At 66.4% G+C, this 56853-nt stretch carries 48 protein-coding genes and 2 pseudogenes; 33 read left to right on the plus strand and 17 right to left on the minus strand.

Annotated elements, in window-relative coordinates:
* The 12 genes from dnaA to QN245_RS00060 all read left to right on the plus strand — a co-directional run bounded on the left by dnaA (nucleotide 1) and on the right by QN245_RS00060 (nucleotide 13280).
* The gene (dnaA, locus tag QN245_RS00005) at nucleotides 1-1341 is read left to right on the plus strand and encodes a chromosomal replication initiator protein DnaA (protein ID WP_317844203.1); all 1341 of its coding nucleotides are present in this window, start codon (nucleotides 1-3) and stop codon (nucleotides 1339-1341) included.
* A gap of 277 nt (nucleotides 1342-1618) precedes the next feature.
* Entirely contained in the window at nucleotides 1619-2719 is a 1101-nt protein-coding gene (gene dnaN / locus QN245_RS00010; RefSeq protein WP_184448832.1) for a DNA polymerase III subunit beta, read from the plus strand.
* Between the two features lie 471 nt (nucleotides 2720-3190).
* Nucleotides 3191-4291, plus strand: a complete 1101-nt coding sequence (recF, locus tag QN245_RS00015) for a DNA replication/repair protein RecF (protein ID WP_317844204.1) — start codon at nucleotides 3191-3193, stop codon at nucleotides 4289-4291.
* A 112-nt stretch (nucleotides 4292-4403) separates the two neighbouring features.
* Nucleotides 4404-6866 (plus strand): DNA topoisomerase (ATP-hydrolyzing) subunit B, encoded by a 2463-nt coding sequence (gyrB, locus tag QN245_RS00020; protein ID WP_160967169.1) that lies wholly within the window; start codon nucleotides 4404-4406, stop codon nucleotides 6864-6866.
* 79 nt (nucleotides 6867-6945) lie between these two features.
* Entirely contained in the window at nucleotides 6946-7791 is an 846-nt protein-coding gene (locus tag QN245_RS00025) for a CPBP family intramembrane glutamic endopeptidase (protein WP_167087948.1), read from the plus strand.
* A gap of 68 nt (nucleotides 7792-7859) precedes the next feature.
* Nucleotides 7860-8666, plus strand: a complete 807-nt coding sequence (locus QN245_RS00030) for a M48 family metallopeptidase (protein ID WP_160967171.1) — start codon at nucleotides 7860-7862, stop codon at nucleotides 8664-8666.
* A 147-nt stretch (nucleotides 8667-8813) separates the two neighbouring features.
* A complete protein-coding gene (locus QN245_RS00035; RefSeq protein WP_184448829.1) occupies nucleotides 8814-10007 on the plus strand; it encodes a tetratricopeptide repeat protein in 1194 nt (397 codons plus the stop codon).
* A gap of 152 nt (nucleotides 10008-10159) precedes the next feature.
* Complete coding sequence (locus QN245_RS00040) at nucleotides 10160-10834, plus strand: energy transducer TonB (protein ID WP_425613086.1); 675 nt, start codon at nucleotides 10160-10162, stop codon at nucleotides 10832-10834.
* A gap of 96 nt (nucleotides 10835-10930) precedes the next feature.
* A complete protein-coding gene (exbB, locus tag QN245_RS00045) occupies nucleotides 10931-11695 on the plus strand; it encodes a TonB-system energizer ExbB (protein ID WP_160967176.1) in 765 nt (254 codons plus the stop codon).
* Nucleotides 11696-11735: 40 nt separating this feature from the next.
* Nucleotides 11736-12161, plus strand: coding sequence for an ExbD/TolR family protein (locus tag QN245_RS00050; RefSeq protein WP_010340666.1), 426 nt, complete (start codon nucleotides 11736-11738; stop codon nucleotides 12159-12161).
* Between the two features lie 3 nt (nucleotides 12162-12164).
* The gene (locus QN245_RS00055) at nucleotides 12165-12578 is read left to right on the plus strand and encodes an ExbD/TolR family protein (RefSeq protein ID WP_026143210.1); all 414 of its coding nucleotides are present in this window, start codon (nucleotides 12165-12167) and stop codon (nucleotides 12576-12578) included.
* A 288-nt stretch (nucleotides 12579-12866) separates the two neighbouring features.
* Nucleotides 12867-13280 (plus strand): ExbD/TolR family protein, encoded by a 414-nt coding sequence (locus QN245_RS00060; protein WP_160967177.1) that lies wholly within the window; start codon nucleotides 12867-12869, stop codon nucleotides 13278-13280.
* Nucleotides 13281-13450: 170 nt separating this feature from the next.
* Here QN245_RS00060 and QN245_RS00065 read toward each other — a convergent pair whose 3' ends face one another.
* From QN245_RS00065 to cls, 3 genes are all read right to left on the minus strand, one after another.
* Entirely contained in the window at nucleotides 13451-14203 is a 753-nt protein-coding gene (locus tag QN245_RS00065) for a pyridoxine 5'-phosphate synthase (protein WP_317844205.1), read from the minus strand.
* Nucleotides 14204-14217: 14 nt separating this feature from the next.
* Nucleotides 14218-14484, minus strand: coding sequence for a hypothetical protein (locus QN245_RS00070; protein ID WP_010340662.1), 267 nt, complete (start codon nucleotides 14482-14484; stop codon nucleotides 14218-14220).
* Between the two features lie 110 nt (nucleotides 14485-14594).
* Nucleotides 14595-16067: a cardiolipin synthase gene (gene cls / locus QN245_RS00075; protein WP_317844206.1), complete on the minus strand. Its 1473-nt coding sequence runs from the start codon at nucleotides 16065-16067 to the stop codon at nucleotides 14595-14597.
* A gap of 392 nt (nucleotides 16068-16459) precedes the next feature.
* Between cls and QN245_RS00080 the strand changes: the two genes are divergently transcribed.
* Entirely contained in the window at nucleotides 16460-17545 is a 1086-nt protein-coding gene (locus QN245_RS00080; protein ID WP_317844207.1) for a PA0069 family radical SAM protein, read from the plus strand.
* Between the two features lie 158 nt (nucleotides 17546-17703).
* Here the strand turns inward: QN245_RS00080 and QN245_RS00085 are convergent, their stop codons facing one another.
* From QN245_RS00085 to QN245_RS00110, 6 genes are all read right to left on the minus strand, one after another.
* Nucleotides 17704-18411 carry a 2OG-Fe(II) oxygenase gene (locus tag QN245_RS00085; protein ID WP_160967185.1) on the minus strand — a complete coding sequence of 236 codons (708 nt, stop codon included), beginning with the start codon at nucleotides 18409-18411 and terminating at the stop codon, nucleotides 17704-17706.
* A gap of 163 nt (nucleotides 18412-18574) precedes the next feature.
* On the minus strand, nucleotides 18575-19186 hold the full coding sequence (locus tag QN245_RS00090) for a hypothetical protein (RefSeq protein WP_317844208.1): 612 nt from the start codon (nucleotides 19184-19186) through the stop codon (nucleotides 18575-18577).
* Between the two features lie 166 nt (nucleotides 19187-19352).
* Nucleotides 19353-19625: a hypothetical protein gene (locus QN245_RS00095; protein ID WP_184448824.1), complete on the minus strand. Its 273-nt coding sequence runs from the start codon at nucleotides 19623-19625 to the stop codon at nucleotides 19353-19355.
* A gap of 217 nt (nucleotides 19626-19842) precedes the next feature.
* On the minus strand, nucleotides 19843-20172 hold the full coding sequence (locus tag QN245_RS00100; RefSeq protein WP_184448823.1) for a hypothetical protein: 330 nt from the start codon (nucleotides 20170-20172) through the stop codon (nucleotides 19843-19845).
* Nucleotides 20173-20464: 292 nt separating this feature from the next.
* Nucleotides 20465-21481 (minus strand): class 1 fructose-bisphosphatase, encoded by a 1017-nt coding sequence (locus tag QN245_RS00105; RefSeq protein WP_184448822.1) that lies wholly within the window; start codon nucleotides 21479-21481, stop codon nucleotides 20465-20467.
* Between the two features lie 246 nt (nucleotides 21482-21727).
* Nucleotides 21728-22930: an amino acid aminotransferase gene (locus QN245_RS00110; RefSeq protein WP_317844209.1), complete on the minus strand. Its 1203-nt coding sequence runs from the start codon at nucleotides 22928-22930 to the stop codon at nucleotides 21728-21730.
* Nucleotides 22931-23060: 130 nt separating this feature from the next.
* On the opposite strand from QN245_RS00110, the gene QN245_RS00115 reads away from it, so the two are divergent.
* Nucleotides 23061-25187 (plus strand): TonB-dependent receptor family protein, encoded by a 2127-nt coding sequence (locus QN245_RS00115; RefSeq protein WP_317844210.1) that lies wholly within the window; start codon nucleotides 23061-23063, stop codon nucleotides 25185-25187.
* Between the two features lie 301 nt (nucleotides 25188-25488).
* Here QN245_RS00115 and QN245_RS00120 read toward each other — a convergent pair whose 3' ends face one another.
* Nucleotides 25489-27384: a sigma-54-dependent Fis family transcriptional regulator gene (locus tag QN245_RS00120; protein WP_317844211.1), complete on the minus strand. Its 1896-nt coding sequence runs from the start codon at nucleotides 27382-27384 to the stop codon at nucleotides 25489-25491.
* A gap of 247 nt (nucleotides 27385-27631) precedes the next feature.
* Here QN245_RS00120 and adh point away from each other — a divergent pair, with 247 nt between their 5' ends.
* The 3 genes from adh to QN245_RS00135 all read left to right on the plus strand — a co-directional run bounded on the left by adh (nucleotide 27632) and on the right by QN245_RS00135 (nucleotide 30710).
* Nucleotides 27632-29161 carry an aldehyde dehydrogenase gene (gene adh / locus QN245_RS00125; protein WP_317844212.1) on the plus strand — a complete coding sequence of 510 codons (1530 nt, stop codon included), beginning with the start codon at nucleotides 27632-27634 and terminating at the stop codon, nucleotides 29159-29161.
* A 125-nt stretch (nucleotides 29162-29286) separates the two neighbouring features.
* Complete coding sequence (gene adhP / locus QN245_RS00130) at nucleotides 29287-30315, plus strand: alcohol dehydrogenase AdhP (protein ID WP_317844213.1); 1029 nt, start codon at nucleotides 29287-29289, stop codon at nucleotides 30313-30315.
* Nucleotides 30315-30710, plus strand: a complete 396-nt coding sequence (locus QN245_RS00135; protein ID WP_317844214.1) for a DUF779 domain-containing protein — start codon at nucleotides 30315-30317, stop codon at nucleotides 30708-30710. The genes adhP and QN245_RS00135 overlap by 1 nt, the downstream gene beginning before the upstream one ends.
* A 464-nt stretch (nucleotides 30711-31174) precedes the next feature.
* On the opposite strand, the gene QN245_RS00140 is transcribed toward QN245_RS00135, so the two are convergent.
* Nucleotides 31175-31477, minus strand: a complete 303-nt coding sequence (locus QN245_RS00140) for a hypothetical protein (protein WP_317844215.1) — start codon at nucleotides 31475-31477, stop codon at nucleotides 31175-31177.
* A gap of 160 nt (nucleotides 31478-31637) precedes the next feature.
* Here QN245_RS00140 and QN245_RS00145 point away from each other — a divergent pair, with 160 nt between their 5' ends.
* Together QN245_RS00145 and ku are read left to right on the plus strand one after the other, a co-directional pair.
* On the plus strand, nucleotides 31638-32033 hold the full coding sequence (locus QN245_RS00145; protein ID WP_317844216.1) for a hypothetical protein: 396 nt from the start codon (nucleotides 31638-31640) through the stop codon (nucleotides 32031-32033).
* Nucleotides 32033-33001, plus strand: a complete 969-nt coding sequence (ku, locus tag QN245_RS00150) for a non-homologous end joining protein Ku (protein ID WP_184646912.1) — start codon at nucleotides 32033-32035, stop codon at nucleotides 32999-33001. The genes QN245_RS00145 and ku overlap by 1 nt, the downstream gene beginning before the upstream one ends.
* 44 nt (nucleotides 33002-33045) lie before the next feature.
* On the opposite strand, the gene lldD is transcribed toward ku, so the two are convergent.
* The 3 genes from lldD to QN245_RS00165 form a co-directional block, all read right to left on the minus strand.
* Complete coding sequence (gene lldD, locus QN245_RS00155; protein WP_317844217.1) at nucleotides 33046-34206, minus strand: FMN-dependent L-lactate dehydrogenase LldD; 1161 nt, start codon at nucleotides 34204-34206, stop codon at nucleotides 33046-33048.
* A gap of 13 nt (nucleotides 34207-34219) precedes the next feature.
* The gene (gene lldR, locus QN245_RS00160) at nucleotides 34220-35005 is read right to left on the minus strand and encodes a transcriptional regulator LldR (protein ID WP_317844218.1); all 786 of its coding nucleotides are present in this window, start codon (nucleotides 35003-35005) and stop codon (nucleotides 34220-34222) included.
* Between the two features lie 244 nt (nucleotides 35006-35249).
* Nucleotides 35250-35831: a methyltransferase family protein gene (locus tag QN245_RS00165; protein WP_184646917.1), complete on the minus strand. Its 582-nt coding sequence runs from the start codon at nucleotides 35829-35831 to the stop codon at nucleotides 35250-35252.
* Nucleotides 35832-36054: 223 nt separating this feature from the next.
* On the opposite strand from QN245_RS00165, the gene QN245_RS00170 reads away from it, so the two are divergent.
* The 3 genes from QN245_RS00170 (at nucleotide 36055) to fabV (ending at nucleotide 39366) form a co-directional block, all read left to right on the plus strand.
* On the plus strand, nucleotides 36055-37152 hold the full coding sequence (locus QN245_RS00170) for a sensor histidine kinase (RefSeq protein ID WP_160967218.1): 1098 nt from the start codon (nucleotides 36055-36057) through the stop codon (nucleotides 37150-37152).
* Nucleotides 37149-37781, plus strand: a complete 633-nt coding sequence (locus QN245_RS00175) for a response regulator (RefSeq protein ID WP_160967220.1) — start codon at nucleotides 37149-37151, stop codon at nucleotides 37779-37781. The genes QN245_RS00170 and QN245_RS00175 overlap by 4 nt, the downstream gene beginning before the upstream one ends.
* A gap of 379 nt (nucleotides 37782-38160) precedes the next feature.
* The gene (fabV, locus tag QN245_RS00180) at nucleotides 38161-39366 is read left to right on the plus strand and encodes an enoyl-ACP reductase FabV (RefSeq protein ID WP_317844219.1); all 1206 of its coding nucleotides are present in this window, start codon (nucleotides 38161-38163) and stop codon (nucleotides 39364-39366) included.
* A gap of 497 nt (nucleotides 39367-39863) precedes the next feature.
* On the opposite strand, the gene QN245_RS00185 is transcribed toward fabV, so the two are convergent.
* A complete protein-coding gene (locus QN245_RS00185; RefSeq protein WP_317844220.1) occupies nucleotides 39864-40886 on the minus strand; it encodes a PfkB family carbohydrate kinase in 1023 nt (340 codons plus the stop codon).
* Nucleotides 40887-41181: 295 nt separating this feature from the next.
* Between QN245_RS00185 and QN245_RS00190 the strand changes: the two genes are divergently transcribed.
* From QN245_RS00190 to QN245_RS00215, 7 genes and pseudogenes are all read left to right on the plus strand, one after another.
* Complete coding sequence (locus QN245_RS00190; protein ID WP_317844221.1) at nucleotides 41182-43959, plus strand: TonB-dependent receptor; 2778 nt, start codon at nucleotides 41182-41184, stop codon at nucleotides 43957-43959.
* Nucleotides 43960-44380: 421 nt separating this feature from the next.
* Nucleotides 44381-48196 carry a LamG-like jellyroll fold domain-containing protein gene (locus QN245_RS00195; protein ID WP_317844222.1) on the plus strand — a complete coding sequence of 1272 codons (3816 nt, stop codon included), beginning with the start codon at nucleotides 44381-44383 and terminating at the stop codon, nucleotides 48194-48196.
* A 942-nt stretch (nucleotides 48197-49138) separates the two neighbouring features.
* The gene (locus QN245_RS21470) at nucleotides 49139-49804 is read left to right on the plus strand and encodes an FRG domain-containing protein (RefSeq protein ID WP_425612974.1); all 666 of its coding nucleotides are present in this window, start codon (nucleotides 49139-49141) and stop codon (nucleotides 49802-49804) included.
* Nucleotides 49805-50051: 247 nt separating this feature from the next.
* A complete protein-coding gene (locus tag QN245_RS00200; RefSeq protein WP_317844223.1) occupies nucleotides 50052-50843 on the plus strand; it encodes an EcsC family protein in 792 nt (263 codons plus the stop codon).
* Between the two features lie 149 nt (nucleotides 50844-50992).
* Nucleotides 50993-51985, plus strand: a complete 993-nt coding sequence (locus QN245_RS00205) for a DUF4062 domain-containing protein (RefSeq protein ID WP_317844224.1) — start codon at nucleotides 50993-50995, stop codon at nucleotides 51983-51985.
* A gap of 181 nt (nucleotides 51986-52166) precedes the next feature.
* Nucleotides 52167-52289 (plus strand): annotated as a pseudogene (locus QN245_RS00210) (IS4 family transposase); the annotation flags it as partial.
* 156 nt (nucleotides 52290-52445) lie between these two features.
* The gene (locus QN245_RS00215; RefSeq protein ID WP_317844225.1) at nucleotides 52446-52739 is read left to right on the plus strand and encodes a hypothetical protein; all 294 of its coding nucleotides are present in this window, start codon (nucleotides 52446-52448) and stop codon (nucleotides 52737-52739) included.
* Between the two features lie 197 nt (nucleotides 52740-52936).
* Here QN245_RS00215 and QN245_RS00220 read toward each other — a convergent pair.
* A pseudogene (locus tag QN245_RS00220) lies at nucleotides 52937-53128 on the minus strand (IS4 family transposase); the annotation flags it as partial.
* Between the two features lie 172 nt (nucleotides 53129-53300).
* On the opposite strand from QN245_RS00220, the gene QN245_RS00225 reads away from it, so the two are divergent.
* The 4 genes from QN245_RS00225 (at nucleotide 53301) to QN245_RS00240 (ending at nucleotide 55788) form a co-directional block, all read left to right on the plus strand.
* Nucleotides 53301-53762, plus strand: coding sequence for an OmpA family protein (locus QN245_RS00225; RefSeq protein ID WP_317844226.1), 462 nt, complete (start codon nucleotides 53301-53303; stop codon nucleotides 53760-53762).
* Between the two features lie 393 nt (nucleotides 53763-54155).
* Nucleotides 54156-54638, plus strand: coding sequence for a hypothetical protein (locus QN245_RS00230; protein ID WP_317844227.1), 483 nt, complete (start codon nucleotides 54156-54158; stop codon nucleotides 54636-54638).
* A gap of 357 nt (nucleotides 54639-54995) precedes the next feature.
* Nucleotides 54996-55259: a hypothetical protein gene (locus QN245_RS00235; RefSeq protein WP_317844228.1), complete on the plus strand. Its 264-nt coding sequence runs from the start codon at nucleotides 54996-54998 to the stop codon at nucleotides 55257-55259.
* 70 nt (nucleotides 55260-55329) lie between these two features.
* Nucleotides 55330-55788 carry a T6SS immunity protein Tdi1 domain-containing protein gene (locus QN245_RS00240; protein WP_255421718.1) on the plus strand — a complete coding sequence of 153 codons (459 nt, stop codon included), beginning with the start codon at nucleotides 55330-55332 and terminating at the stop codon, nucleotides 55786-55788.
* A 106-nt stretch (nucleotides 55789-55894) separates the two neighbouring features.
* Here QN245_RS00240 and QN245_RS00245 read toward each other — a convergent pair whose 3' ends face one another.
* Entirely contained in the window at nucleotides 55895-56572 is a 678-nt protein-coding gene (locus tag QN245_RS00245; protein WP_160967250.1) for a hypothetical protein, read from the minus strand.
* Nucleotides 56573-56853: the final 281 nt, after the last annotated feature.

Below are 56853 nucleotides of genomic sequence, written 5' to 3' on the forward strand. Positions count from 1 at the left end.
ATGGATGCTTGGCCCCGTTGCCTGGAACGTCTGGAAGCCGAATTTCCAGCCGAGGACGTTCACACTTGGTTGAAACCGCTGCAAGCCGAACAGCGCCATGACAACAGCATGGTGCTGTACGCCCCGAACGCCTTCATCGTCGAGCAGGTGCGCGAGCGCTACCTGCCGCGCATCCGCGAGCTGCTGACCTATTTCGCCGGCAGCGGCGAGGTGCTGTTGCAGGTCGGTTCGCGCCCGCGCGCGCCGGAACCGGCTGCCGCACCGCCCAGCGAGAGCGCGGCCGCACGCACGCCGGCACCTCCGTTGCTGGAGCCGTTCGCCGGCAACCTCGATTCGCACTACACCTTCGCCAACTTCGTCGAAGGGCGCAGCAACCAGCTCGGCCTGGCCGCGGCGGTGCAGGCCGCGCAGAAGCCCGGCGACCGCGCACACAACCCGCTGCTGCTGTACGGCGGCACCGGCCTGGGCAAGACCCACCTGATGTTCGCCGCCGGCAACGCCATGCGCGAGCAGAATCCGAATGCGCGGGTGATGTACCTGCGCTCGGAACAGTTCTTCAGCGCGATGATCCGCGCGCTGCAGGACAAGACCATGGACCAGTTCAAGCGCCAGTTCCAGCAGGTGGACGCGCTGCTGATCGACGACATCCAGTTCTTCGCCGGCAAGGACCGCACCCAGGAAGAGTTCTTCCACACCTTCAACGCGTTGTTCGATGGCCGCCAGCAGATCATCCTGACCTGCGACCGCTATCCGCGCGAGGTCGAAGGGCTGGAGCCGCGGCTGAAGTCGCGCCTGGCCTGGGGCCTGTCGGTGGCGATCGATCCGCCCGATTTCGAGACCCGCGCGGCGATCGTGCTGGCCAAGGCGCGCGAGCGCGGCGCGGAGATCCCCGACGACGTGGCGTTCCTGATCGCCAAGAAGATGCGCTCGAACGTGCGCGATCTGGAAGGCGCGCTCAACACGCTGGCGGCGCGCGCCAATTTCACTGGCCGCGCGATCACCACCGAGTTCGCCCAGGAGACCCTGCGCGACCTGCTGCGCGCGCAGCAGCAGGCGATCGGCATCCCCAACATCCAGAAGACCGTGGCCGACTACTACGGCCTGCAGATCAAGGATCTGCTGTCCAAGCGGCGCACGCGCTCGCTGGCGCGGCCGCGGCAGGTGGCGATGGCGCTGACCAAGGAACTGACCGAACACAGCCTGCCGGAGATCGGCGACGCGTTCGCCGGGCGCGACCACACCACCGTGCTGCACGCCTGCCGGCAGATCAAGCACCTGATGGAGACCGACGGCAAGTTGCGCGAGGACTGGGACAAGCTGATCCGCAAGCTCAGCGAGTGAGCCCAGGCGGGACTACCGGGGGGCCGCTTGATAAATCGGTGCATGACTTCGCGACAAATCCGGGAGAAACTGTGGATAAAGCGCGACGCGGCGGCGACGGCAAAACTATCCACAGGTTTCCCCACCAGTTCCGGGGCAGTAGTACACGGGATTGAGGGCGTGAAAAATCTTTTGTATTCAGTGGTTTGAGCTACATTTGCACCGAATTTCGCTCTACCATCACCACCAAGCTTTTGATTTATTCCACATCTTTTAAAGCATAGGGGCACGGAACCACATGCGTTTCACACTGCAGCGCGAAGCCTTCCTCAAGCCATTGGCGCAAGTCGTCAATGTGGTCGAACGCCGCCAGACCTTGCCGGTTCTGGCCAACTTCCTGGTGCAGGTGCACGGCGGGCAGCTGTCGCTGACCGGTACCGATCTGGAAGTGGAAATGGTCTCGCGCATTGCGGTCGACGATGCCCAGGACGGCGAAACCACGATTCCGGCGCGCAAGCTGTTCGAGATCGTCCGGGCGCTCCCCGACGGCAGCAAGGTCACCGTGTCCCAATCCGGCGACAAGATCACCGTGCAGGCCGGGCGTAGCCGCTTCACCCTGGCCACGTTGCCTGCCAACGACTTCCCGTCGGTCGACGAAGTGGAAGCCACCGAGCGGGTGGTGGTGCCGGAAGCGGCGTTGAAGGAACTGATCGAGCGCACCGCGTTCGCGATGGCGCAACAGGACGTGCGCTACTACCTCAACGGCCTGCTGTTCGACCTGCACAACCAGACCCTGCGCTGTGTGGCCACAGATGGCCATCGCCTGGCGCTGTGCGAGACCGAACTGGAGAACGCCGGCGGCGCCAAGCGCCAGATCATCGTGCCACGCAAGGGCGTGACCGAACTGCAGCGTCTACTGGAAGGCGGCGAGCGCGAAGTCGAACTGGAAGTCGGCCGCGCGCACGTACGGGTCAAGCGCGACGATGTCACCTTCACCTCCAAGCTGATCGACGGCCGCTTCCCCGATTACGAAGCGGTGATCCCGATCGGTGCCGACCGCGAGGTCAAGCTGGATCGCGAGATCCTGCGCGCGGCGCTGCAGCGTGCGGCGATCCTGTCCAACGAGAAGTACCGCGGCGTGCGCGTGGAAGTCTCGCCGGGCCAGCTGAAGATCAGCGCGCATAACCCGGAACAGGAAGAAGCGCAGGAAGAAGTCGAAGCCGACACCAAGGTCAGTGACCTGGCGATCGGCTTCAACGTGAACTACCTGCTCGATGCGCTGTCCGCGCTGCGCGAGGAGTTCGTGGTGATCCAGCTGCGCGACGCCAACTCGTCCGCGCTGGTGCGCGAAGCCAGCAGTGCCCGCTCGCGTCACGTGGTGATGCCGCTGCGTCTCTGACGTTTCGCTTCGTGTTCCACGTGGAACACGCGCGGAAAGCGACCCGGCCTTGTGCCGGGTTTTCTTTTTCTGTGGGCGGATGGGTCCGAGCGCCGAGGTCACATATCGACGCAACCTGACGCGCGGCCCCCTAACCGTGGCGGCACGTACGGAGGCGCTGCTACGCCTAGCTGCGCGAGCTTAGGACCAACTGCGCCGACATGGGAGATACGCTCCTTTGTCGGTCCGCCGGCAAACAGAGCGAATAGCGACATTTTCGCCTGCTCCAATTGCGCCCTGCTCGATCTCCCTTCCGCGGCTCGGCCGACAAGCCTCCGGCGCCAGCCCGAAGCATTCCGTCCATCGCACTGCGACCTGGTGCCCGGCGCACCGACTGCACAACGCCAGCCAGCCGTTTTGGGTATGCTGCCGCCCTCCCCCTGATCCCGATCTGCGTGCGCCCGGCGCGAGCGCTTTCGCCTCCATTCCCGCATGCACGTCTCCCGCCTCGACTTTCACCATCTGCGCAGGTTCGCGACGCTCGAGCTGGCGCCTGCGCCCGGGCTGAACCTGATCACCGGCGACAACGGCGCCGGCAAGACCACGGTTCTCGAGGCGATGCACCTGATGGCCTATGGGCGGAGCTTCCGCGGCCGGGTGCGCGACGGACTGGTCAGCCAAGGCCAGGAAGCGCTGGACGTCTTCGTCGAATGGCAGGAACAGTCGGGCGAGGCCGGTGCGACACGTCGGCGCCGCGCCGGATTGCGCCACAGTGGTCAGGAGTGGCGTGGCCGCCTCGACGGCCAGGACATCGCCCACCTCGGCACGTTGTGCGCGGCGCTGGCGGTGGTCACCTTCGAGCCGGGCAGCCATCTGCTGGTCAGCGGGGGGGGCGAGCCGCGGCGCCGCTTCGTCGATTGGGGCTTGTTCCACGTGGAACCTGACTTCCTGTCGCTGTGGCGGCGCTACGCGCGAGCGCTCAAGCAGCGCAACGCCCTGCTCAAGAGCGGCGGCAGCGGCGCGGCGCTCGATGCCTGGGACCACGAACTTGCCGAGTCGGGCGAGCCGCTGACCTCGCGACGCCAGGACTACTTGGACCGGCTGCTGCAGCGTCTGCTCGCCCTCGCCCCCGAGCTGGCACCGGCGCTGGGAATCGCACATCTGCAGTTCGCGCCCGGCTGGCGCCGTCAGGACGTCTCGCTTGCCGATGCCCTGCTGCTCAACCGCGAGCGCGACCGGCAGCTCGGCTACACCTCCGCCGGCCCGCACCGCGCCGACTGGAGCCTGAGCTTCGCCGAGATCCCCGGCCGTGACGCCCTCTCCCGCGGCCAGGCCAAGCTCACCGCCCTGGCCTGCCTGCTTGCGCAAGCCGAGGACTATGCCGAGCAACGTGGCGAATGGCCGGTGATCGCCCTGGACGATCTGGCCTCTGAACTGGACCGGCACCACCAGGGGCGTGTGCTGGAGCGTCTGCGGGCCGGACCCGCCCAGGTCTTCGTCACCGCCACCGAAACCCCGCAGGCGCTAGCCGATGCCGGCCTGCCGATTGCGCGGTTCCACGTGGAACATGGACAAATCCTGGTTCCCTCATAGGCCGCCATGGGGGCAGCCGCCCGGGCTGCTATAATTTCCGCCAATCCCCTATCCAGCGGCGCGAACCGGCCCCGGCCTGTCTTCGCCGCCTCGTGGAGCCTACGGCACCCGCATGACCGACGAACAGAACACCCCGCCCAGCAACGGCAACTACGACGCCAACAGCATCACCGCCCTGGAAGGCCTGGAGGCGGTCCGCAAGCGGCCCGGCATGTACATCGGCGACGTCCACGACGGCACCGGTCTGCATCACATGGTGTTCGAGGTCGTCGACAACTCGATCGACGAAGCCCTGGCCGGGCATGCCGACCATGTCGCGGTGACCATCCACGCCGACGGTTCGGTGTCGGTGTCCGACAATGGCCGCGGCATCCCGGTCGGCAAGCACGCGCAGATGAGCGCCAAGCTCGGGCGCGAGGTCTCCGCCGCCGAGGTGGTGATGACCGTCCTGCACGCCGGCGGCAAGTTCGACGACAACAGCTACAAGGTGTCCGGCGGCCTGCACGGCGTGGGCGTCAGCGTGGTCAATGCGCTGTCGGAGAAGCTGCTGCTGGACGTGTTCCAGGGTGGCTTCCACTACCAGCAGGAATTCAGCAACGGCGCGGCCGTGGCCCCGCTGGCGAAACTGGGCGAAACCAGCAAGCGCGGCACCACCGTGCGCTTCTGGCCCTCGGTGGTGGCCTTCCACAACAACGTGGAGTACCACTACGACATCCTGGCCCGGCGCCTGCGCGAGCTGTCCTTCCTCAATTCCGGGGTCAAGATCGTGCTCGCCGACGAGCGTGGCGAGGGCCGCCGCGACGATTTCCACTACGAGGGCGGCATCCGCAGTTTCGTCGAGCACCTGGCGCAGCTGAAGACCCCGCTGCACCCGAACGTGATCTCGGTCACCGGCGAGCACAACGGCATCACCGTGGACGTGGCGCTGCAGTGGACCGACTCCTACCAGGAGACGATGTACTGCTTCACCAACAACATCCCGCAGAAGGACGGCGGTACCCACCTGGCCGGCTTCCGCGGCGCGCTGACCCGCGTGCTCAACACCTACATCGAGCAGAACGGCATCGCCAAGCAGGCCAAGATCAACCTGACCGGCGACGACATGCGCGAAGGCATGATCGCGGTGCTGTCGGTGAAGGTGCCGGATCCGAGCTTCTCCAGCCAGACCAAGGAAAAGCTGGTCAGCTCCGACGTGCGCCCGGCGGTGGAAAACGCCTTCGGTGCGCGTCTGGAGGAGTTCCTGCAGGAGAACCCCAACGAGGCCAAGGCCATCGCCGGCAAGATCGTCGATGCCGCCCGCGCCCGCGAGGCCGCGCGCAAGGCAAGAGACCTCACCCGTCGCAAGGGCGCGTTGGACATCGCCGGCCTGCCGGGCAAGCTGGCCGACTGCCAGGAAAAGGACCCGGCGCTGTCGGAGCTGTTCATCGTCGAGGGCGACTCGGCGGGCGGCTCGGCCAAGCAGGGCCGCAACCGCAAGAACCAGGCGGTACTGCCGCTGCGCGGCAAGATCCTCAACGTCGAGCGCGCGCGCTTCGACCGCATGCTGTCCTCCGACCAGGTCGGCACGCTGATCACCGCCCTGGGCACCGGCATCGGCCGCGACGAGTACAACCCGGACAAGCTGCGCTACCACCGCATCATCATCATGACCGACGCCGACGTCGACGGCGCGCACATCCGCACCCTGCTGCTGACCTTCTTCTACCGGCAGATGCCGGAGCTGATCGAGCGCGGCTACGTCTACATCGGCCTGCCGCCGCTGTACCGGCTCAAGCAGGGCAAGCAGGAGCTGTACCTGAAGGACGACAACGCGCTCAACGCCTACCTGGCCAGCAGTGCGGTCGAAGGCGCGGCGCTGGTCCCGGCCAACAACGAGCCGCCGATCACCGGCGCGGCGCTGGAGAAGCTGCTGCTGCTGTTCGCCAGCGCCAACGAGGCGGTGGCGCGCAACGCGCACCGCTACGACCCGGCGCTGCTGACCGCGCTGATCGACCTGCCGCCGCTGGACGTGGCCCAGCTCGAGGCCGAGGGCGAGGCGCATCCGAGCCTGGACGCGCTGCAGGCGGTGCTCAACCGCGGCAGCCTGGGCTCGGCGCGCTACGCGCTGCACTTCGAACGCGGCAACGAGCAGAAGCCGGCGATGTTGAAGGTGATCCGTCGCCACATGGGCGAAGAACTCACCAGCTGGGTGCCGATGGCCGCCTTCGAGAGCGGCGAACTGCGGGCTCTGCGCGAGGTCGCGCTGGCCCTACATGGGCTGGTGCGCGAGGGCGCGCAGATCGTGCGCGGCAACAAGGCCCAGGCCATCAGCAGCTTCGCCCAGGCGCATGCCTGGCTGTTCGAAGAAGCCAAGAAGGGCCGCCAGATCCAGCGCTTCAAGGGCCTGGGCGAAATGAACGCCGAGCAGCTGTGGGAGACCACGGTGAACCCCGACACGCGCCGCCTGCTGCAGGTGCGCATCGAGGACGCGGTCGCCGCCGACCAGATCTTCAGCACCTTGATGGGCGATGTGGTCGAACCGCGCCGCGACTTCATCGAGGAAAACGCGCTGAAGGTCGCCAACCTCGACATCTGACCGCGGCGGTTCCCGCCCCTGGCCTGCGCCGGGGCGGGCGTCCCGTTGTGTCTTCCGCCCGCTTCCGCCCAGGATCGCGATGACCGCACCGCCGTTGCCCGTCCCCCCGCTGCCGTTGCCTTCCACGCCGCCGGCCCGCCCGCGCCGGCCGATCCTCGGTTTCTTCCTCGACGTGCTGCTGGCGGCGGTGGTGCTGCTGGCGGTGAGCGTGCTGTGCGGCCTGGTCTGGGGCGTGATCCGCGGCGCCCAGCTGGCCATGGAGTTGAAGGCGCAAGGCATCCCTGCCGATCGCCTGGCTGCGCTGGTCGCGCAGCAGGTCGGCCAGCCGGGCGCGCTGGCGCAGCTGTTGATCGCCCTGGTCAGCACCCTGTCCGCGGCGCTGCTGCTGTACTTCCTGCGGCGGCCGGCCAACGCCGCCGAGCGTCGCGCCTCGTGGCAGGCCGCGCGCCTCCCGTCGACCTGGGGCTGGGTGCTGCTGGTTGCGGCCGGGGTGTTCTTCGGCAGCGCGGTGATCTCCGCGCTGGCCGCGCAGATCGGCATCAAGCCGGTGCCGACCAACCTGCCGCTGATGCAGGAGGCGATGGCGCAGATGCCGTTGTTCCTGATCGTGTTCGCGGTGGTGATCGCTCCAGCCTACGAAGAACTGCTGTTCCGTCGCGTGCTGTTCGGGCGGCTGTGGGATGCCGGCCGGCCGCGGCTGGGCATGCTGCTCAGCGGCGCCGCCTTCGCCCTGGTGCACGAGGTGCCGGGGACCACCGGCAACAGCCTGGCCGCAACCGCACAGCTGTGGCTGGTCTATGGCGGCATGGGCGCGGCGTTCGCCTGGCTGTACAAGCGCACCGGCACCTTGTGGGCGCCGATCGCCGCGCACGGGCTCAACAACGCCCTCGCGGTCGCCGGCCTCTATTGGTTTGGCGCAACCTGAAGGTTTGTTTGACGAAATGTTAAGACACGGGCCCCCACACTGCGACGCGTGTTAGGAGGGGGGACCGTATGAAGCAAGTGGTACTTGGCGCGTCGCTTGCGATGCTGCTGGCAGCGTGTGCGACGACGACATCGCCAACCGGGCGGACCCAGGTCGTGGGCGGCATCTCGCAACAACAACTCGACCAGATGGGCGCGCAGGCGTTCGCCGAAGCCAAGGCCAAGGAACAGCTGGACACCGATCCCAAGCGCAACGCCTACGTGCGCTGCGTGGTCAACACGCTGGTCGCGCAGTTGCCCGCCGAATGGCGTGGCACCGGCTGGGAAACCGCGCTGTTCAACGACAAGGAACCCAACGCGTTCGCCCTGCCCGGCGGCAAGGTCGGGGTCAACAGCGGCATCTTCAGCGTGGCCAAGAACCAGGACCAGCTCGCCGCCGTGCTCGGCCACGAGATCGGCCACGTCATCTCGCGCCACCACGAAGAACGCATCACCCGCCAGCTCGGCGCGCAGGCGGGCCTGAGCGTGATCGGCGCACTGGCCGGCGCGCGCTACGGCCAGGGCGCGGCCGACACCGTCGGCCAGGTCGGCGGCATGACGGCACAGACGCTGTTCCTGCTGCCGGGCTCGCGCCAGCAGGAAACCGAGGCGGACATCGTCGGCCAGCGCCTGATGGCGCAGGCCGGGTTCGACCCGGCGCAAGCGGTGGATCTGTGGAAGAACATGATGGCCGCCGGCGGCGATCGTCCGCCGCAATGGCTCTCCACCCACCCCGATCCCAGTGCACGCATCGGCGAACTGCAGCGCGACGTCGCCGCGCTCGAGCCGGTGTATGCGCAGGCGCGCAGCGCCGGCAGGACGCCCAAGTGCGGCTGAGTCGGTCGTCGTCCCCGCGCCTGTCACGGAAAACGCATCTAAAAACGTTTTCACGGCGTACAGGTTTCTGATAGGTTTGCTGGCTCGGCCGAGGAATGGCCGCTCCGTCTTCCGTGCCGCTCCGGGCGGTTTCCACCGAGGTGACCCATGAAATTCCGCATCCGCAAGCAAGCGTTGTTGTCCCTGGTGATCGCAGGTGCCCTCGGTGGCGCGGTGGTGACCGATGCCGCAGCGCAGAGCGATCGCTCCGACCACCGCTCCTCGCGCAACGCGAAGACCGAGAAGGCGACGGTGCTGTTCCCCAACGCCGAGCGCAAGGAGCCCAACGGCAAGCCGTCGTCCAAGCTCGGCAGCAAGCTGCAGAAGCTAATCGACACCTACAACAAGGGCGAGGACTACGCATCGGTGCGCACCCAGGCCGATGAGATCCTGGCCAACAGCGGCGCCAACGAGTACGACAAGTCGCTGGCCGCGCAGCTGGCCGCGCAGGCCGCCTACAACCTCGACGACAGCAAGGCCGCGCAGGCGTACCTGAAGCAGGCGATCCAGTTCAACGGCCTGGACAACAACGGCCACTTCCAGTCGATGCTGATGCTGGCGCAGTTGCAGCTGCAGGACGACCAGACCGCCGAAGGCCTGGCCTCGCTGGACAAGTTCCTCGCCGAGTCCAAGTCGACCCGTCCGGAGGACCTGATCCTCAAGGGCCAGGCCCTGTACCAGGCGCAGCGCTACCAGGAAGCGATCCCCGTGCTGAAGCAGGCGATCGCCGCCTCGCCGGAGCCGAAGGACAGCTGGAACCAGCTGCTGATGGCGTCCTACGCCGAAGCCGGCCAGACCGGTGAGGCGGTCAAGGCCGCCGAGGCGCTGGCCGCCAAGTCGCCCAACGACAAGAAGACCCAGCTCAACCTGGCCAGCATGTACATGCAGGCCGACCAGATGGACAAGGCCGCAGCGGTGATGGACAAGCTGCGTGCCGCCGGTCAGCTGACCGACGAGAAGGAATACAAGCAGCTGTACTCGATCTACGCCAACACCGAGGGCCACGAAAAGGACGTCATCGGGGTCATCAACGAAGGCATGCAGAAGGGCATTCTGAAGCCGGACTACCAGACCTACCTCGCCCTGGCGCAGTCGTACTACTACACCGACCAGCTGCCGCAGGCGATCGAGAACTGGCAGAAGGCCGCGCCGCTGTCCAAGGACGGCGAAACCTATCTGAACCTGGCCAAGGTGCTGCATTCGGAAGGCCGCATTGCCGAAGCCAAGCAGGCCGCGCAGCAGGCACTGGCCAAGGGCGTCAAAAAGCCGGAAGACGCCAAGAAGATCATCAACCTGAAGTAGCACGCAAAAAAAGCCCCCGACGACCAGTGCTGAAAGTAGTGCAGGTAACAGGGATTGGTATAAGCTTGGAGGTTCCTGCGGTGTCATCCCCGCGTGAACTTGGGTTCCGCTCCACAGCGAAATCCGCCCCCCATTAATCGAGTCATTGGCGCATGACGGAACAACTGGTCATCCATCGGCATTACGACAAAGATGACGCCTCCGGCCTCAGCTGGCCGCGCATCATCGGTATTGCCTTCGTAATCGCGCTGCACCTTGCAGCGCTGATGTTGCTGCTGATTCCAGCCGTTGCGCCCAAGGCAGTGGCGGAGAAGGAACGCAACATCATGGTCACCCTGGTGGCCGCACCGCCGCCGCCTCCCCCGCCGCCGCCGCCGCCGCCGAAGCCGCCGGAAACGCCGCCGCCGCCGGTGAAGAACCTGGCGCCGCCGAAGCCGACCCCGCTGCCGCCGCCGCCGGAAGCCCCGGTGATCGACGTGCCGGAACCGCGTCCGAACGACGTGGCCACCCCGCCGTCGCCGCCCGCGCCGCCGTCGCAGCCGACCGACATCGGCGCCAGCGTCGATATCTCGTCGAAGAACATGAATCCGCCGAAGTATCCGCCGGCTGCATTCCGCTCGGGTGCGCAGGGCGAGGTGATCCTGATCATCGATGTCGATGCGAATGGTAACGTGACGAACGTTGCCGTCGAAAAATCCAGCCGCAACCGCGACCTGGACCGCGCCGCCATGGAAGCAGCGCGCAAGTGGCGGTTCAACGCCGCTACGGCCAATGGACAGAAGACCGCCGGCCGCGTCCGCGTCCCGGTCAACTTCGCGCTGAACTGATACAAAGGCACGTGGGCCTGCGCACCGCAGGTCCACCCGCCCTGTCTACTCTTTGCACCACCCTCATCACCACCACACACAACAAAGGTACGCGTCATGCTGCAGGAAATTTTCATTGCCGCCGCTGCGGGGGGCAACAACGCGTCGAACGCCCTGTCGCAGATGGGCTTCGAGCACCTCATCACCGAAATGACCTCCAAGCCGGGTGACTTCGCCGTCTCCTGGGTGGTGCTCATCACCCTCATCATCATGTCGGCCTCGTCCTGGTACTGGACGATCATCAACATCTTCCGCGCCACCCGCCTGAAGAGCCAGGCCGACCGCGTCACCAGCCTGTTCTGGGACACCCCGAACGCGCAGGACGCCATCCGTGCGATGGAAGAGCAGCCGGCTTCCGAGCCGTTCTCCAAGATCGCCCTGGACGCTGCGCAGGCCGCCGCGCACCACCAGCGCGCCGAAGCCGGTGCCGGCAATGGCCTGGGCGAGACCCTGAGCCGTTCGGAGTTCGTCGACCGCGCTCTGCGCCAGGCCGTGACCCGCGAAAGCACCAAGCTGCAGTCGGGCATGACCCTGCTGGCGACCGTCGGTGCGACCGCGCCGTTCGTCGGTCTGCTGGGTACCGTGTGGGGCATCTACGGCGCGCTGATCAAGATCGGTGCCACCGGCTCCGCCTCGATCGACGCCGTGGCCGGCCCGGTCGGTGAAGCGCTGATCATGACCGCGATCGGTCTGTTCGTCGCGATCCCGGCCGTGTTCGCCTTCAACTTCTTCAGCAAGGTCAACAGCTCGGTGATCGCCAAGTTCGACACCTTCGCTCACGACCTGCACGACTTCTTCGCCACCGGCTCGCGCGTTCGCTGATCCCGGCTAAGTCGTCCACGCAACGTTAACGGAGCCCGTTATGGCTTTCAGTAGTGGTAACAGCGGCGGCCCCATGGCCGACATCAACGTCACGCCCCTCGTGGACGTGATGCTGGTGCTGCTGATCATCTTCATCATCACGGCACCGCTGATGTCCCACAAGGTCAAGGTGGAACTGCCCCAAGCCAACTTGAAGCAGGATCCGGACAAGGACGACAAGCGTTCGAATCCGATCACGCTGGCGGTCAAGGAAGACGGGTCGCTGTACTGGAACGATGAGCCGATCTCCAAGGAAGCTTTGGAGTCGCGCTTCTCGACCGCCGCACAGCAGACCCCGCAGCCGCCGCTCAACCTGCGTGGCGACCGCACCACCAAGATGCGCACGATCAACGAGATCACCAAGATCGCGCAGAGTCAGGGCATGCTGGACGTCGGTTTCGTTGCGACCAAAGAGAAGGGGAACTGAGCCATGGCGTTCAGCTCAGGAGGCGGCCGTGGTCCCATGGCCGACATCAACGTCACGCCGCTGGTCGACGTGATGCTGGTGCTGTTGATCATCTTCATCGTGACCGCGCCGATCATGACCTACCCGATCGACGTGGATCTGCCGCAGCGGGTCATCAACCCGCCGCCGCAGTTGCGCGATCCGCCGCCGCCGATCGATCTGCGGATCGATGCGTCGAACCAGGTGTTCTGGAACAACAGCCCGGTGGCAGTGACTGCGCTCCCGCAGATGATGGAAAACGAAGTCCAGCGCGATCCGACCAACCAGCCGGAACTGCGCATCGATGCCAATCCGGATTCCGAGTACGAAGTGATGGCCAAGGTGCTGGCCGCCGCCAAGAACTCGGACATGAAGAAGATCGGCTTCGTGCAGCAATAAGCTTCACCGCAATTCGCTTCACCGCAACACCTCAGTCATGACGCGACTGCAAACGCCACCGGCAACGGTGGCGTTTTTTTATGCGCGTCGATTGCCTGCTGCGTGCTGCCCTACTCGCTCCGACGATGTCGGCCTGCGCTCCAGCGCGTGGCACACGGAATCTGCGCCCGAGCGACCGGATTGGTTCGCCGTCCGCAGCGAGGCCACGCCGCTGTCGCCCTCCCTCGCACACCGCTGCGTCGCGGGTGTAGGCTGGGTCCGCGACACCACACCCACAGGAGGCTGGCCATGGCGTTCAGTGCTGCAGGGAATCGGGGACCGCTGGCGGAGATCAATGTCACCCCGCTGGTCGATGTGATGCTGGTGCTGTTGATCATCTTCATCGTCACCGCGCCGATGCTGACGCGCACGATCACCATGGACCTGCCGCAACGAACGTCGGCGCCGTCCACGCCTTTGCCGCCGCCCGACCCGATCCAGTTGCGCCTGGATGCCAGCGGCCAGCTGTTCTGGAACGCCGCGCCGCTGCCCTTGCGCGATCTGCAGCCGCGCCTGCAGGAGGCGATGGCGCAGGCGGCCGGCAACCCGCCCGAGTTGCGCATCGACGCCAGCCCGGATGCGGAGTACGCGGCGATGGCCAAGGTACTTGCGGCGGCGAAGAACGCCGACGTGCAACGGATCGGTTTCGTCCAGGCGCACTAGTCGGCGCGGCTGTAGCGCGCGTCAGCAGCGATGCTGGCGCGGGTGAGGTTCTGTGCTTGTCGGACTCCAGCCCGGTGGCGTGCCGAGCCTGGTTTCACGCGCATCGCGGACGTTGTGCGGCGGTCGCCGCATGCGGCTGCGCTAAGGGCAGCGCAGCTCGGGTCTAGCGGCTACCGGTTCGCGTCCAGAACCGCCAGATAGGCCTTCACCGTCGCATCGAGCCCGGCGTACAGCGCCTCGCCGATCAGCGCGTGGCCGATCGACACTTCCAGCACCTGCGGCACGTGCGCCAGGAACGCGCCGAGGTTGGCCTGGGCCAGATCGTGGCCGGCGTTGACGCCCAACCCGGCGGCCTGAGCGCGGCGTGCGGTGGCCGCGAAGGGCGCCGCCGCGGCGCTGTCGCCCTCGTCCCACGCGGCGGCATAGGGGCCGGTGTAGAGCTCGATGCGGTCGGCGCCCAGTTCGGCCGCCACCGCCAGGTCGGGGTTTTCTGCATCGACGAAGAGACTGACGCGGCAGCCCAGCGCCTTCAGTTCGGCAATCAGAGGGCGCAGCCGCGCACTGTCGCGGCCGAAGTCGAAGCCATGATCGGAGGTGAGCTGTCCGTCGCCGTCGGGCACCAGGGTCGCCTGCGCCGGACGCGTCTGCGCGCACAGGGCGATCAGCCCCGGATAGCCGGGCCGCGGCGGAGCGAACGGATTGCCCTCGATGTTGAATTCGACGCCGCGCTCGCGGGTCAGCGCGGCCAGCGCCAGCACATCCTCGGCATGGATGTGGCGCCGATCCGGGCGCGGGTGCACGGTGATGCCGTGCGCACCGGCATCCAGGCACGTACGCGCGGCCTCGAGCACGCTGGGCAGATCGCCGCCGCGCGAATTGCGCAGCACCGCGATCTTGTTGACGTTGACGCTGAGCTTGGTCATCGCCGGCGTGCCGCTTACGGCGCTGCGGCGTCGTCGCTGGCGGCGGCCGCGGCGCGGCGCGCCTCGGCCTGCTCGCGCAGCCGGCGCAGTTCGGCCGGATCGATCATCGGCATCGCGTCGCGCTGGCTGGCGTCGCCGATCTTGGCCACGTACCAGCCGCGTGCCCAGGCCAGCAGGAAGGCCAGGGCGGCCAGCAGGCTTACCACCAGCAACCACATGTGCGGCGTCGTGAACGCCAGAACGAAAGCACCCAGCGCGAGCGGCAGAAAGAGCCAGTACATGACGATCTCCCCAAGGATGGCGCAGTGTAGCGCCGCCGGGCGTGCCGGTTCCACGTGGTGCACGGCCGGCGCGCCACGGTCCGGGCGCGGGGGCACCACGATGGTCGCGGCTACAACAGCGGCGAGGTCAGCCGCGCTACCGCCTCCGGCAACCGGTAGCGCCACAGCGAGCGCTTGCGGTCGTCGCGCACGCGCACCGCGTCGGCCATCTCGCCTTCCAGCAGTTCGGCCAGCTGCCGGGTCAGGCCGCGGTCGCGGAACAGCGTGGCGACCTCGAAGTTGAGCCGGAAACTGCGGTTGTCGAAGTTGGCGCTGCCGACCAGGCACAGGTCCTCGTCGGTGATCAGCGCCTTGGTGTGCAGCATGCGCGGGCCGTACTCGTAGATCCGCACGCCGGCCTGCAGCAGTTCGTCGAAGTACGAACGCGCGGCCAGCGTCACCAGCCGCGAGTCGCTGCGCTTTGGCACCAGCAGGCGCACGTCCAGCCCGCCCAGCGCCGCCGAGGTCAGCGCCATGCGCGCGGCCTCGCCCGGCACGAAATACGGCGTGACCAGCCACACCCGCCGTTGCGCCTCGTAGATCGATGCGACCTGCAGGCGATGGATGCTCTCCCACGACGAGTCCGGCCCCGACACCAGCACCTGCGCCTGGATGGGGCCGGCGTCGCGGCTGGGCATGTCGTTGGGCCAGATCCGCGCCATGTCGAAGGCGTCGCGGCCCTGCCGGGTGGCGTACAGCCAGTCCTCCACGAACACCAGTTGCAGGCTGCGCACCACGTGGCCCTCGCAGCGGACGTGCAGGTCGCGGTAGGCGTCTGCGCGCAACGCCTCGTTCTCCTCGTCGGTGACGTTGATGCCGCCGGTGAAGGCGACGCGCCCGTCGATCACCACGATCTTGCGGTGGGTGCGCAGGTTGACCCAGGGCCGCTTGAACTTGAACGGCCGCAGCAACTGGGTGGGATGGAACCAGGCCACCTCGGCGCCGGCCTCCAGCAGCGGCCGCAGGAAGCGCTTGCGCACCTGCGAGGAGCCGACCGCATCCAGCAGCAGGCGCACCCGCACGCCGGCACGGGCGCGCTCGACCAGCGCATCGCGGATGCGCGTGCCGGTGCGGTCGGGGTTGAAGATGTAGTACTCCAGGTGCACGTGGTGCTGCGCCGTGCCGATGTCGCGCACGATCGCCTCGTAGGTGGCCGCGCCGTCGACCAGCCATTGCACCGCGGTGGCCGAGCTCGGCGCCAGGCCGGTGGTGGCCTGGGCGATCTTGGCCAGCTCGGTGCAGTCGGCGTCCGGCGGACACACGCTGCTGTAGTGCTCCATGCCCGAACGCGAGCGGCCGCGGCGCAGGCGCTGCCGCTTCACCTTCTGCGGGCCCAGCAGGTAGTAGATGACGAAGCCCAGGTAGGGCAAGGCGGCCAGCGACAGCACCCAGCTCAGCGTCGCCGCCGGCTCGCGCTTCTGCAGCACGATCCAGCCGCTCAGCCACAGGATGTACAGCAGGTAGGCGGCGGTGACGTAGGCGCCGATGTGCGGGATGCCGGTCAGCCGGTCCCAGGTGTTCTGCAGAGTCGCGATCACGAGCATCGGCGGATTCTAGAGGGTGCGGTGGCCGTTGCGGCGATGGCGATGCCGGTGCGGGTCTTCGGCGACCGACCAGATCGCGCGCGGTTGCTGTCGGGCTTGCTGGTGGCGACCCGTTCTGCGAACCGGCGCGGCACTTCATGGTGTATGCCACGTGTTCGCGGCAGCCGCGTGACGCCTGTCGTATCGCGTTCGCGAGCGACGGGTTCCGCTCCGGCGAACGGCGACATCGTCGCGACCGGTCGGCATGGAGCGTCGATCGGCTGCGTTGCCGTCGCGCTCGATGCCTGCACGAGCCGCGCATGTGGCCATACGGCAGGCATCGGTCTGAAAGATTCAGCGCACCGGCGCGCGCCGTCGCATCCGCCGAGACGGCCGGCGCGTAGCCTATGCCGATGAGCACTGCCATCAAGGGCCGCGGCGCCGGCAGCCACCTGCCTGGCCGCTTCGAACGGACCGTCAGCCAGGCCGAGGACGACGGCTGGCACCCCGACGACAGCGAGGAGTTCGCCGAACCGCGCCTGCGCACCCAGGTGAGCGAGGAGACCGCGCGCAGCATCATCAGCCGCAACCAGTCGCCAGACGTGGGGTTCGCGCAGTCGGTGAACCCGTACCGCGGTTGCGAGCACGGCTGCAGCTACTGCTTCGCCCGCCCCAGCCACGCCTATCTGAACCTGTCGCCGGGGCTGGATTTCGAGACGCGGCTGTTCGCCAAGACCAATGCCCCGGAGCTGCTGCGCCGCGAGCTGGCCAAGCCCGGCTACGTGCCCAGCCCGATCGCACTGGGCATCAACACCGACGCCTACCAGCCGATCGAGCGCAAGCTGCAACTGACCCGGCGCCTGATCGAGGTCTTCGCCGAGACCCGCCACCCGTTCTCGCTGATCACCAAGAACGCGCTGGTCGAGCGCGACCTGGATCTGCTGGCGCCGCTGGCCCGCGATAACCTGGTCAGCGTGCACTTCTCGGTGACGTCGCTGGATCCGCGGCTGTCGGCCAAGCTCGAGCCGCGCGCCTCGGCGCCGCACGCACGGCTGCGGGCGATGCGGGCCCTGCACGAGGCCGGCGTGCCGGTCGGGGTGATGGTGGCGCCGGTGATCCCGTGGATCAACGACCATGCCCTGGAAGCGGTGCTGGAGGCGGCCCGCGACGCCGGCGCCGAGTCCGCCGGCTACGTGCTGCTGCGCCTGCCGCACGAGGTGGCGCCGCTGTTCCGCGACTGGCTGCAGGCGCACCATCCCGACCGCGCCGCGCATGTGATGAGCACGGTGCAGCAACTGCGCGGCGGCAAGGACTACGACAGCACCTTCGGCAAGCGCATGCGCGGCGAAGGGGTCTATGCCGACCTGCTGGCGCGGCGCTTCGCGCTGGCGCACAAACGGCTGGGCTATGCCGAATCCCCGCGCCGCCGCCTGGATTGCAGCCACTTCGTCAAACCGCTGCCGCCACGACCGCCGTCGCCGCAGGGCGAGTTGTTTTGAGCGGGGATTGGGGATTCGGGATTGGGGATTCGTAAAAGCTGCTTTCTTGGCAGCTGGATTGCAGTGGCTGCGTCAGGCCGCCGCGCCGCGCCGCTCTTGCGAATCCCCATTCCCGAATCCCCAATCCCTGCTTTTGACGAATCCCCAATCCCGAATCCCTACTCCCGGCCGTAAAGCGCCTGCGCCGACTGGAACAGAATCCAGCTGGTGGCGATGAACTTGTCGCCGCGCTGCGGGCGGTTGCCGCGGTGGGTGTGGGTGAAGGCGGTGGGGGCGATCAGCAGGCTGCCCGCACGCGGGGCGATCTTGCGGCGCTGGAACAGGAATTCGGTCTCGCCCTCTTCGAAATCGTCGTTGAGGTACAGGGTCCACAGCAGGTGTCGGTGCAGGGTCTCGGCGCTCGGATCGCGCGGATACAGTTCGCAGTGCCAGTACGGATAGCCGCCCTCGCCCGCCTCGTACCACTGCAGGTTGATCGCGCCCGGACGCAGGCAGGTACGGGCCAGGTTGGACAGCGCGGCATCGTCGAGCAGGGCGAAGTCGTCGGCACCGAGCCGGTGCGGCTGGCCATCGGCGCCCGGCACTTGCAGCATCAGCGGCGAGATCAGGGTCTGCGGGTACTTGCGCAGATAGCCGAGCAGCCCGCCGAAGACGGCCTGCTGCAGCCGCTGTTCCACGTCGCGCCATGGTTCCAGGCCGCTGATGCGCAGGTCGCGGCTGCGCTTGAGCTCGGGGAACACGCCGCTGCCGACCTCGCCGGGCCGCAACTGGGTGCTGCCGCGCAGGCGGCGCAGGATGGCGGCGCAGTCCTCGCGGGACATGGCGCCCTCGAACACTTCGATGAAATCGGGATGCGTGTCGGACATCGCGCGACCTTACCAGCGATCTGCCGGCGCCGCAGCTATGGCGGACGCCCGTGCGCATGTTGCCGGCAGAGGGCGGTTTGCCATGCCCGGCCGCGCCGAGGTCCGCCCCAGCGGACGTCGGCCCGCAGTGGCGCACCTCGCCCCGCGAACGCCACTGCCGGGTTCAGCGGATGTCGGCCGCCGCTCCCGCGAAGATCGTCAGGTGTGGGGCCAACTCGGTGAACAGCAAATAGTCCCAATGCATGTACAGGAATTCGGTGCCGTCCGGGAGCCGTCGAAGTCCGAAGCGTCTATCCGAACCGTCGACCAGACGACCCCAGCCGAGCAACTTTTCCGCCTGCAGGATCAGGTGTTCGGTGGTGATCGCGGCGACGCTGCAGACGCGACCGCCGCGCTCATCCAGAAAAGCCTGCACCGTGAGGTGCGGATAGCTCAGGCCAAGCTCAGGATGCCTGATCGCCGCCAGGCGCTTTTCGTATTCGGTCTCGGCACCGCTCGGCTTGCGGTAGCGGATGGAAAAGGTCCTGCGGTCCTGACCCCATTGGACTCGGCTTGCGATGCTGCGCATGCCGATGCGGTTACCCACGACCTGCCATGCGTCGATCCCGGCCAAGGTGTCCAGATCGCGCGCGAGCGCGGTGTCCACGTTTGCCTCGACCAGATGCAGTTCGCCCCCTCCGATACGTGGGTGCGAGGCGATGTGCGGCCAGACCCGAGTCTGAAAATCCAGCGCACTTTGGGAAAGATTATGCTGGAACTCCGACGGAACTTGCATCTCCGCACTCCCGTGCGTTCAACGACCTCGCATGATGCTAAGCGCCAGTCGCGCGTCCGACCGGCCGTGGCGAGGATCTGTCTACTGCGATCCTGCTGAAGAGCGCTTGCCGATGCTACCGCGATGCAGGATGCAGAGAGGTCCGCTTGCCGGGTGTGGGGTTCCGCTAGGGTTCCTTCGACTGCGCAGGATTACCGCGGATCGCAATGCCCAGCAGCGCCAGCCACACCGTCAATGCCAGCAGAGTCGGCAGCTCGAAGCGGCTGGAGTTGTACAGGGTGAAGCTCCTGGCGGCGAAGAACAGCAGTGTCCACAGCGCCAGGTTGACCAGCACAATCCGCCGCCGCCAGCGATGGCGGGTGAACAGCGCGATGACGGTGGGCATCAGCGCGACCGGTGCGGTGGCGAAGAAGAACAGCACGACAAGGGTCTGATTCATGGTTTCCTCCCGCCCGGGACGACCGGGTGCACGGGCGACGACCGTCGGCGGCCATCGCCCTCGGCGCACGCGGCCGGACAGCCGCTACCCTACCGCAGTCAGGACGCCACGCACCGGCCGCTGCGCCGGCGGCGGTGACATGCTTCCGATACGACCTGCGGACCGCCTCGGGCACGGCTGGTCAGACGCGAACCGGCGTCCGCACCCAAGTCGCGGGTCAGTACGAAAGATCGACGTACTGAACCCGCTTGGCACCGAACGCACTGCAGCCTTCGCTGGTGGCGTAGTGCAGGACGACCGGAGTCCGCGTACTCGCCGCGGCGAGGATGGCTGAATACTTTTCCTTCGCGATCGAGTCCACCGAAAAATCGATGACCCATCGTCCATCCGAGTTCGCAAGACACTCGTTGTTGGTCGGTTGGTTTTCCAACCAGATCGATGCGTAATTGCCTTCGACCACGAACCGGATGATTTTCCCTTGTTGCGCGGTGTCGGCAAGCGCGTTTCCGCAGACAAGCAGCAACAGCATTCCGAGTACGACTTTCATTGCGTTTCCCCCTGAGTTGAAAACCGTTGCGTCCACCCATTACCGATGCGGCATCGGCGATGGGACATCCTGCGATGAAACACAGCCATCGGCACGCCCGCGTCGGCACCAGGCCAACGCGGGCGATACGAACAATAAAGATCCCCGCTTGCATCGCGGCGCCTGCAAAAACACCCCTGTGCAGACAACCTGTTACATACGTTGAGCCGCTTCGCCTGCGACTATACGACGTCGTCGATCGCAACCGCTATCGGCGGACTACCACCGGGCAGTCCGCTCGCATGGCGAAAGCTCACTGAGGACGTGCGTCGTGCTCCAGGTGATACCGCACCGCCTCGGCCACTTCGTTCTTGGAGCCCAGGAACACCGGCACGCGCTGGTGCAACTGCTCCGGCTGCAGGCCGAGGATGCGCGCGCGGCCGGTGCTGGCGGCGCCGCCGGCCTGCTCCACCAGCATGCCCATCGGGTTGGCTTCGTACATCAGCCGCAGCTTGCCGGCCTTGCCCGGGTCCTTCTTGTCCCACGGGTAGATGAAGATGCCGCCGCGAGTGAGGATGCGATGCACGTCGGCGACCATGCTGGCGATCCAGCGCATGTTGAAGTTCTTGCCGCGCACGCCTTCGCTGCCGGCCAGCAGGTCGGCCACGTACTGCTGCATCGGCGCTTCCCAATGGCGCTGGTTGGACATGTTGATCGCGAACTCGGCGGTGTCCTCGGGGATGCGCATGTCGGCCTGGGTCAGCAGGAAGCTGCCCTCCTCGCGCTCCAGGGTGAAGGCGTGGGTGCCGTGGCCCAGGGTCAGCACCAGCATCGTGCTGGGGCCGTAGATGCAGTAGCCGGCGGCGACCTGCGCGGTGCCCGGCTGCAGGAAATGCTCGTCGCCGGGCTTGTCGGTGCCCGGCGGTGCGCGCAGCACCGAGAAGATGGTGCCGACCGAGACGTTGACGTCGATGTTGGAGCTGCCGTCCAGCGGATCGAACAGCAGCAGGAAATCGCCGCTGGGGTACTTGTCGGGCACCGGCTGGCAGTGGTCCATCTCTTCCGAGGCGCAGGCGGCGAGGTGGCCGCCCCAGGCGTTGGCTTCAAGCAGGATGTCGTTGCTGAGCACGTCCAGCTTCTTCTGCGCCTCGCCCTGCACGTTGCCGGTGCCGGCGTCGCCGAGCACGCCGCCGAGGGCGCCCTTGCTGACCGCGATGGAGATGCGCTTGCAGGCGCGGGACACGATCGTGATGAGCTGGCGCAGCTCCGGACCGATGCGGCCGGCGTGCTGTTCTTCGATCAGGAAGCGGGTCAGCGAGGTTCGCGACATGGGCGCAGGCAGCCTTTCGTTGAGGAAGGCGCCTATTGTCGCGGCTGTTGCATGAGATTTCGATCAGCGCGCGAGCGATGGCATGCAATGGCGTCGCAACGCCATGGCCGATGGGAGATTGGCGTGTCCGGAGGACGGCATGCGTGGGGGGCTGAAGCCCCTCCCACAGCAGGTGCGCAAGCGCAGGCACAAAAAACCGGAAGCGCAGGCGCTTCCGGTTTCGTGTTGCGATGCTTCCGCGCGCGATCAGCCCTTGTGCACGGTCGCCACGGCCTGGGTCACGTAGTCCAGGTTCTTCTGGCTCAGCGCAGCCACGCAGATGCGGCCGGTGCCGACCGCGTAGATGCCGAACTCCTCGCGCAGCCGGTCCACCTGCGCCTTGCTCAGGCCCGAGTACGAGAACATGCCGGCCTGCTGCTGGATGAAGCCGAACTCCGGCGCGCCCAGGGCGGCCAGCTTCTGCACCATGCCGGCGCGCAGGGCGTGGATGCGCTCGCGCATCTCGGTCAGTTCCTGCTCCCACATCGTGCGCAGTTCGGGGCTGTTGAGCACTCCGGCGACCAGCGCGGCGCCGTGCGTGGACGGGCTGGAGTAGATGGTGCGGATGATGCGCTTGACCTGCGACTGCACCGCCTTGCTCTCGGCGGCGTTGGCCGAGACCACCGACAGCGCGCCGACGCGCTCGCCGTACAGCGAGAACGACTTGGAGTAGGAACTGGCGACCACGTAGCTGTCGATGCCGACCTCGGCCAACAGGCGCACCGCGTAGGCGTCGGCGTCGATGCCCTTGTCGAAGCCCTGGTAGGCGATGTCCACGAACGGGAACAGGTTGCGTTCCTTCAGCAGCTCGGCCACGGTGCGCCACTGCGCCTGGCTCAGGTCGGCGCCGGTGGGGTTGTGGCAGCAGGCGTGCAGCAGCACCACGCTGCCGGGCGCGAGCTGGCGCAGGTCGGCGAGCATGCCGTCGAAGTTCAGGCCGTGGCTGGCCGGATCGAAGTAGGTGTACTCGACCACGTCGAAGCCGGCGGCGGTGAACACCGCGCGGTGGTTCTCCCAGCTCGGGTTGCTGATGGCGATGGTCGAGGTGGACAGCAGCTTCTTCAGCAGGTCCGCGCCCACGCGCAGCGCACCGCTGCCGCCGACGGTCTGCGAGGTGGCGACGCGGCCGGCGGCCAGCAGCGGCGACTCGGCGCCGAACAGCAGTTTCTGCGTGGCCAGGTCGTAGGCGGGCAGGCCGTCGATCGGCAGGTAGCCGCGCGGCTTGGCGTCCTGTGCCAGCTGCTGCTCGATCTGCTGCACGGCGCGCAGCAGCGGGATGCGGCCGTTTTCGTCGTAGTAGATGCCCACGCCCAGGTTGACCTTGGTCGGGCGGGAGTCGGCGTTGTAGGCCTCGGTCAGGCCCAGGATCGGGTCGCCTGGGACCTGTTCCACGTTTGCAAAGAAGGACACGGCGGTACTCGTTCGGTGGCGGAGGTGGGGGCCGGGGGGACCGGAGCCGGCGCGGTCAAACACCTCATCCTAACAAACGCTGCCGCGCTTGGCCGGGTGCGGCCCGGCGGCACATGGGCGATGATGGCGCATGTCCGTTCCCCTGCCCTCTGCCCTGCTCTGCGGGGCCTGCGCCTTGGCGTTGTCCTCCCTTGCCCACGCCGCTCCCGGCGAGGATCCCGCCACCACCCTGCCCGCGTTGCAGGTCCAGGCCGCCCGCGTCGGCGGCGTGGCCGATTTCGACCTGCCGGCGTCGCTGACCACCACCGGCCTGGGCGACAGCGACCGCCTCGGCGTGCAGGCCTCCGAGGCCCTGTCCGGGGTGCCCGGCCTGCTCGCCCGCGACCGCCAGAACTATGCGCAGGACACCCAGCTGTCGATCCGCGGCTTCGGCGCGCGTTCGGCGTTCGGCGTGCGCGGCGTGCGCCTGTTGCTGGACGGGATCCCGGCGACGATGCCGGATGGCCAGGGTCAGCTGTCCAACTTCAACCTGTTCGGCAGCGAGCGGGTCGAGGTGCTGCGCGGGCCGTTCTCGGCGCTGTACGGCAACTCCTCCGGCGGCGTGGTGCAGTTGTGGAGCGCCGATGGCCAGCCGGACGATCCATGGCGGCTGCGCAGCGCGATCGGCAGTCACGGCACCGCGGCCCTCAGCGCGCAGGCGCTGGGCCAGCAAGGCGAGGTCCACTACAACCTGGCCGCCACCCATTTCAGTACCGACGGCTACCGCGACCACAGCCGTGCGCAGCGCACCACCTTCAACGCCAAGATCGGCATCGACCTGGCGCCCGGGCGGCGCCTGGACCTGCTGCTCAACGCGCTGGAAGCGCCCGATGCGCAGGATCCGCTGGGCCTGAGCCGCGCCCAGGCCGCCGCCGACCCGCGCCAGGCCACCGCCGCGGCCAGCCAGTTCGACACCCGCAAGTCCACCCGCCAGGTGCAGGCCGGCGCCATCTTTACCCAGCAGGTGGACCAGCAGACCTGGCGGCTGATGGGCTACGCCGGGCGCCGCGACGTCACCCAATACCTCTCGGTTCCGGTGGGCGCACAGAGCAATCCGCTCAACGCGGGTGGCGTGATCGACCTGGACGGCGACTACGGCGGCCTCGACGCGCGCTGGGCCTGGCAGGGCGCGCTGGGCGGCCGCCCGTTCCAGTTCACCGTCGGCGCCAACGCCGACCGGCAGCAACAGCACCGCACCGGCTACGAGAACTTCGTCGGCAGCACGCTCGGGGTGAAGGGCCGGCTGCGCCGCGACCAGGAGGACCGGGTGGAGAACGTAGACCAGTTCGCCCAGGCCTGGTGGCAGTTCGCCGAGCGCTGGTCGCTGCTGGCCGGCCTGCGCCACAGCCAGGTGCGATTCCGCTCGGACGATGCGTACATCGTCGGCCGCAATCCCGACGACAGCGGCCGCACCGACTACGCAGCGACCACGCCGGTGGCCGGGCTGGTGTTCCGCGTCAGCGACGACCTGCGGTTGTATGCCTCGGCCGGGCGCGGGTTCGAGACCCCGACCTTCAACGAGCTGGGCTACCGCCGCGACGGCGGTGCCGGCCTGGCGCTGGACCTGGCCGCGGCGCGCAGCCAGAACCTGGAACTGGGCGCGAAGTGGCGCAACGCCGCCGGCGCCAGCTGGGACGCGGCGCTGTTCCGCGCCAGCACCGACGACGAACTGGCGGTGGCCAGCAACCTCAATGGCCGCAGCACCTACCGCAACATCGGCCGCACCCGCCGCCAGGGCGCCGAGACCAGCCTGACCCTGCCGCTGGGCGACAGCGCGCAACTGCAGGTGGCCTACACCTGGCTGCAGGCGACGGTGCGCCAGGCCTACTTGACCTGCGCCAGCAGCGGCTGCGCCACGCCCACCGCGGTGGTGGCGGCCGGCACCCGCCTGCCCGGCGTACCGCGCCAGCAATTGTTCGCGCGCTGGCAGTGGCAGCCGCGCGCCTGGCAGTTCGCGGTGGAGGGCGTTGCCGCCGGCGACACCGTGGTCAACGACCTGGCCAGCGAGTCCGCACCCGGCTACGCGCTGCTCAACCTGGAAGCGTCGCGGCGCTGGACCACCGCGCACGGCACCCTGCGCACCTTCGCGCGCATCGACAACGCGTTCGATCGCCGCTACATCGGCTCGGTCATCGTCAACGACGGCAACGGCCGCTACTACGAGCCGGGTCCGGATCGCAGCTATACGATCGGGCTGCAGTGGGATTTGCCGCACTGAGCGGCAAGTCCACGCGAGTGGTTCGTTATAGGGGCCGCACTCGTTCGCGTTACGACCTGCCGCACTCCGCCCTCACCTATAGCGACAGACCCTCTTCGACACAAGCGGCTTCAAGCGGGACTGGCGATACGTGGCTGGGTGCACTGTGGGAGGGACTTCAGTCCCGACGCCTTAAAAGGTCGGGTACCAGCAAGCGCTGTTCGTCGCGGCTGCAAGACAGCTGATGCCTAGCAGAGAGTCGGAGATCGGCAGAGACCGCTTGCCGCGCACCAACACTGGCACCACCGTGGCGCACGACCCGTTAGTGCGTCCCCAACCGTAACCGCCGGTACAGCGTACTGCGGCTGATCCCCAGCCGCCGGGCCGCCTGCGAGACGTTGCCGTCGCAGGCGTCCAGGGCCTGGCGCATGGCGTGCAGCGCCAGGCTGTCGAGATCGGCGGCCGGCAGCGGCGACGGTGCGACGTGGGTGCCGCCCTGCTCCGCCGCGCCGATGCCGGGCAGGTAGGCCGGCAAGGCGTCGGTATCCACCAGCGCGCCCGGCTCGCTCAGCGCCACCAGCGTGCGCAGGCAGGCCACCAATTGGCGCAGATTGCCTGGCCACGCATAGGCGCTCAGCGTGGTCAGCGCCGCCTCGGTCAGGCGCCTGCCCTGCCCCAGCCGCGCCCACAGTTCGCCGACCAGTGCGCGTCGGTCCGGATGTGCGCGCAGCGACGGCACCTGCACGCAGTGGTGGGCGATGCGGTAGTACAGGTCGGGCCGGAAACGTTGTTCGGCCATCGCCGCGTCCAGGTCGCGGTGGGTGGCGCAGACCAGGGCGAAATCCAGCTTCACCGGCTTGCCGCCGCCCAGCGGCAGCAGTTCGCGTTCCTGCAGCACGCGCAGCAGCCGCGGCTGCAAGGCCAGCGGCATGTCGCCGATCTCGTCCAGGAACAGCACGCCGCCATCGGCCTGGCGCAGCAGGCCTGGGCTGCCGTGCTTGCGCGCGCCGGTGAAGGCGCCGTCCTCGTAGCCGAACAGCTCGGCTTCGATCAGCCCTTCCGGCAGCGCCGCGCAGTTGACCGCCACGAACGGGCGCCCGGCGCGCGCGCTGCGCCGGTGCAGTTCGCGCGCGAACACTTCCTTGCCGGTGCCGGTTTCGCCCTGCACCAGCACCGGCAGTTGCGCGTCTAGCACACGTCGCGCGCGTTCCAGCGCAAGCTCCTGTGCGGCGTCGAACAGCGGCGCGTCGGACGCGGCCGCGGCCGAGGGCCGCGACGCCGTCACGGTGATCGGCGCCTGCTGAGGGCGCCGCCGCGGGCGGTCGTCGGCCGGACTATCGATGCGTCCATGCAGCGCCCGCCCCTGCAGGTCGAACACGCTGCCCTGCTGCCGCAGCCGCGACAGCGGTTCCTCGAACAGCGCCTCGTAGGGCGCGCGCCCGAGTTCGTGGCGTTCCAGCCCGAACAGCCGCAACCCGGCCTGGTTGGCCGCCACCAGGCGGCCGTTGCGGAATGCCAGCAGTGCCTCGCGCGCCGTGCCGAGCAGCGCCGGGTCGTGGTGCACGCGCAGCAGTTCGCAGCCGGGAATGCCGTCGTCGAAGTAGCGGTGCTCGATGTTGGCCACGGCCATTCGCGCCAGCGCCAGCGCATGCATGTGTTGCACGCTGGCGTCGCCGGAGATGTCGAGCACGCCGGCCAGGCGGCCGTAGGGATCGAAAATCGGCACCGCCGCGCAACTGAGGATCTGGTGCGGGGCGAAATAGTGTTCGCCGCCGCGCACTTCCACCGAGCGGCTTTCGACGATGGCGGTGCCGATCGCATTGGTACCGACCTGGGTCTCGCTCCAGCACGCGCCGGGCATCAGCGCCACCCTGCCCGCCTTGTCGAGGAAGCGCGGGCTGCCTTCGGCATCGAGGATCCAGCCGGCCTCGTCGGTGAGCAGCACGATGCTGCCGGTGGCCGCGGCGTCGCCGGCCAGGCCCTCCAGTTCGGCGCGGGCCAGCCGCCACAGCCGCTCGTGCGCCTCGCGCAGGGCGCGCAGGCGCGAGGCTTCCAGCGGCTCGATCGCGGGCTTCGCATCCGCGGCCAAGCCCAGGCGCTGGCAGCGCTGCCACGACTGCAGGATGGTATCGGGTACCTGCCCGACCGGCGCGCCGCCGCGTTCGAAGAACGCGCGGCGGGCCTGGCCGAGCTGATGTTGGGACGGTTGCTGCGCCATGTCCGGCTCCGCTGTCGCAGATTGCGACACCTGTTGATACGGGTGTTCCGATAAACAGCACATCCGCCGGCACGGTGCAATCGGCAGGCGTGACGCGACGCAGCAAAACCGGCAGGTATGCGTCGCTGTGTCGCGGTGCGACGACGTGACGCGGCGCAGCACGCAAAACCTGGCATCGGTCTTGCGCCTACGCAGCTACCCGGACGGGCCTGCCCTGTCCTTCTCGACCGCCGAAGGAGACACCACGATGAATGCCGTCAGCACCGCCAAGCCGCATGCCACCGATCCGCAGTCCATCTTCAAGTCGCGCTACGGCAACTTCATCGGCGGCAAGTGGGTGGAGCCGAAGAGCGGGCAGTACTTCGACAACAGCACGCCGATCAGCGGCAAGGTGTTCACTTCGGTGGCGCGCTCCAACGCCGAGGACATCGAGGCCGCGCTCGACGCCGCGCACGCGGCCAAGGACGCCTGGGGCAAGAGCTCCAGCACCGAGCGCAGCAACGTGCTGTTGAAGATCGCCGACCGCATCGAGCAGAACCTGGAACTGCTGGCCTATGCCGAGACCTGGGACAACGGCAAGCCGGTGCGCGAGACGCTCAACGCCGACGTGCCGCTGTGCGTGGACCACTTCCGCTACTTCGCCGGCGCGGTGCGCGCGCAGGAAGGCGGCATCTCCGAGATCGACCACGACACCATCGCCTACCACTTCCACGAACCGCTCGGCGTGGTCGGGCAGATCATCCCGTGGAACTTCCCGCTGCTGATGGCGTGCTGGAAGCTGGCGCCGGCGCTGGCCGCGGGCAACTGCGTGGTGATGAAGCCGGCCGAGCAGACCCCGGCCTCGATCCTGGTGCTGATGGAGGTCATCGGCGACCTGTTGCCGCCGGGCGTGCTCAACGTGGTCAACGGCTTCGGCCTGGAAGCGGGCAAGCCGCTGGCCAGCAACCCGCGCATCGCCAAGATCGCCTTCACCGGCGAGACCACCACCGGCCGGCTGATCATGCAGTACGCCAGCCAGAACCTGATCCCGGTGACGCTGGAGCTGGGCGGCAAGTCGCCCAACATCTTCTTCGCCGACGTGATGGCCGAGGACGACGATTTCCTCGACAAGGCGGTGGAAGGCTTCGTGCTGTTCGCCTTCAACCAGGGCGAGGTGTGCACCTGTCCGTCGCGCGCGCTGATCCAGGAATCGATCTACGAGCGCTTCATGGAGAAGGCGCTCAAGCGGGTGGCGGCGATCAAGCAGGGCAACCCGCTCGACCCCAACACCATGGTCGGCGCGCAGGCCTCCGGCGAGCAGTTGGAGAAGATCCTGTCCTACATCGACATCGGCAAGCAGGAAGGCGCCGAAGTGCTGATCGGCGGCGAGCGCAACGCGCTGGACGGCGAGCTGGCGGGCGGCTTCTACGTCAAGCCGACGGTGTTCAAGGGTCACAACAAGATGCGCATCTTCCAGGAGGAGATCTTCGGCCCGGTGGTGTCGGTGACCACGTTCAAGGACGAGGCCGAGGCGCTGGCGATCGCCAACGACACCCTGTACGGATTGGGTGCCGGCGTGTGGAGTCGCGATGCGGCGCGGCTGTACCGCATGGGCCGCGCGATCCAGGCCGGGCGCGTGTGGACCAACTGCTACCACGCCTATCCGGCGCACGCCGCGTTCGGCGGCTATAAGCAGTCGGGCATCGGCCGCGAGAACCACAAGATGATGCTCGACCACTATCAGCAGACCAAGAACCTGCTGGTCAGCTACTCGCCGAAGGCGCTGGGCTTTTTCTGAGGCACGGGGCCGGCCGGCGCCACGCGGCAGGCGTGGCGTCGTCCGGCCCGGCAACTGATCTGAATCAAGGCAATCCGTCGCTGGACGCGCGATGGTGAAGTACCGTTTTTCTCAGGAGCATTGCAATGGACAAGACGATGAAAGCCGCCGTGGTGCGGGAGTTCGGCAAGCCGCTGGCGATCGAGGAAGTGGCGGTGCCGCGGCCGCAGGCCGGCGACATTCTGGTCAAGATCGAGGCCTGCGGTGTGTGCCACACCGACCTGCACGCCGCCGAAGGCGATTGGCCGGTGAAGCCGAATCCGCCGTTCATCCCCGGCCACGAGGGCGTGGGTCATGTGGTGGCGGTCGGCGCCGGCGTGGACCACGTCAAGGAAGGCGACCGCGTCGGCATTCCGTGGCTGTACTCGGCCTGCGGCCATTGCGAGCATTGCCTGGGCGGCTGGGAAACCCTGTGCGAGGCGCAGCAGAACTCCGGCTACTCGGTCAACGGTGGGTTCGCCGAATACGCCTTGGCCAATGCCAATTACGTTGGCCATCTCCCGAAGAACATCGGCTTCGTCGAGATCGCGCCGATCCTGTGCGCCGGCGTCACCGTGTACAAGGGCCTGAAGGTCACCGACACCAAGCCCGGCAACTGGGTGGTGATCTCCGGCATCGGCGGGCTCGGCCACATGGCGGTGCAGTACGCCAAGGCGATGGGCCTGAACGTGGCCGCGGTAGACGTGGACGACGCCAAGCTGGCGCTGGCCACGCGCCTGGGCGCAACGGTGACGGTGAACGCGCGGACCACCGATCCGGTGGCCTACCTGAAAAAGGAAATCGGCGGCGCGCACGGTGCGCTGGTCACCGCGGTCTCGCCCAAGGCGTTCGAGCAGGCCATCGGCATGGTCCGCCGCGGCGGCACCGTCTCGCTCAACGGCCTGCCGCCGGGCCAGTTCCCGCTGGACATCTTCGGCATGGTGCTCAACGGCGTGACCGTGCGCGGTTCGATCGTCGGCACCCGCCTGGACCTGCAGGAATCGCTGGAATTCGCCGAGCAGGGCAAGGTCGCCGCGACGGTGGCCACCGACACCCTGGACAACATCAACGACGTGTTCGCGCGCATGCACGCCGGCAAGATCGAAGGCCGCATCGTGCTGGACATGGCCGCCTGATGGACGTGTCCGCGCCCGAGGCCGCGCTGCCGCCGCAGGTGCTGGCGACGCTGCCGGCCCTGCAGTTGATCGCGACGCTGCGGGCGCGGCACGGCGCGCTGCTGTTCCACCAGTCCGGGGGCTGCTGCGACGGCTCCTCGCCGATGTGTTATCCGCAGGACGACTTCATCGTCGGCGACCGCGACGTGCTGCTGGGCGAGATTGGCGAGGCGCCGTTCTACATCAGCCCGTCGCAGTTCGCCTACTGGAAGCACACCCAGCTGATCATCGATGTGGTGCCCGGCCGCGGCGGCATGTTCTCGCTGGAAAACGGCGAGGGCGTGCGCTTCCTTGTGCGCTCGCGGCTGTTCAGCGACAGCGAGTACGCCGCGCTGGAGGCGGCGGGCAAGGTGTAGGCGAAAGCGCGCAGCCAGATGCATCTGTAGGAGCGGCTTCAGCCGCGACCGTGGCGTTATCTGTAACGCTCGTCGCGGCTGAAGCCGCTCCTACATGGACACGTTGCGGCGTCGACAGAATTCGAGCGAAGCGGAGTAGGGTTCCTGTCCGTGGTGACGTGAGCCCCTTTCAGTCACTGCGCCTCCGACCATGCCGATGGACTGGTCGATGCACTGTGGGAGCGACTTCAGTCGCGACGGGCCTTACTAGGAAAGCTTCGTCGCGACTGAAGTCGCTCCCACAAGGTGCTGCAATGACCCTCATCGCAACGGAGCGAAGGTCACTCCTGTGTAGGAGCGGCTTCAGCCGCGACGGGCGTTCTCGGGAACGCCTCGGTCGCGGCTGAAGCCGCTCCTACAACGATGAGGCATGCGCAGCACTACAGCGACCGCGGCAACACAGCGATAACGACGTCTTCGACGTCCTAAGACGCCTTCGGCGGCTTCGCGGGCACGAACGGCGACACCGGGTCGCTGGCCGGGAAGGTTTCTTCCAGCGCTTCGTCCTGGTTGGCGTCGGCATGCCGTCCGTGCAGCGTGTCCGGCGTGGAGTGCGCTGGCGTGTCCTGCGGGGCAGGGCGGTGTTCGCCGGTGCGCGGTTCGTGTTCGACGATGGTCTCGGGCCTGTCGCCAGCGCCGCGGTCTTCGTTGAGTTGTGTATCGCGTTTGCCGCGCTGTTCGCCGGGAACGGGAGCCGCGCGGCGCAGCGGATCGGTAGGTGTGGACATGTCCGGTTCCTCCAGGGAATGGCGGCGGAAGTCCAGTTCACCGCCGCCGCGGTGAAGCCATTGCGAATCGCGCATCCTCCACGCGTCGGTCACGGGTCGCTAACGGCCGCAGCGCTACTGCTGCGCATCCCCCCGCCGACGTTGCCGCCCGGAGCCTGCCATGCGCCCCAGCGACCGCCCCGACCCGCTGCTGTTCAACGCCCATCTGGATCCCTTGCCGAGCGCACCGGCATATCGCCGCCGTGGCGCCGCGCCGCGTCCGCACGACGCGCCGGACTATCGCCGCTACAGCCTGGCCGACTATCGCCAGCGTCGCGCCCGCCACCGCACGCCATGGCGCGATCTGTGCCCGGCCTACGCCTTCGCCCTGCAGGCCCATGCCCGCGGCTGGCCGCGCGGGCCGGGGGCCGAGACCGAGGACGAACTCGCCGCGCACTGGGACCTGATGCGTGGCGACTCGCGGCTGGACTGGAACCAGGCGCGGCAGGTGATCGAGGACGCCTGGCAGGCGCTGGACCATTTGCCGGCGCAGGCCGCCGGCGGGGAGGCGCACTGATGCCGCGCCCGATCTGGACCGGCACGCTGTCCTTCGGCCTGCTCAACGTGCCGGTGTCGCTGATGTCGGGCGAACGCCGGATCGATCTGCACTTCCGCATGCTCGACTCGCGCGACAAACGCCCGATCCGCTTCGAGCGGGTCAACGCCGACACCGGCGAGGAAGTGCCGTGGAAGGACATCGTCAAGGCCTACGAATACAGCAAGGGCAACTACGTGGTGGTCGAGCAGCAGGACATCGCCTCGGCCGCGCCGGAAAGCCACGAGACGGTGGAGGTGGAGGCCTTCGTCGACGCCACCGAGATCGACCTGCGCTACTTCGAGAAACCCTACGTGCTGGTGCCGGGCAAGAAGGCCGAGAAGGGCTACGTGCTGCTGCGCGAGACCCTGCGCAATACCGGCAAGGTCGGCATCGCGCGGGTGGTGATCCGCACCCGTGAGTATCTGTCGGCGGTGATGCCGCTGCAGGACGCGCTGGTGCTGATCCTGCTGCGCTATCCGCAGGAACTTGTCGACCTGGACGATTACACGCTGCCCAGCGGCAAGGCCGCCGACTACCGGATCAGCGCCAAGGAAACCGAGATGGCGGCGCAGTTGATCGACTCGATGTCCGGGCGCTGGGATCCCGATTCCTACCACGACGAATTCCGCGAGCGGCTGCACGCGGTGATCCAGAAGCGGATCAAGGCGCAGGAGGGCACCACTCAGGTCGACGAGGACGCCGAGGCGCCGCAGCGCGAGGATGCCACCACCAACGTGGTCGATTTCATGTCGCTGCTGCAGAAGAGCCTGGATGCCAAGAAGCGCACGCCGGCCAAGCAGGACGAGCGCGTGCCGGTGCGCAAGACCGCGAAAAAGGCCACCAAGACGGCGGCCGGCAAGGCGAAGAAGGCGACACGCGCCAAACCGGCGGCGGCCAAGGCCAAGCCGGCCGCGCGCAAGGCGCCGGCGCGGCGCAAGGCCGGGTAGGGCAGAGCCAGGCAGGTTGCGGCGGCGCTCGGGCCGCAGCGGTTCTACGCCGCGACCATCCCCTCGCGCGTCACCTGCGCCAGCGAATCGCGCGAGATGGCGGCGATCGACTTGGCTCCGGTCAGGGTCATCGCCACCTGCATCTCCTTCTCGATCAGGGTCAGCAGATGCTCCACCCCGGCCTGGCCGGCGGCGGCCAGCGCGTAGACGAAGGCGCGGCCGAGCAGCACCGTGTCGGCGCCCAGCGCCAGCATGCGCACCACGTCCAGGCCGCTGCGTACGCCGGAGTCGGCCAGGATCTTCAGCTCGCCCTTCACCGCATCGGCGATCGCCGGCAGCGCCCGCGCGCTGGACAGCACGCCGTCGAGCTGGCGCCCGCCATGGTTGGAGACGACGATGCCGTCGGCGCCGAAACGCACCGCGTCGCGCGCGTCGGCCGGGTCGAGGATGCCCTTGATCACCATCGGCCCGGTCCAGAATTCGCGGATCCACTCCAGGTCCTTCCACGCGATCGACGGATCGAAGTTGGCGCCGAGCCAGCCGATGTAGTCGGCCAGCCCGGTGGGGTGACCGCGGTAGGTGGAGATGTTGCCCAGGTCGTGCGGACGCCCGCGCAGGCCCACGTCCCAGGCCCAGCGCGGATGCGTGACCGCCTGCAGCATGCGCCGCAGCGGCGCGTTGGGGCCGCTCATGCCCGAATGCGCGTCGCGGTAGCGCGCGCCCGGCACCGGCATGTCCACGGTGAACACCAGGGTGGTCACGCCCGCCGCCTTGGCCCGTTCCAGCGCGTTGCGCATGAAGCCACGGTCCTTGAGCACGTACAGCTGGAACCACATCGGCCGATCGATCGCCGGCGCCACTTCCTCGATCGGGCACACCGAGACCGTGGACAGGGTGAACGGCACCCCCCTGGCCGCTGCGGCCTTCGCCGCCTGCACCTCGCCGCGGCGCGCGTACATGCCGGTCAGGCCCACCGGCCCCAGTGCCACCGGCAAGGCCAGGCGTTCGCCGAACAGCTCGGTGTGCAGGTCCAGCGCCGACATGTCGCGCAGCACCCGCTGGCGCAGGGCGATGTCGCTCAGGTCGGCCACGTTGCGGCGCAGGGTGTGCTCGGCATAGGCGCCGCCGTCGATGTAGTGGAACAGGAACGGCGGCAGTCGGCGCTGGGCGGCGGCACGGTAGTCGGTGGAGGCGGAAATGATCATGGCGGCAGGGCGGTCAGGGAGAGGAAGGCAGGCGCGAGGCACGGGCGCGGCGCGCATCGTCCTCGTCGAGGGTGCGCAGCGCGCTGTGCACGAATTCCAGGTGGGCGCGCGCGGCGGCGCGGGCGCGTTCGGGGTCGCCGGCCAGGATCGCGTCGCGCAGCGCGCGGTGCTGGGCGTGCAGCGCGGCGAAGATGCGCGGCGAGGCGAACAACTGCTGCCGGCTCTGCGAGATGTTGGCCTGCAGCAGGTCGAACAGCCCGCGCATCACCTGCAGCAGCACGCGGTTGTGGGTGGCCTCGGCGATGGCCAGGTGGAAGGCGGCGTCGGCGTGCGCCTGCGCTGCCGCGTCGGCCTGCGCATGGGTCTGCTGCAGCGCCTCGAACGCGGCGTCGATGCGCGCGCGGTCGTCGTCGGTGGCACGCAGCGCGGCGTGCCAGGCGGTGGCGCCTTCCAGGGCGTGGCGGGCCTCCAGCACGTCGAAGCGGTACTCCGGATCGGCGTGCAGCAGCGGCAGGAACGGCTGTAGCGGCGCCACCACCTGGTCCTCCGGGGTCGGTGGCCGTTGCACGTAGGTGCCGCCGCCCACCCGAGCCCGCAGCAGCCCCTGGCTGGCGAGCTGGGCGATGGCTTCGCGCAGCACCGGGCGCGAGACGCCCAGTTCCGTGGCCAGGGTGCGCTCGGCGGGCAGGCGCGCGTCGGCCGCCAGGCCGCGTTGCGCGATCAGCGTGCGCAGCTGCGCGGCGACCCGGTCGCTGAGCCGGGCAGGGGGCTCGGCGGCAACCGGCGGGCGGGCAGTCATGAAACTTTTGGTCATACCAATTACGCAATGAGAAAGCGATGGCAGGGCCATTAGGCGCCGGATCTCAAGCGGCGTCAATCACTTCAACGAGATATTCGCGAGTATTGGTAATACCAATAAGCTGATGCGCAACGGCCACCGCCATGGCCAGCATGCGTCCCGCCACCGGTGCGTGATCACCAGCAACATCGGCAGGTGGGGCAGTGCGGCCAGGATCAGGACCCGCAGGGCGATCGCCGCGGCCTCACCACACCCACGGCAGCAGCCGCCAGCTGTGCGCGGCGTAGTCCGGGTACTCCTCGGGGAAGGCCTGGGTCAGCATCGCTTCCTCGACCTGGATGCGGCGCAGGAACGCCCAGGTCACCGGCAGCACGATCGCCAGCAGCGACAGCACGTTGCCCATGCCCAGCGCCAGCCCGTAGAACGCCAGCAGCACGCCGGTGTACGAGGGATGCCGCAGATACCGGTACGGCCCGTGGCGAACCAGGCGGTGGCCCTCCTGGATGGTCACGTCCACCGTGAACCAGCGCGCCAGGACGCGGATCGACCACAGCCGCAGCGCCAGTCCGCTGGCCAGCAGCGCGCAGGCCGTCCAGCGCAGCGGTTCGCGCAAGTGCGGCGCGTAGCGCCACACGCCGAGCAGCGACAGCAACACGCCCAGCGCCACCGCGGCGTACAGCACGCGCCACAGCAGGCGCAGCGTGCCCTGGTCGCGGGCGCCGCCGTCGGCAGCGCGGCGGCGGCGCCCGAGCACCATTTCGTAGGCACCCCAACTCAGGCTAAGCAGCAGGAACAGCAGATCCGGATGGCGCAGGGTCAGGAGCATGGCGGTGTTCCTCGTGGCAGCGTGCGCCACACAGTGCGTGGCAGGGTGGATGAATCGGGTCCGTCCTGCGTGCCGATCGTCCGGCATGCAGCGGGCATGGACGCAGTGTGCCGCCATCGTGGTGGCGCGACAGTGGCCGCTGGTCATGCCGGCCGCCTGCCGGAAGTCACTTTCTGCGTGCGCCCCATTGCTGCGGCGTCGGCACGCGGTCAGCATCCGTCGCATGAATCGATTCCTGCGTGACCTGATCGAACCCAAGCGCCTGGCCGGGCTGCTGACCGTGGCCACCGTGTTGTGGTCGTTCCAGTTCGCGCCGCATGCCCTGGCGGCTTGGCGCTGGATCGCGGCGGCGCTGTTCCTGCTACCGCTGATCGGCGCCCACTACCTGCCCGGGCGTTGGCGCGACGCCGCACTGTGGCTGGAGGCCGCGGCTGCGATGGCCCTGGTCTGGCTGGAACCGCGCGTGGGCACCGCGCCGGTGCTGCTGGTGGTGGTGGTCGCGCAGGTGGCGCTGCAGTGGCCGCCGCGACAGGTGCTGGCGCTGGCGTTGCTGGCCAACCTCGGCACGTTCCTGGCGTTGTCCGCCGCCGGGATCCGGCATCCGCTGCCGACCACGCTGATCTACGCCGGCTTCCACGCCTTCGCCGGTCTGAGCGCGCATTACGCGCGCACCGCCGAGCTGGCGCGCGAAGCGCTGGCGCGGGTCAACGCCGACCTGCTGGCCACCCGCGCGCTGCTCGCCGACAGCACCCGCGACGCCGAGCGCCTGCGCCTGGCGCGCGAACTGCACGACGTGGCCGGGCACAAGCTCACCGCCATGCGCATCCAGTTGCGCCTGCTGCTGGCCGATCCGGCGCTGGTGCAGCGCACGGAGGTGGCGACCGTGGAGCAGCTGTCCGGTGAACTGCTGACCGATATCCGTGCGGTGGTGCAATCGCTGCGCGACGACCGCGGCGTGGATCTGGAGACGGCGCTGTGCGCCCTGGCCGCACCGTTCCCACGACCGCAGTTGCAGTTGCAGATCGACCCGGCGCTGCGCATCACCGATCCGCACCTGGCCGAGACCCTGTTGCGGCTGGTGCAGGAAGCACTCACCAACGCCGCGCGGCATGCCGACGCCGCGCATGTGCGGGTGCGGCTGGGCCAGGACCGGCAGCAGCTGTGCCTGGACATCGAGGACGACGGCCACCGCGCCGAGCGCATCCGCGAAGGCAACGGCATCGCCGGCATGCGCGAGCGCCTGGCCGCCCTGCAAGGACGCCTGGAGCTGGGCCGCACGCCGCTGGGCGGCATGCAGTTGAGCGCGAGGCTGCCGCTGTGAGCGCGCTGCGGATCGCCCTGGCCGACGACCAGGTGCTGGTGCGCGCGGGCCTGCGCGCGCTGCTGCAGACCCAGGGCATCGTCGTCGCCTGCGAGGCCGACGACGGCCAGGCCCTGCTCGACGCGGTCGCGGCCACGCCGGTGGACGTGGTGCTCAGCGACATCCGCATGCCGGGCATGGACGGCATCCAGGCGCTGCAGCAACTGCGCGCGCGCGGCGACCGCACGCCGGTGCTGCTGCTGACCACCTTCGACGAATCCGACCTGTTGCTGCGCGCCACCGACGCCGGCGCGCAGGGCTTCCTGCTCAAGGACGCCGCACCGGAGGACCTGCGCGAGGCGATCGCGCGCGTGGCCGCCGGGGAGACCTTGCTGCAGCCGGTCAGCACCGACCCGGTGCGCGCGCGCTACCGCTACCGCGACGAGGACGCCCCGCGCGACACCTTCAACGAACGCGAAGTGGCGATCCTGCGCCTGCTCGCCGGCGGCTACTCCAACAAGGAGATCGCGCGCAGCCTGTTCCTGGCCGAGGGCACGGTGAAGAACTACGTCTCCACCATCCTCGACAAGCTCGGCACCCGCGACCGCACCCGCGCCGTGCTCAAGGCGATCACCTTGCGCATCATCTGATGCGCGCAAGACGGTGGCGCTGCGACGTCCACCGGCGGCGCGTCGTGACTGAAGTCCCTCCCACACTGTCTCCATCCGACATGGCGGCACCGTCCCAATGGCGGTACCGTCCCATCCCGTAGGAGCGGCTTCAGCCGCGACAACCGACGCCGCGGTGCGCGGCTCGCCGCTCAGCGCTTTTCCCTCCAGTCAGCACAACATCCGCCACCGCGACGCCGCCCCATGTGGGAGCGACTTCAGTCGCGACGCGACACCCCCGAACGCGCGCGCCTCCACCCACACCGAACTCCATACCCCGCCGTGTGCTGCCGCCGGGACTTCTGCGCGCCGGCCGCAGACATTAAGATGCCGCGGGCATTGTGCCGACGAGGAATTCACGTTGATCATCCATCCGAAAGTCCGCGGTTTCATCTGCACCACCACGCATCCGCTCGGCTGCGAGCGCAACGTGCTCGAGCAGATCGCCGCCACGCGCGCGCGCGGCGTGCGCCACGATGGGCCAAAGAACGTGCTGGTGATCGGCGCGTCCAGCGGCTACGGCCTGGCCTCGCGCATCACCGCCGCGTTCGGTTTCGGCGCCGCCACCCTCGGCGTGTTCTTCGAGAAGCCCGGCAGCGAGAAGAAGGCCGGCACCGCCGGTTGGTACAACGCCGCCGCGTTCGACAAGCAGGCCAAGGCCGATGGCCTGTACAGCAAGTCGATCAACGGCGACGCGTTCTCCGACCAGGCGCGCGAGAAGGTGATCGAGCTGATCAAGCAGGACATGGGCGGCCAGGTCGACCTGGTGGTGTATTCGCTGGCCTCGCCGGTGCGCAAGCTGCCGAGCACCGGCGAAGTGAAGCGCTCGGCGCTCAAGCCGATCGGCCAGACCTACACCGCCACCGCCATCGATACGAACAAGGACGCCATCATCGAGGCGTCGATCGAGCCGGCCACCGAGCAGGAGATCGAAGACACCATCACCGTGATGGGCGGGCAGGACTGGGAACTGTGGATCGACGCACTGGACGCCGCCGGCGTGCTCGCCCCGGGCGCGCGCACCGTCGCCTTCAGCTACATCGGCACCGAGATCACCTGGCCGATCTACTGGCACGGCGCACTGGGCAAGGCCAAGGTCGACCTCGACCAGACCGCGCAGCGCCTGCACGCGCGCCTGCAGCCGCACGGCGGCACGGCCAACGTGGCGGTGCTGAAATCGGTGGTGACCCAGGCCAGCGCGGCGATCCCGGTGATGCCGCTGTACATCTCCATGGTCTACAAGATCATGAAGGAAAAGGGCCTGCACGAAGGCACCATCGAACAGGCCGACCGCCTGTTCCGCGAGCGCCTGTATCGCGAGGACGGCCAGCCGGCCGCCACCGACGACGAGAACCGCCTGCGCCTGGACGACTGGGAACTGCGCGACGACGTGCAGGACGCCTGCAAGGCGCTGTGGCCGCAGGTGACCACCGAGAACCTGTTCCAGCTCACCGACTACGCCGGCTACAAACACGAGTTCCTCAAGCTGTTCGGCTTCGAGCGCAAGGACGTGGATTACGACGCCGAGGTCGACCCCGACGTGAAGTTCGATTGCGTGGAGCTCTGAGGGGCGGGGATTCGGGAGTGGGGATTCGGGAGTCGTCTTGATCCCGAAGCCCGGACAGAACATGCGGCCGGCAGCGATGTCGGCCGTTTTCTTTTTCCGGTGGCCACCGCGGCGATGGCGAGGCCGAGATGAGCGGTGCCTGCGTAGCGAAGCAGGCGAGGGCGATGCAGTTGCGGCAGGCCAAGGCCGTGCAGTGGATTAGCGGCGCTGCCCGCAACACCCAAGCAGCGACATGTGCGCCATTGCGCTCGCACCGCGCACCGCCAACGTGCGATTGCCGGTCGCGGCTAAAGCCGCTCCTACAAGAAGAGCGCCCGCTGCACCCGGAGGAGCGGCTTCAGCCGCGACAAGCGAAGCCGCGGTGCCGGAACTGCCCGCACAGCATCAAGCATCAGGACTAAAAAACCCGCCGCAGCGCAGCGCCAATCCGCAAGTAAAACCCACACCGCCAGCGCCGCAAAACCAATCCCCAATCCCCAATCCCCAATCCCGGCCTTTCAACGCCTCACATCGAACCGCGTCGCCCCCACGCAGGCCTGCACCTCGGCCTCGCTCAGCGCAAGCACGTCGCCCGGCAGCGTGTGCTTGAGGCAGCCGGCGGCCAGGCCGAAGCGGATCGTGGCGGTGTCGTCCCAGCCCTGGCTCAAGCCGTGCAGCACGCCGGCGGCGAAGGCATCGCCGCCGCCGATGCGGTCGACGATGCCGCTCAGTTCCTCGGCCGGTGCCTGCGCCACGCTGCCGTCGCGGCGCAGTAGCATCGCGCCCAGGCTGTGTCGGTCCACGCTGTGCGCCACGCGCTGGGTGCAGGCCATCGCCTGCAGCTGCGGGAACGCTGCGAAGGCATCGCGCGCGCCGGCCTCCACCCGCGCCTGCACGCTGTCCTGCGGGTAGCGGTGGCCCAGCACCACTTCCAGGTCGCGGTAGTCGGCGAACAGCACGTCCGCCTGCGCCAGCAGCTGCCGCAGGATGCCCGGCGCATCGCCGTTCCAGGCCTCCCACAGTTTGGGCCGATAGTTGCCGTCGAACGATACCCGCACCCCGGCCGCGCGTGCCGCCTGTGCCGCCGTCAGCGCCGCGGCGGCGCCACGTTCGCCCAGTGCCGGGGTCACCCCGGACAGGTGCAGCCACTGCGCGCCGTGCAGCAGCGCCGGCCAGTCGTGCCGGTCGCCGGCATCCAGCGCGAAGGCCGAGCCGGCGCGGTCGTAGGTGACTTCGCTGGGCCGATGCCCGGCGCCGGTGCTGAGGAAGTACAGGCCCATGCGCCCTGGCACGAAGCGCACCCCGGCGGTGTCCACGCCATGCCGGCGCAGTTCGCCGGCGGCGGCCTGGCCCAGCGGGTTGTCCGGCAGCACGCTGACCACCGAGACGGCGTGGCCGAAATGCGCCAGCGCCACGCCCACGTTGGCCTCGGCGCCGCCCACCTGCACCTCCAGGCGCGGGGTCTGCAGCAGGCGTTCGTGGCCGGGCGCGCCCAGGCGCAGCAACAGTTCGCCGAAGCAGACGATGCGGGAAGCGGTCATGGCGGGCGGGTCCGGCGGCCGAAAGAACGTCAAGCATGCCGCGAAACGCGGACGTCGGCCAGAACAAGTGACCAGCGGTGTCATTTCTGTGCGCCAGCAGGCGCTTCGGCACTGGCCGGCGTCGCGCTATTGCGCTATCTCATTGACTGCAAAGACCCTCTTCCCGCCTAGCACTCTGTTGCGCTGCAAGATGCCGCAATGTTTCGCAACTGTTAACGTTGATTTTGACCAGCGGTGTCATTCGCGACAACGCCCGCAGTTCCACGCCGTCATGTAACCCTTGGGAGGGGAGGACATGCAATCACGTACCGAACGCCGGAAGACACCGGTTACCTTGCTCGCGCTGTCGATCGGCCTGGCCCTGCAGGCCGGTGCCCTGCAGGCGCAGGAGGCGCCGGCGTCCACGCCGCCGGCCACGGCCTCGGCCGATGCCACTACCGAGCTCGACACCGTCGTCGTCACCGGCTACCGCGCCAGTGTCGAGAAGGCGCTGGACATCAAGCGCGCCGAGAAAGGCATGGTCGACGCGATCGTCGCCGAGGACGTGGGCAAGTTCCCCGACACCAACCTGGCCGAATCGCTGCAGCGCATCCCCGGCGTGGTCATCACCCGCGACGCCGGCGAAGGCCGCAACATCTCCGTGCGCGGCCTCGGCCCGGACTTCACCCGCGTGCGCATCAACGGCATGGAGGCGCTGACCACGGTGGGCGCCAGCGACCAGAGCGGCGGCACCAACCGCGGCCGCGGCTTCGACTTCAACGTGTTCGCCTCGGACCTGTTCACCCAGATGGTGGTGCGCAAGACCGCCTCGGCCGACGTCGAGGAGGGCTCGCTGGGCGCCACGGTCGACCTGCGCACCGCGCGGCCGTTCGACTACGACGGCTTCACCTTCGCCGCCAACGGCCAGGCCACCTACAACGGCATGTCGCAGAAGGCCGATCCGCGCATCGCCGCGCTGGTCGCCAACACCTGGGCCGACGGCACCTTCGGCGCGCTGATGTCGGTAGCCTATTCCGAGCGCCAGGTGCTCGAGGAAGGCAGCGGCACCACGCGCTGGGCCAACGGTCCCAGCAACAACGGCTACAGCCCCACCTCGCCGTTCGCCGCGGCCAACAGCGCCAACGTGTTCAGCCCGCGCATCCCGCGCTACACGCAGATGGAGCACGAGCAGAACCGCCTGGGCGTCACCGGCTCGCTGCAGTGGAAGCCCAACGACAGCACCGAGTTCTCGCTGGACGGCCTGTACTCGAAGATCGATGCCAAGCGCGACGAGCACTACATCGAGGCGATCAGCTTCAGCCGCGGCCGCTCGCAGAACGGCAAGCCGGACATGATCGTGCGCGACGGCTACGTCGACCCGGCTTCCGGTGCGCTGCTGTACGGCCGCTTCGACAACACCGACATCCGCTCGGAGAACCGCCACGACGAGTGGAACACGGTCTTCAAGCAGCTCACCTTGAACGGCGAGCACCGCTTCAGCGACACCTTCAAGATCACCGGCGAGATCGGCACCTCCAGTTCCAAGCACCGGAACCCGATCCAGACCACGGTGATCATGGACAAGAACAACGTCGCCGGGTACAGCTACGACTATCGCAACAGCTACACCTCGCCGGTGTTCGACTACGGCATCGACCCGACCGCCGCCAACGGCTGGACGCTGGCCGAAGTGCGCATGCGTCCGCAGTCGGCCAACAACAGCTTCGACACCGGCTCGCTGAACTTCGAGTGGAACCTGGGCCCGAACTTCACCCTCAAGGGCGGTGTGCTGGCCAAGAACTACGGCTTCGACACCAAGGAGTTCCGCCGCGCCTCCGAAACCAGCGTGCCGACCTTCGCCACCGGCAACCGCATCGTGCCGACCGACCTGGTCGCGCTCGCCGGGCTCAAGGGCATCGAGGGCACGCCGTCGAACTGGGCGGTGCCCGACCTCAACGGGATTGCCGATGCGCTGGGCATCTACAGCGGCACCGGCACCTGGACGCTGACCGAACGCGCGGTCAACACCCGCAGCGTGGAAGAGAAGGACCGCGGCGCCTGGTTGATGGGCGACTTCGCCTTCGACATCGGCGCGATCCCGTTCTCCGGCAACGTCGGCGTGCGCTACGTGAAGACCACCCAGTCCTCCACCGGCTACGCCCTGGTCGGCTCCAACCTGATCAACACCACGGTCGAGCGCACCTACAACGACACCCTGCCGTCGCTGAACCTGGTCGCCGAGATCACCCCGGACTTCCTGATCCGCTTTGGCGCCGCCAAGGTGATGACGCGGCCGGGCCTGGGCAGCCTGACCCCGGGCGTGACGGTTGCCGTCGCCGGCGGTGCGCGCACGGTCAGCGGCGGCAATCCGAACCTGGATCCGATCCGCGCCAAGACCGCCGACCTCGGTTTCGAGTGGTACCTGCAGGAAGGCGCGATGCTCGGCCTGGCGCTGTTCTACAAGGACATCGACAGCTTCGTGCAGACCGCGCGCACCATCGCCCCGTACTCCAGCAGCGGCCTGCCGGTCAGTCTGCTCGACGGCACCGGCGCGGCGGCCAGCGACGACTTCGTCTTCAGCGTGCCGCTCAACACCCCGGGCGGCAAGCTGAAGGGCGCCGAGTTCAACTACATCCAGCCCTTCAGCTTCCTGCCGGGCAAGTGGGCCAACTTCGGCACCCAGCTCAACTACACCTACGTGCAGTCGAAGATCCAGTACGTCACTGGTACCGGGGCGCTGTCGTTCAACACCGACCTCACCGGCCTGTCGAAGAACTCCTACAACGCCACGCTGTTCTACGAAGGCGAGCGCTTCAGCGGGCGCGTGTCGCTGACCCACCGCGACGGCTACCTGACCCAGGTGCCGGCCACGGAGACCGGCTTCGACGTGCACGGCATGCGCGGCACCAATGTCGTGGACGCCAAGCTGACCTACAAGATCGACGAGAAGATCGACATCAGCCTGGAAGGGTCGAACCTGACCAATGTGCCGTACTACGAGTGGGTGCAGACCAGCGCGGGCGGCGCGCAGTTGCCGCTGACCTACAGCGAGACCGGCCGCCAGTACGCGATCGGCGTGCGCTACAAGTTCTGAAGACTGCGTTCGCCGGTGCCGCGTTGCGGCATCGGCAACGCCCCGCCGCCCGCATACTCGCGGGCCGGGGAGGGAGATCGCCGCGCGCTGTCATGGCGCGCGCCGATCGCAAAGGAGCGAGATGAAACAGGCAATGTGCCGCAGCGCCATGCGCGCTGCCCGTGGTGTGGCGGCAATGGGGGTCCGGGGATGGCAGCGCCTGGAGGCACATGCGATGCGATGCCTGACCGCCATCGGCTCCGCATGCACGCCATCGTATGTGCCGGCATCGCGCGTCGCGGCTGAAGCCGCTCCTACACCAGCACCTGCTCTTCGTAGGAGCGGCTTCAGCCGCGGCGGGCTTTCCCGATCCACTTTGACACTCCAGAACTGTAGCGCACGCATCGCCAACGCGAAGGCTCCACGCCGCATCGCGCACCGCATGGCCCTGCTCTGCACCCTCGCACTCCCCACCATCGCGGCCGCTGCCGCAGCCCCCGAACTCCTGTTCCGCGTCTCCGCCGACCACGGCCTGGACGCCGACGTCGCCCAGGGCGATGCAACCCCCAACTTCCGCGACAAGATCGCCCTGGTGCCCACCGGCGTGTCCGGGCAGGCGATCGAATGGGCCGACGACGGCGTGCTGTCCTGGAACGCCCCCGGCAACATCTACACCCAGCGTGGCACGCTGTCGTTCTTCTGGCGTTTGCGCTACCCGGTGGGCGAAGCCCCGTTCGTGATCTTCCGCGTCGGCTACGCCGACCACACCAGCTGGGACATGGCCTGGCTGCGCATCGACTGGAACGGCCACGGCTTCGATGCCTTCGTCACCGATGCCAACCTGGCGCGCACCCGCGTCTCCTTCAAGCTCGACCGCAACCCGGCACCCAGCGCCTGGACCCACCTGGCCTTCGCCTGGGACGAGACCCGCGGCGTGCGCCTGTACGTGGACGGCAAGGAAGCCGCACGCGTGGACTGCACCCAGGCCTGCGCCGATGGCGGCTCGCTCGACTTCGACGCCGCGCTCGACCAGCTCGGCCTGGCCGCGCGCGTGCTGGCGCCGCACCAGGTGCAGAGCCGCTACAACTTCCTGCGCGGCAGCGACTTCGACGAGATCCGCGTGTACGACCGCATGCTCGATGCCGCGGGTGTCGCCGCCCTGGCCCGGCAGCAGGAACCGCGCAGCGCCGAGGCCGTGCCCGACAGCGCCGCGCGCAACGCATGGCTGCACCGCTTCGGCTGGGACCACGGCCGTGCACCGCCGGTGCTGGACGCGCCATCCACGCGCATCCGCAAGGTCGAGTTCGCCGACGCCAAGGACCTGAAGGAGTGGATGTGGAAGGCGACCGACGGCATCGCCGAGACCACCTGGCCCGGCGTGTACAACCGCTCGCGCCTGCCCGGCCGCAACGACTACTTCCAGCTGCCCGACTGGAACGTCTACGTCGAAGGCGGCAAGGCGCTGGACCTGGCCCTGCCCGACGAACCGTTCAACCGCATCGAACTGCGCGGCGCCGCCTACGGCCAGGCCACCTATGCCGCCGACGGCGCCACGCCCACGCCGCTGTTCTCGCGCGCCCAGGGCACGGTGCGCAGCGTCGACCAGTTCGAACGCCGACGTGGCGGCCACCTGCGCTTCACCAACATCGCCCAGGAAACCCCGATCCAGGAGATCTGGGCCTACGACGTCGGTGCCGGCGCCGAGCCGGCCAACCCCAGCGCCACGCTGCGCTACACCGTGCACAGCGACATCGCCCCGGACTACGCCAACCTCGCCGCGCTGCGCGCCTACATCGCCGGCCGCTACCCGCCGGACGAGCGCAGCACCGTGGTCGCGCTGCCGAGCAAGGCGCCCTCACGCAAGCGCGCCGACGAAAAGACCGCGGTGCCGCCGCTGCCCATCGTGCACGTGCTCATTCCCTCCAACCTCGGCGACGCCCCGGCCGCGCAGCCGCTGATGCGCAGCTGGTCGTACGGCTGGGAGAACATGCACGATGGCCTGGACGGCATCGCCATCGACCTGCCGGCGCTGCAGCTGCCGGCCACGCACAACGGCCTGATCCCGCTCAACATCCGCGTCAAGGATCCGATTTGGCCCGGCCGCGACATGCTCGACGTGTCGGTCTCGGTCGCGCCCGGGCAGGCGCGCACCCTGTGGCTGGACTTGCGCGACCGCATCCTCGGCGACGACAGCCTGATGCTCAGCATCGCCTCGGCCGCGCCCGGCTTCGACGCGCGCGCGCTGGACGGCGCGCAACTGCGCCTGCTGTTCAAACCGCGCGAGCAGGCCAAGGCCGAGCACATCGCCGATCGCTTCAATCAGGTCAAGGACAACTGGGGCTTCCTGGTCGAGGAACACACCACCTCCAAGCGCCAGCGCCTGTACGCGCGCCTGGATGCCGACATCCACGACCTGCTGCGGGTGGACCCGGACAATGCGCTGGGCCGCCAGTACTGGGCCGACATCAGCTACGGCAACCAGGGCCCGCTGCCGGTGCAACTGCCGCAGCCGCCCAAGGGCGTGCCGGGCTGGGCGTTCTGGCAGCTGGAAGACCTCAAGGCCACGCGCCGCTACATCAACTGGTGGATCGACGAACGCCAGGTGGATTACGGCGATTTCGGTGGCGGCATCTCCGACGATTCCGACCTCACCCAGCAATGGCCCGGCGTCGCCCTGATGGGCGTGGACCCGGACAAGCTCAACGCCTCGCTCACCGCCCTGTCCGACGCCAACTACCGCAACGGCATGTTCACCGACGGCCTCTCCACCATCGAGACCGACGAACTGCATTCCTACGAAGACGGCATCAACATCAACAGCGCCATGCTCTACCTCAACTGGGGCGACCCGCTGACGGTGGAGCGGCTGATGCGCACGGTGAAGGCGTTCGACACCATCATCCAGGTCAACCCGCAGGGCCACCTGCTGTTCGCCAGCAACTGGTTCGGCGGGCGCAAGGTCTACCGCGAACCGAACTGGCAGTGGCAAAAACCCTACTCGTTCCCGATCCTGCACCCGGCGCTGCTGCTGGGCGGCTACAACGCCGACCCCAATAGCCGCCGCATCGTCACCGGCTTGGCCGACGGCTACCTGGCCCACGCCTACACCGACGCCAAGGGCCAGTGGGCGCTGCCCAACGAGATCAACTGGGCCACCGGCAAGACCCGCGGCGGCAGCCTGTTCGACGGCAGCGGCGGCCCCGACACCCTGCACACCTTCTGGGCCGCCTACCGCTGGACCGGCGACGCGCGCTACCTCAAGCCCATCGACTACCGCGTCGCCAAGGCCGGCCCCGGCGGCCTGTCAATGCTCAACGAGAATTTCCTCGACGTGCTCGGCAAGCGCGACAGCTGGGGCGCCGACCTGGCCAAGACAGCGGCCGACGCCGACGCCGACGATGCCCCTGACTTCGCCCACCATGTCGCCTGGGAACAGAGCGGCGACCCGCGCTGGCTGGAAACCCTGTACCGCGCCGAGACCCGCGACAAACTGCAGACCTTCTACATGAACACCGAAGGCCACTGGTGGAGCGACCGCGTCGAATCGCCCACCGTGAACCTGCAACGCGCCCGCCTGGGCGGTGTCGCCCTCAAGCGCAACCAGACCTACCCCGGCCAGACCGTCAGCTGGCGCTTCTCCGATCCGGAAGGCGCGGTGCAGGTGGCACTGCTGCTGCCGAAGCCGCGGCAGGATCGATTTACCGTCATCGGCTACAACACCAGCGGCAAGGTGCAGCGGGCGCAGATGACCGGCTGGAACGTTGCCGCCGGGCAGTGGCGCATGCGTGTGGGTATTGATCGCGATGGCGATGGGAAGATCGACGGCAAGGCGGCTACCCGCGAATTTGCGTTCGAGAAGAGCGGGGCGGTGGATGTGGAATTTCCGGCGGGGCAGACGTCGGTGATGGAGTTCGAGCTGGTCACGCCTGCTGCGGTGCCGGTCGAGGAGCGGCCGGACCTAGGGATTGGGCGTGGGGATGTGCGGGTGACTAGCGATGCCATCGAAGTCAACGTGCATAGCCTGGGGCATGTGGATGCGCCGGCTGGGTTTGTGGTGTTGGAGGATGCGCGTGGCAGGGAATTGGCGCGGGCAGCGTTTCCTGCGTTGGAGGCGCCGCGGGATTTGGAGCCGAAGACTGCGAACGTGCGGTTGGCTTTGCCGGCGGGCGGTAACGCCAAGGGCGCACGGTTGCGGATCGTTACCGAAGGCGAAGTTGCCGAACTGACACAGCGCAATAATGTGATGGAGTTGCCCTGATCCAGCAGGGCATAAGCCGGCAGCGCGCCCTTTGATAACGGGAGGCCTTGTCGCAAGGAGGCGACTTCGGGACAGAATCTACATTTGTCTCCACGCGCCGCATCGCGTCGTGCTACAACAGAATCGTCTATCTGGGGGGGGGGGGACGCCCGGCGGATCTCATTTAACGGTTCCGCGTGCTTGCGCTGTGCAGCGCACACTCAGTGCGCGTCATGAAAGCTAGAAGTCGACATTTCTCAGGGGGAATCGATGTTCACCAGAGTTTCGATCATCACGGCGCTGGCCGGCTTCGCCATGTGCCTGGCCGCTGCATCTGTAGACGCCCGAGTCCGTGCGTCCGGCGCACATCACACATCCAGTCACGGCGGGCACTACTCGTCTGGCCACGGCTCTTCGCATAAGGGCAGTAGTTACAGTAGTCCGAGTACCAACAATCAATACCGGCGGCATAAGTCCTAATCTTTATAACCTGCGAACTTGGTGACGCGAGCAGACACTTTGGTAGAGAAAATGGCGTCAGCTTGCTCTTTTCCCGTGCCCAGCATCTTAGAAATCGCACTCTGACCCGGTTATCTGTAAGTGATGAGTATGCTGGGCCGCTCTCATAGCCGCGTGAATCGCAATGCTGTGTCAGCTACATCTGGGACTTCCAGGTATCCCGATGCATGTCGTCCGGCTGCGACGTTCGAGGGGATTGGGACTAGGGGATTAATTCCCTGAGTCCTTTATTGAGCATTAGGCATCGTTGGGGGATTATCAGTGCCGTTGAGAAAACTAAACATTCGAGGCGCCACCGCATTCACTACGCCTCAAGGCCAAGTCATTTTCAAGGTCAAAGACACGCACACACTAATTCAAGCGGCTGGATACCTGAAGCATGTCAGGGGAAGCAAAAATTCAGAGTTGGTCTACTTCCGTGGCGAGTCTAGGCTATATCCAACTATGCCTCCAACAGCCTTTCGCGGGATTTCAACGGCGCGAGGCGGATCTAACGCTATAAATCGAATTAATGGAGCGATCGCAAGATTTTCAAGGCCACTAAAAGCCACTTGCGATTACGCACATGAAGCGCTGCTTCAGCATTACGGACTTAGAACAACTTGGATTGACCTAGTAGATAACATCTGGGTGGCGCTGTGGTTCGCTTGCCATAGTGCAAAATCGGTTGGCCCATCTGGCGAGTACCTTCATTTTGAGCGTCGCGTACCACGTTCTGACCCATCTGGAAAAGCGTACGTGCTTTTGGTCGCTGCCGATGCCGTTGCACCTGATAGTAAGCGTCCCGGATTCTACGCCGGACCAAATACGGAGTTAATTGACCTCAGAATTGCAGCGCCTTCTGTCTTTGTACGCCCACATGCACAACACGGACTTCTAATGCGAAAGAAGGGTGATGCTGTACGGCGGCCGTTTGATTACAGCAGTCAGATTCGAGGAATTCTTGAGATCGAACTAGTGGATGCACTTGAATGGCTTGGAAACAGCACTGCCCTTAGTACGCATAGCTTGTTCCCACCGCCGTCATACGATTTGGGATACGGCAACTTACTGGCCGTAGGATTCCAGGGAGCAAAGAACGTCGGATGCGTATTTCACATTGGGGCGTGATGTCTAACTGTTAGAAACAAACGGGGCCAGGTTGCGTTTTAGCTGGGAGACAGGGGTCAGAGTGCAATTTTCTTGGAAAGTGTGCTTTGACCCCTTTTATCCTAATGGTCAACGTTGGTGGTGGCTGTCGTGGGACTAGCCCTCTAACAATTCGTCCGAGCCGAAGCGGCTTCGCGGCGCGGCTTAACTCAGGTGTTATCCATCATGGGGGACTTCAATGCGGTTAACGGATTATGAGCAAGGGCAATTGAAATTAATTGAGGCATGGAAGCTGGAGCCGCCATCTGTTGTCTCGGAAGCAGTTGGAAAATTTCTCTCGCCTGTCTCATGGTTGATAAATAAAATTGTACCAATTTCAGCTATCCAAGGAATTATAGATTTCTCGTCCTCGACTGCCGATTGGCTTACAGATACAGGCGATGTGCTGCGAGATGCAGGGATTTCATCCATCTCCGAACTTAAGAACTTAAGTCTTGAGAAATCTGATGAATTAGCCGACGCAATGCATAACTGGGCTATCGGCATTGCCAGCGCAGAAGGAGCTGTTACGGGAGCCGCTGGAATCGCCGGAATCGCAATTGATATGCCAGCCGTTCTAGTGCTTGCGCTACGCACGATTCATAAGATTGGAATCTGTTATGGATTTGAGGTCAAAACTGAAGAGGACAAGCAATTCGTGCTTTCTGTTCTTTCTGCTTCTAGCGCCAATGAAATGTCTGAAAAAGTGGCCGCACTCGGCACACTGCGAATGATGCAAGTAATAATCGCCAAAAATACTTGGAAAAAAATTGCGGAAAAAGCGGCTACAGACCGATTTAGCAAGGAGGCAGGAGTGATTGCGATAAAGACACTCGCAAAACAGCTAGGGGTCAATCTAACAAAGCGCAAGGCAATGCAAGCCATACCTGCAGTTGGAGCGATCGTAGGCGGATCTGTGAATGGTTGGTATCTTAAAGAGATAGGTTGGGCGGCACGCCGCATGTTCCAAGAGCGTTGGCTCATCGAGAACAAAAAGCTCGAAATTGCGGTTGATGTATAACAATTCGTTCAAGCCGACCCCGCATCGTGGCGACGGCCACTTGCCTGCGCTACGCTAGCACGCGTCCGCCGTCCCGCTGCGGGGCGGCTTAACTCAGGCGTCGTGGCGCGGTTTAGCTCAGGTGTTAGCTTGCTTAGGAAAGTTTATCAATGGACAAGCGATATCAAGTTTTTCTGAGCTCTACTTATGCCGACCTTAAGGATGAGAGACAGCACGTAATTCAGACGCTCATGGAAATGGACTGCATCCCAGCAGGAATGGAGCTGTTCCCCGCCACTGACGAGGAACAGTTTGACTTCATCAAGCGTGTCATCAATGACTGTGATTACTACTTACTGATTATTGGAGGTCGTTACGGTAGCACTACCCGGGAAGGTATCAGCTATACCGAAAAGGAGTATGACTATGCAGTATCGTTGGGTTTAAAAGTCATCGCATTTTTACACCAAAATCCTGACGAGATTGCTGTGGGAAAGACGGACAAAGATCCTGGACTGACGGCACGCCTCCAGGAATTTCGCGCCAAGGTTGAAGTGGGCCGCCTAGTAAAATACTGGCGCATGGCGAGCGACCTCCCGGGCCTAGTGGCACTGAGCCTGTCGAAGACCATTAAGACCTATCCGGCGGTAGGATGGGTTCGAGCAAATCAGGTTGGTTCTAACCAGCTTCTAACCGAGCTAAACGGTGTTCGACGAGAAAACGAGGAGTTGCGGGCTGCGCTAACAGAAGCTCGGGTTAATACTCAACAACGTCTGGCCAATCTAGCGACGTTGACGGATTCGTTTTCTGTCCACGGTCAACTGAAGGTCGCGCGCGATTATGCATGGCGGAACTGGGAGTATTTACTGACGTGGGGTGAGATATTTGCGCTTATTGCCCCTTACCTTCTAGAGCATCCGAACGACACGTCAGTAATGCTCACGCTCAAGAAGGCGATTTTAGAACACAAAGACCAAGAATACTACGAATGCAAGATCAACGATCATGACTTTCAAACGATCAAAGTTCAGCTTAAGGCTCTTGGGCATGTGCAGGTCAGTTATATGAAGACCACACGGGGCGGAATGGCCCTTTTTTGGGCCCTCACTCCGCAAGGTGAAGCAACAATGCTTGAACTGCGCGCTGTGCGGCAAGCAAGCTAGTATTAGTTATTCCACTGAGGACTTTCCCAGAGGAATAGGGGTTAGAGAAATAGGGGTCAGAGTCTGAGGTATCCCCACGTTTTTCCGATTATGATCAACCAGTTAACGCTGGCTAGGCTGGAAACAAGTGCGCGCATGGCGCAGTCTTCAAGGTGACTAAACCGATAGAGTACTGACGACCATGCGCGCCAGCCAAGTATTGCAGAAGTACCTGTGTGATTCATTGGAGCCGATGCACGCGCTGCGCGAGGCGGTTCTGTTGCGGTCAGTTGAGGCACTCATTGCGGCGCAGCGATTGACCCTGACGAGAAAAACAGGGGTCAGAGTGCACTTTTCTTGTGTGCAAAATCTTTAAAAGTTAACTCTGACCCCTGTTTTCTTGGTACGTAACAATTCATTCAAATAGATGCGGCTTAGCGGCACAGCTTAACTCTGACACTAGGAAAAATAGGAGATCTCCATGGATATTACAGTGAAGCAAAAAGCGCTACGGGATGCTGTGGACCATTTGCGCGAGAAGGCTTGCGGAATGTCGAGGGCAGAACGGCAAGATGGGTTGATTGATGTGGGCTGCGCGGCCTCAGTCGTGGACGTCGCATCGCTAGACGATCCGGACGCCGATCGCATTAAAGAAGAGACAAATAAACTTGTCGATGAGGCGGAGCTGATTGTTAAAGCACACGATCAAAATGGTGTGCTCACTGAGGCGCTCTCCACACGGGTAAGGGCCATCAGTAATCGTCGCCGAATCTAAGGAAAATAGGGGCCAGAGCATCTTCTATTCGTGCCCGGCACCTAGAAAATGCATCCTGGCCCTAATTCTCCGTTCTTTTTGTTATTGCAACTCCAGCTCTTGGAGGGGTCACTACATTGTTGATGTAGCGCATGCCAGAATTTGGCGCTATAGCACTTGCAAAAACAGGGGGCAGAGTCTTAGGTATCCCCAAGTTTTCAGGCCGCCAGCTGCATTTGATCGGCGACCGCTTGCGGCAACGATTTCAAGCGCTCTAGCCATCGGGAGATAAGTTCCAGCGGCCATCGCCTGACCAATGCTTCGCGGCCAACGCGCAATGTCGAATAGAGTTTGCGCGCACTCCTGTTGGGCGAGAGCCAATGTGCGATGCCGGTGGATTCGCAGCCCAGGCTAAATGGGGTCAGAGTACAGTTTCCCTGTGAGCGGCGCTCTAGAAAGTGCACTCTGACCCTAGTTTTGCTCATAAGCTCTGTGCCGTACTCGGCGCACCACAAGCCGCTGCTACAGACTTGAGTTGCCAAGCCGAACACTTCACGCATCGGATCAATCAGGGGATGACACATGCAAGCGATCCGCGTTGCCGCAATGAAGATCTTGACGCTCTTTGCCATCGTGTTGGTGGCAGGCCCGGCGCAGTCGATGTCGCTTGACTGGCGACCGGTCTACTTCAGACAGGGGCATCCGCTTGTAGGGGAGAACCTTGAGCAATCGATGGACAACACGGGTGGGCTTCAACACGAGAATCTACAGATGAATGTGTCGATCATGAAGGAGTATCCGAACGTCGTTTATGACTTGATGGGAAGAGCGAATGCAACCGAGTGCAGCCCTGCATCGTGCATGATGTTGTCCGCACGTCGCGCCGAACTGGTTTATGACTATCTGCTGGAGCAGGGCATTCCCGCTTGCCAGATCAAGACCATCGTCGCCGCCGGCACCAGCAGCCCGATTGCGCGACCGCAGGATGATGCGCCCCCCGACAGGGCCGTGCACCTGTTGGTGACACTCGGCAAGACGTGCTGATGCAATGAGAGACGTCCCACCGGACCTATGACGCAGAGCAAATACAGCATGGCCTTGACCGCCATCTCGCGGGATCGGCTGTCGTCGGGTCGAGCGACTACTTCTTCGACGCCTGCAAAGAAACGGCGCCACGATGGCTACGGTGCGTCATCGCCGCCGAGCAGTCGCTGCTCCGGAAGTCGGCTATGTGATCGACATGACACGGACACTGACGGACGACTCGAACGCTCCCATGTGAGGACCTACTCGGCGTGGCGCTAGCCGTCCCAACGCGGAAAAAGAAATCGCATGCAGCGACGATTCGTGTCATCTTATAACTCTTAGTGTCGGATGCCTTTAGAACCGCCACGGTAAAGTCATGCAGCAATGCGCCTCAGTCGCTAGAGAGACAATATGAAGAAGCATCTCGCCGTACTGCTGCTAATCGTGGGCCTGGTCTGTAGCGCGCCCGCGCTCGCCCAATCCTTCAAGTCGCCCTTGCTCGGCAAGTGGGTGCTCGATGTCGCGAGCATGCCGGCGCCGCCCGAGCAGCGGCCGAAGAGCGGCGCGATTACCTACAGCGATGTTGGCAAGGGCAAGTGGCAGACGAATGCCGACATCGTCGGTGGCGATGGGCATGACATCCACGCCGTCGCCATCTATCCGCTCGATGGCACCGCTGCCCCAAGCAATGGATACCCGACGATCGACACGACGGCCGTGTGGCTGCCGGCGCCGAACGTAATGGTCGCTGCGTTCTACTTGAAGGGAATGCCACGCACGACGCGCACCTACACCGTCGCGCCTGACGGCAAGACGATGACCGAAACCGTGGTCTGGTTGAACATCAACGGCCAGCCGGCAATCACGATGAACCGCTTCAACCGCGCGGAGTAGCCGATGACGCGTAGGCGACGTCTGCGATAGCGCTGCACTGCCGGCTGCGGCCGCCAGGCCAAGCGCCAATCCGGCCATGCACGTGGCCGGCAGCGCGCTGGGGGGAACTGCGTATACATGAAGACTGGTTGATCCGAGCCTAAGTCGTATCGCACTACGAAGCGACGCAGGCTTTGGATAGACAGGAGCGATATGAGCGGTTTGAAAATTTCGTGCGGCGATCTCATCACAGACGAAAAGCCGGGTTCCACGCTCGAGCGCGGGTTTGAGGATCTGTCGACTTCTGATGGTTCTGGCGCACCATACTCTAGACCCGCCTAATCCGTTGCTGGCATCAATCAGCCACTCACCATCCTGATGACCACATTCCAATTCCAACCACGCTGGAAGGAGGAACTCGTCTGCATCGGACCGGGCGGCGAGTTCGTGCTGGACTTCCCGATGGGCGTGCCCACGGTCTACGTGCCCACCGAGCATGCCTGGGCGCAGAGTGCACCTGCATGGGCGCGCGAGCTGTGGCCGGTGTTCAAGACCGAGCTTGAAGCATGGTGCGAAGAGCGCGACGTGCAGTTCTTTCTGGATGGCTCTGCCAAGTGCTACGGAGCTGTCGCCAAGGCCTAGGTGATCACGATGAACGCAGGCGGACGCGCGTGCCTTGGTATCCTAAGCCGCCATCGCAGCAAGGTGTCCAATGAGCGAGAGTACAGAGCGTGGTGACGCGACGAACGTCCCGCTGTATTACCTGATTACGCCGGAATCGCACGAGGTGCTCGGCCCCTGGGCGGACGCGTTCCCGGCGTACACTGTCGTCGTCGGCTACTCGAGTCTCGGCCACTTCTTTTTGCATGATCCGGCCAGCCAGGATTACGCGGTGTTGCATCCGTTCAAGGCCGCGGGCAAGTCGTATGGCGCGCATGCCTCTACCGCGGCGTTCGAGGCGGCCATCCTGCGCGATCCGGGCTTTGAGGAGTACGTGCTACGCGGCGACCACGTACGGGAAATCGCTGCGCGTCTCGGCCCGTTGAAGCCTGGACAGATCTATATCCCGCAGCCCTATCCGACGCTGGGCGGAACGGAGGCACCTGAAACGTACGACAAGGGCGATGTGTGGGTGTTCGCTGACCTCGTCGCGCAAAGCGTGGGTTTGTGACGCAAACTGGAATCACACCGCGGGGCGCGATCTTCTAAAGAAAACCCAGGCGGCACCGGATCGCCGCCTGGACCACACCGAACGAGGGAACCGCAGAGGCTGCGCCTCAGTGCTTCGCGGCCTTGCGCCGGTACACACCATTGAAGCTCACATTGGCTCCGCCGCACTGCAGGTTATCCGAGACGACCATCAGGTCGCCGAGCAGTTGCAGGCGGACCTTGCAGTCGTCCTCGCTCAGCTCCAGCCGATTGCCTTCGGGAAAGCCGCGCGCGGTGACGGCGCCCAGGTTCGGGCCGCCGGGCCTTTCCTCGGGACTCGGGTTGGCGCTGGGCCAGTAGGCATCGCCGTTGGCGGTGATGGTGCCGTCGCCATTGGCGATCAGTTGCAGTTCGTTGTCGCCGTCGTGCCATTGACCGACCCAGGCCTGCGGCTTCGGGGCGGCCGTCGCCGGCAGTGGCTGCACGCTCGACGCCGCCACCCAGCCGGCGCTGCCGCCGACCTTATTGGGGTAGAACGCGCAGACGAAGCCGCCCTGACGCTGCGCCAGGATCACGGTGTCGTCCTTGACCACATAGGCGCGCTGCCGGCACGCGGCCTCGCCCTTGGCCGGGCAGCCGTCGTCGTCGTTGAGCAGGTACAGGCGCGGCACCGCGACCTTGGCGAGCGAAAACCCGGCCGTGCTCATGGGGAAGCCGCCGTTGCGGCACATCGCGGTGTCCTCGTCCGGGGCAGCGTGGGCCAGTGCGGGAACCGCCAACAAGGCGAGCAGCCAGGTCTTGTGCATCAGAGTCGCTCCAAAGGTGGGGAGACAGTGTGGGCCACCGGGGGTGAACCGGTGGCGAGCGAACGATGGGCGAGGAGGTGGCGGCGTCTGGCCGGCATGACGCTGTGGCGCGCGGCACGGCTCATCGCACGTCATGCGCGTCGACCAGCGGCATCGACGCCGGCGAACGCCTCGGACTGTAAGGTGGATGCCATCAGGCACACCGCGGGATAGCCTTGCGTCGATCCAGGCTTCAGACGCAAGAGGGTGGTGGCATGGCAGTGAAGTACCGGGCGGGCGAT

It is taken from the genome of Xanthomonas rydalmerensis (assembly GCF_033170385.1).
In the GTDB taxonomy this organism is placed as follows: domain Bacteria; phylum Pseudomonadota; class Gammaproteobacteria; order Xanthomonadales; family Xanthomonadaceae; genus Xanthomonas_A; species Xanthomonas_A rydalmerensis.

Excerpts from the sequence above, each read along its gene's own strand:
- dnaA (WP_317844203.1), top strand. The coding sequence starts at position 1 with ATGGATGCTTGGCCCCGTTGCCTGGAACGTCTGGAAGCCGAATTTCCA.
- dnaN (WP_184448832.1), top strand. The coding sequence starts at position 1,619 with ATGCGTTTCACACTGCAGCGCGAAGCCTTCCTCAAGCCATTGGCGCAA.
- recF (WP_317844204.1), top strand. The coding sequence starts at position 3,191 with ATGCACGTCTCCCGCCTCGACTTTCACCATCTGCGCAGGTTCGCGACG.
- gyrB (WP_160967169.1), top strand. The coding sequence starts at position 4,404 with ATGACCGACGAACAGAACACCCCGCCCAGCAACGGCAACTACGACGCC.
- QN245_RS00025 (WP_167087948.1), top strand. The coding sequence starts at position 6,946 with ATGACCGCACCGCCGTTGCCCGTCCCCCCGCTGCCGTTGCCTTCCACG.
- QN245_RS00030 (WP_160967171.1), top strand. The coding sequence starts at position 7,860 with ATGAAGCAAGTGGTACTTGGCGCGTCGCTTGCGATGCTGCTGGCAGCG.
- QN245_RS00035 (WP_184448829.1), top strand. The coding sequence starts at position 8,814 with ATGAAATTCCGCATCCGCAAGCAAGCGTTGTTGTCCCTGGTGATCGCA.
- QN245_RS00040 (WP_425613086.1), top strand. The coding sequence starts at position 10,160 with ATGACGGAACAACTGGTCATCCATCGGCATTACGACAAAGATGACGCC.
- exbB (WP_160967176.1), top strand. The coding sequence starts at position 10,931 with ATGCTGCAGGAAATTTTCATTGCCGCCGCTGCGGGGGGCAACAACGCG.
- QN245_RS00050 (WP_010340666.1), top strand. The coding sequence starts at position 11,736 with ATGGCTTTCAGTAGTGGTAACAGCGGCGGCCCCATGGCCGACATCAAC.
- QN245_RS00055 (WP_026143210.1), top strand. The coding sequence starts at position 12,165 with ATGGCGTTCAGCTCAGGAGGCGGCCGTGGTCCCATGGCCGACATCAAC.
- QN245_RS00060 (WP_160967177.1), top strand. The coding sequence starts at position 12,867 with ATGGCGTTCAGTGCTGCAGGGAATCGGGGACCGCTGGCGGAGATCAAT.
- QN245_RS00065 (WP_317844205.1), bottom strand. The coding sequence starts at position 14,203 with ATGACCAAGCTCAGCGTCAACGTCAACAAGATCGCGGTGCTGCGCAAT.
- QN245_RS00070 (WP_010340662.1), bottom strand. The coding sequence starts at position 14,484 with ATGTACTGGCTCTTTCTGCCGCTCGCGCTGGGTGCTTTCGTTCTGGCG.
- cls (WP_317844206.1), bottom strand. The coding sequence starts at position 16,067 with ATGCTCGTGATCGCGACTCTGCAGAACACCTGGGACCGGCTGACCGGC.
- QN245_RS00080 (WP_317844207.1), top strand. The coding sequence starts at position 16,460 with ATGAGCACTGCCATCAAGGGCCGCGGCGCCGGCAGCCACCTGCCTGGC.
- QN245_RS00085 (WP_160967185.1), bottom strand. The coding sequence starts at position 18,411 with ATGTCCGACACGCATCCCGATTTCATCGAAGTGTTCGAGGGCGCCATG.
- QN245_RS00090 (WP_317844208.1), bottom strand. The coding sequence starts at position 19,186 with ATGCAAGTTCCGTCGGAGTTCCAGCATAATCTTTCCCAAAGTGCGCTG.
- QN245_RS00095 (WP_184448824.1), bottom strand. The coding sequence starts at position 19,625 with ATGAATCAGACCCTTGTCGTGCTGTTCTTCTTCGCCACCGCACCGGTC.
- QN245_RS00100 (WP_184448823.1), bottom strand. The coding sequence starts at position 20,172 with ATGAAAGTCGTACTCGGAATGCTGTTGCTGCTTGTCTGCGGAAACGCG.
- QN245_RS00105 (WP_184448822.1), bottom strand. The coding sequence starts at position 21,481 with ATGTCGCGAACCTCGCTGACCCGCTTCCTGATCGAAGAACAGCACGCC.
- QN245_RS00115 (WP_317844210.1), top strand. The coding sequence starts at position 23,061 with ATGTCCGTTCCCCTGCCCTCTGCCCTGCTCTGCGGGGCCTGCGCCTTG.
- QN245_RS00120 (WP_317844211.1), bottom strand. The coding sequence starts at position 27,384 with ATGGCGCAGCAACCGTCCCAACATCAGCTCGGCCAGGCCCGCCGCGCG.
- adh (WP_317844212.1), top strand. The coding sequence starts at position 27,632 with ATGAATGCCGTCAGCACCGCCAAGCCGCATGCCACCGATCCGCAGTCC.
- adhP (WP_317844213.1), top strand. The coding sequence starts at position 29,287 with ATGGACAAGACGATGAAAGCCGCCGTGGTGCGGGAGTTCGGCAAGCCG.
- QN245_RS00135 (WP_317844214.1), top strand. The coding sequence starts at position 30,315 with ATGGACGTGTCCGCGCCCGAGGCCGCGCTGCCGCCGCAGGTGCTGGCG.
- QN245_RS00140 (WP_317844215.1), bottom strand. The coding sequence starts at position 31,477 with ATGTCCACACCTACCGATCCGCTGCGCCGCGCGGCTCCCGTTCCCGGC.
- QN245_RS00145 (WP_317844216.1), top strand. The coding sequence starts at position 31,638 with ATGCGCCCCAGCGACCGCCCCGACCCGCTGCTGTTCAACGCCCATCTG.
- ku (WP_184646912.1), top strand. The coding sequence starts at position 32,033 with ATGCCGCGCCCGATCTGGACCGGCACGCTGTCCTTCGGCCTGCTCAAC.
- lldD (WP_317844217.1), bottom strand. The coding sequence starts at position 34,206 with ATGATCATTTCCGCCTCCACCGACTACCGTGCCGCCGCCCAGCGCCGA.
- lldR (WP_317844218.1), bottom strand. The coding sequence starts at position 35,005 with ATGACTGCCCGCCCGCCGGTTGCCGCCGAGCCCCCTGCCCGGCTCAGC.
- QN245_RS00165 (WP_184646917.1), bottom strand. The coding sequence starts at position 35,831 with ATGCTCCTGACCCTGCGCCATCCGGATCTGCTGTTCCTGCTGCTTAGC.
- QN245_RS00170 (WP_160967218.1), top strand. The coding sequence starts at position 36,055 with ATGAATCGATTCCTGCGTGACCTGATCGAACCCAAGCGCCTGGCCGGG.
- QN245_RS00185 (WP_317844220.1), bottom strand. The coding sequence starts at position 40,886 with ATGACCGCTTCCCGCATCGTCTGCTTCGGCGAACTGTTGCTGCGCCTG.
- QN245_RS00190 (WP_317844221.1), top strand. The coding sequence starts at position 41,182 with ATGCAATCACGTACCGAACGCCGGAAGACACCGGTTACCTTGCTCGCG.
- QN245_RS00195 (WP_317844222.1), top strand. The coding sequence starts at position 44,381 with ATGGCCCTGCTCTGCACCCTCGCACTCCCCACCATCGCGGCCGCTGCC.
- QN245_RS21470 (WP_425612974.1), top strand. The coding sequence starts at position 49,139 with ATGCCTCCAACAGCCTTTCGCGGGATTTCAACGGCGCGAGGCGGATCT.
- QN245_RS00205 (WP_317844224.1), top strand. The coding sequence starts at position 50,993 with ATGGACAAGCGATATCAAGTTTTTCTGAGCTCTACTTATGCCGACCTT.
- QN245_RS00215 (WP_317844225.1), top strand. The coding sequence starts at position 52,446 with ATGGATATTACAGTGAAGCAAAAAGCGCTACGGGATGCTGTGGACCAT.
- QN245_RS00225 (WP_317844226.1), top strand. The coding sequence starts at position 53,301 with ATGCAAGCGATCCGCGTTGCCGCAATGAAGATCTTGACGCTCTTTGCC.
- QN245_RS00230 (WP_317844227.1), top strand. The coding sequence starts at position 54,156 with ATGAAGAAGCATCTCGCCGTACTGCTGCTAATCGTGGGCCTGGTCTGT.
- QN245_RS00235 (WP_317844228.1), top strand. The coding sequence starts at position 54,996 with ATGACCACATTCCAATTCCAACCACGCTGGAAGGAGGAACTCGTCTGC.
- QN245_RS00240 (WP_255421718.1), top strand. The coding sequence starts at position 55,330 with ATGAGCGAGAGTACAGAGCGTGGTGACGCGACGAACGTCCCGCTGTAT.
- QN245_RS00245 (WP_160967250.1), bottom strand. The coding sequence starts at position 56,572 with ATGCACAAGACCTGGCTGCTCGCCTTGTTGGCGGTTCCCGCACTGGCC.